Annotated in this window: 56 protein-coding genes, 1 tRNA gene and 1 pseudogene (2 of these 58 running past the window's edge); 27 read left to right on the forward strand and 31 right to left on the reverse strand. The window is 73.1% G+C overall.

The genetic code is table 11. The features are described from left to right. The 5 genes from ACZCAH_RS05080 to ACZCAH_RS05100 form a co-directional block, all read right to left on the reverse strand. On the reverse strand, positions 1-218 hold the 5' end (the start) of the coding sequence (locus ACZCAH_RS05080; RefSeq protein ID WP_464340038.1) for a serpin family protein. It extends 238 nt beyond the left edge of the window; the window shows 218 of its 456 coding nt (coding positions 1-218); it begins with the start codon at positions 216-218; its stop codon lies off the left edge, out of view. Further along, on the reverse strand, positions 215-1,609 hold the full coding sequence (locus ACZCAH_RS05085) for a serpin family protein (protein WP_464340039.1): 1,395 nt from the start codon (positions 1,607-1,609) through the stop codon (positions 215-217). The genes ACZCAH_RS05080 and ACZCAH_RS05085 overlap by 4 nt, the downstream gene beginning before the upstream one ends. A gap of 167 nt (positions 1,610-1,776) precedes the next feature. Then, on the reverse strand, positions 1,777-2,706 hold the full coding sequence (locus ACZCAH_RS05090; RefSeq protein ID WP_464340040.1) for a carbohydrate ABC transporter permease: 930 nt from the start codon (positions 2,704-2,706) through the stop codon (positions 1,777-1,779). After that, the gene (locus ACZCAH_RS05095) at positions 2,703-3,587 is read right to left on the reverse strand and encodes a carbohydrate ABC transporter permease (RefSeq protein ID WP_464340041.1); all 885 of its coding nucleotides are present in this window, start codon (positions 3,585-3,587) and stop codon (positions 2,703-2,705) included. Before ACZCAH_RS05095 ends, ACZCAH_RS05090 begins: the two co-directional genes overlap by 4 nt. Next, complete coding sequence (locus ACZCAH_RS05100) at positions 3,584-4,918, reverse strand: ABC transporter substrate-binding protein (RefSeq protein WP_464340042.1); 1,335 nt, start codon at positions 4,916-4,918, stop codon at positions 3,584-3,586. The genes ACZCAH_RS05095 and ACZCAH_RS05100 overlap by 4 nt, the downstream gene beginning before the upstream one ends. 392 nt (positions 4,919-5,310) lie before the next feature. Here ACZCAH_RS05100 and ACZCAH_RS05105 point away from each other — a divergent pair, with 392 nt between their 5' ends. The 3 genes from ACZCAH_RS05105 to ACZCAH_RS05115 all read left to right on the forward strand — a co-directional run bounded on the left by ACZCAH_RS05105 (position 5,311) and on the right by ACZCAH_RS05115 (position 8,961). Then, a complete protein-coding gene (locus tag ACZCAH_RS05105) occupies positions 5,311-7,008 on the forward strand; it encodes a sodium:solute symporter family protein (RefSeq protein WP_464340043.1) in 1,698 nt (565 codons plus the stop codon). Between the two features lie 23 nt (positions 7,009-7,031). Beyond that, the gene (locus ACZCAH_RS05110) at positions 7,032-7,367 is read left to right on the forward strand and encodes a hypothetical protein (RefSeq protein WP_464340044.1); all 336 of its coding nucleotides are present in this window, start codon (positions 7,032-7,034) and stop codon (positions 7,365-7,367) included. A 91-nt stretch (positions 7,368-7,458) separates the two neighbouring features. After that, a complete protein-coding gene (locus ACZCAH_RS05115) occupies positions 7,459-8,961 on the forward strand; it encodes an NAD-dependent succinate-semialdehyde dehydrogenase (protein ID WP_464340045.1) in 1,503 nt (500 codons plus the stop codon). A 33-nt stretch (positions 8,962-8,994) separates the two neighbouring features. Here ACZCAH_RS05115 and ACZCAH_RS05120 read toward each other — a convergent pair whose 3' ends face one another. From ACZCAH_RS05120 to ACZCAH_RS05130, 3 genes are all read right to left on the reverse strand, one after another. Then, a complete protein-coding gene (locus ACZCAH_RS05120) occupies positions 8,995-9,330 on the reverse strand; it encodes a hypothetical protein (RefSeq protein WP_464340046.1) in 336 nt (111 codons plus the stop codon). Between the two features lie 288 nt (positions 9,331-9,618). After that, positions 9,619-10,467, reverse strand: coding sequence for an aldo/keto reductase (locus tag ACZCAH_RS05125; RefSeq protein WP_464340047.1), 849 nt, complete (start codon positions 10,465-10,467; stop codon positions 9,619-9,621). Positions 10,468-10,639: 172 nt separating this feature from the next. Further along, positions 10,640-12,352: an IlvD/Edd family dehydratase gene (locus tag ACZCAH_RS05130; RefSeq protein ID WP_464340048.1), complete on the reverse strand. Its 1,713-nt coding sequence runs from the start codon at positions 12,350-12,352 to the stop codon at positions 10,640-10,642. Positions 12,353-12,470: 118 nt separating this feature from the next. On the opposite strand from ACZCAH_RS05130, the gene ACZCAH_RS05135 reads away from it, so the two are divergent. Together ACZCAH_RS05135 and ACZCAH_RS05140 are read left to right on the forward strand one after the other, a co-directional pair. Continuing rightward, the gene (locus ACZCAH_RS05135) at positions 12,471-13,529 is read left to right on the forward strand and encodes a zinc-dependent alcohol dehydrogenase (RefSeq protein ID WP_464340049.1); all 1,059 of its coding nucleotides are present in this window, start codon (positions 12,471-12,473) and stop codon (positions 13,527-13,529) included. Positions 13,530-14,078: 549 nt separating this feature from the next. Continuing rightward, a complete protein-coding gene (locus ACZCAH_RS05140; RefSeq protein WP_464340050.1) occupies positions 14,079-15,686 on the forward strand; it encodes an HNH endonuclease signature motif containing protein in 1,608 nt (535 codons plus the stop codon). A gap of 58 nt (positions 15,687-15,744) precedes the next feature. Here the strand turns inward: ACZCAH_RS05140 and ACZCAH_RS05145 are convergent, their stop codons facing one another. Then, on the reverse strand, positions 15,745-16,215 hold the full coding sequence (locus ACZCAH_RS05145; RefSeq protein ID WP_464340051.1) for an NUDIX domain-containing protein: 471 nt from the start codon (positions 16,213-16,215) through the stop codon (positions 15,745-15,747). Continuing rightward, positions 16,212-16,676 carry a PTS sugar transporter subunit IIA gene (locus ACZCAH_RS05150; RefSeq protein ID WP_464340052.1) on the reverse strand — a complete coding sequence of 155 codons (465 nt, stop codon included), beginning with the start codon at positions 16,674-16,676 and terminating at the stop codon, positions 16,212-16,214. Before ACZCAH_RS05150 ends, ACZCAH_RS05145 begins: the two co-directional genes overlap by 4 nt. Positions 16,677-16,757: 81 nt before the next feature. On the opposite strand from ACZCAH_RS05150, the gene ACZCAH_RS05155 reads away from it, so the two are divergent. Continuing rightward, a complete protein-coding gene (locus ACZCAH_RS05155) occupies positions 16,758-17,714 on the forward strand; it encodes a sugar-binding transcriptional regulator (RefSeq protein WP_464340053.1) in 957 nt (318 codons plus the stop codon). Here ACZCAH_RS05155 and ACZCAH_RS05160 read toward each other — a convergent pair whose 3' ends face one another. The 8 genes from ACZCAH_RS05160 to ACZCAH_RS05195 form a co-directional block, all read right to left on the reverse strand. Then, positions 17,715-18,563: an aminotransferase class IV gene (locus ACZCAH_RS05160; RefSeq protein WP_464340054.1), complete on the reverse strand. Its 849-nt coding sequence runs from the start codon at positions 18,561-18,563 to the stop codon at positions 17,715-17,717. A gap of 19 nt (positions 18,564-18,582) precedes the next feature. Next, entirely contained in the window at positions 18,583-19,596 is a 1,014-nt protein-coding gene (locus ACZCAH_RS05165; protein WP_464340055.1) for a hypothetical protein, read from the reverse strand. A gap of 271 nt (positions 19,597-19,867) precedes the next feature. Beyond that, the gene (locus tag ACZCAH_RS05170; RefSeq protein ID WP_464340056.1) at positions 19,868-20,614 is read right to left on the reverse strand and encodes a hypothetical protein; all 747 of its coding nucleotides are present in this window, start codon (positions 20,612-20,614) and stop codon (positions 19,868-19,870) included. Continuing rightward, positions 20,611-21,741, reverse strand: a complete 1,131-nt coding sequence (locus tag ACZCAH_RS05175) for a cysteine desulfurase family protein (RefSeq protein WP_464340057.1) — start codon at positions 21,739-21,741, stop codon at positions 20,611-20,613. The genes ACZCAH_RS05170 and ACZCAH_RS05175 overlap by 4 nt, the downstream gene beginning before the upstream one ends. Continuing rightward, on the reverse strand, positions 21,738-22,592 hold the full coding sequence (gene nadC, locus ACZCAH_RS05180) for a carboxylating nicotinate-nucleotide diphosphorylase (protein ID WP_464340058.1): 855 nt from the start codon (positions 22,590-22,592) through the stop codon (positions 21,738-21,740). Before nadC ends, ACZCAH_RS05175 begins: the two co-directional genes overlap by 4 nt. Beyond that, the gene (locus ACZCAH_RS05185) at positions 22,586-23,971 is read right to left on the reverse strand and encodes an L-aspartate oxidase (RefSeq protein ID WP_464340059.1); all 1,386 of its coding nucleotides are present in this window, start codon (positions 23,969-23,971) and stop codon (positions 22,586-22,588) included. The genes nadC and ACZCAH_RS05185 overlap by 7 nt, the downstream gene beginning before the upstream one ends. Next, positions 23,968-25,185 (reverse strand): quinolinate synthase NadA, encoded by a 1,218-nt coding sequence (nadA, locus tag ACZCAH_RS05190; protein WP_464340060.1) that lies wholly within the window; start codon positions 25,183-25,185, stop codon positions 23,968-23,970. Before nadA ends, ACZCAH_RS05185 begins: the two co-directional genes overlap by 4 nt. Next, entirely contained in the window at positions 25,182-25,820 is a 639-nt protein-coding gene (locus ACZCAH_RS05195; RefSeq protein WP_329750289.1) for an NUDIX hydrolase, read from the reverse strand. Before ACZCAH_RS05195 ends, nadA begins: the two co-directional genes overlap by 4 nt. A 150-nt stretch (positions 25,821-25,970) precedes the next feature. On the opposite strand from ACZCAH_RS05195, the gene ACZCAH_RS05200 reads away from it, so the two are divergent. The 4 genes and pseudogenes from ACZCAH_RS05200 to ACZCAH_RS05215 form a co-directional block, all read left to right on the forward strand. After that, positions 25,971-27,479, forward strand: a complete 1,509-nt coding sequence (locus ACZCAH_RS05200; protein ID WP_464340061.1) for a glutamate-cysteine ligase family protein — start codon at positions 25,971-25,973, stop codon at positions 27,477-27,479. A gap of 62 nt (positions 27,480-27,541) precedes the next feature. Next, a complete protein-coding gene (locus ACZCAH_RS05205; RefSeq protein ID WP_464340062.1) occupies positions 27,542-28,504 on the forward strand; it encodes a bile acid:sodium symporter family protein in 963 nt (320 codons plus the stop codon). 89 nt (positions 28,505-28,593) lie between these two features. Further along, a complete protein-coding gene (locus ACZCAH_RS05210; RefSeq protein ID WP_464340063.1) occupies positions 28,594-29,208 on the forward strand; it encodes a DUF4352 domain-containing protein in 615 nt (204 codons plus the stop codon). A gap of 233 nt (positions 29,209-29,441) precedes the next feature. Beyond that, a pseudogene (locus ACZCAH_RS05215) lies at positions 29,442-29,696 on the forward strand (mycothiol transferase); the annotation flags it as partial. A 56-nt stretch (positions 29,697-29,752) separates the two neighbouring features. Here ACZCAH_RS05215 and ACZCAH_RS05220 read toward each other — a convergent pair. Beyond that, entirely contained in the window at positions 29,753-30,427 is a 675-nt protein-coding gene (locus ACZCAH_RS05220; protein WP_464340064.1) for a hypothetical protein, read from the reverse strand. Positions 30,428-30,460: 33 nt separating this feature from the next. Here ACZCAH_RS05220 and ACZCAH_RS05225 point away from each other — a divergent pair, with 33 nt between their 5' ends. Continuing rightward, positions 30,461-30,955, forward strand: coding sequence for a hypothetical protein (locus ACZCAH_RS05225; protein WP_464340065.1), 495 nt, complete (start codon positions 30,461-30,463; stop codon positions 30,953-30,955). Next, on the forward strand, positions 30,952-33,357 hold the full coding sequence (gene hrpB / locus ACZCAH_RS05230; protein WP_464340261.1) for an ATP-dependent helicase HrpB: 2,406 nt from the start codon (positions 30,952-30,954) through the stop codon (positions 33,355-33,357). The genes ACZCAH_RS05225 and hrpB overlap by 4 nt, the downstream gene beginning before the upstream one ends. Here hrpB and ACZCAH_RS05235 read toward each other — a convergent pair. Continuing rightward, on the reverse strand, positions 33,347-33,997 hold the full coding sequence (locus ACZCAH_RS05235) for a GOLPH3/VPS74 family protein (RefSeq protein WP_464340066.1): 651 nt from the start codon (positions 33,995-33,997) through the stop codon (positions 33,347-33,349). The two genes, hrpB and ACZCAH_RS05235, sit on opposite strands and share 11 nt — an antisense overlap. A 42-nt stretch (positions 33,998-34,039) precedes the next feature. On the opposite strand from ACZCAH_RS05235, the gene ACZCAH_RS05240 reads away from it, so the two are divergent. Genes ACZCAH_RS05240 through ACZCAH_RS05250 form a run of 3 tightly spaced genes read left to right on the forward strand, consistent with a single transcriptional unit; the run spans position 34,040 to position 36,707 of the window. Continuing rightward, on the forward strand, positions 34,040-34,549 hold the full coding sequence (locus tag ACZCAH_RS05240; RefSeq protein WP_464340067.1) for a DUF3817 domain-containing protein: 510 nt from the start codon (positions 34,040-34,042) through the stop codon (positions 34,547-34,549). A 2-nt stretch (positions 34,550-34,551) separates the two neighbouring features. Then, the gene (locus ACZCAH_RS05245; protein WP_464340068.1) at positions 34,552-35,688 is read left to right on the forward strand and encodes a methyltransferase domain-containing protein; all 1,137 of its coding nucleotides are present in this window, start codon (positions 34,552-34,554) and stop codon (positions 35,686-35,688) included. Beyond that, positions 35,685-36,707 (forward strand): asparaginase, encoded by a 1,023-nt coding sequence (locus ACZCAH_RS05250; RefSeq protein WP_464340069.1) that lies wholly within the window; start codon positions 35,685-35,687, stop codon positions 36,705-36,707. The genes ACZCAH_RS05245 and ACZCAH_RS05250 overlap by 4 nt, the downstream gene beginning before the upstream one ends. On the opposite strand, the gene ACZCAH_RS05255 is transcribed toward ACZCAH_RS05250, so the two are convergent. Next, positions 36,652-37,074: a VOC family protein gene (locus tag ACZCAH_RS05255; protein WP_464340070.1), complete on the reverse strand. Its 423-nt coding sequence runs from the start codon at positions 37,072-37,074 to the stop codon at positions 36,652-36,654. The two genes, ACZCAH_RS05250 and ACZCAH_RS05255, sit on opposite strands and share 56 nt — an antisense overlap. Positions 37,075-37,184: 110 nt before the next feature. On the opposite strand from ACZCAH_RS05255, the gene ACZCAH_RS05260 reads away from it, so the two are divergent. Together ACZCAH_RS05260 and ACZCAH_RS05265 are read left to right on the forward strand one after the other, a co-directional pair. Beyond that, complete coding sequence (locus ACZCAH_RS05260; RefSeq protein ID WP_464340071.1) at positions 37,185-38,090, forward strand: sulfurtransferase; 906 nt, start codon at positions 37,185-37,187, stop codon at positions 38,088-38,090. Beyond that, positions 38,087-38,521 (forward strand): SufE family protein, encoded by a 435-nt coding sequence (locus ACZCAH_RS05265; protein WP_464340072.1) that lies wholly within the window; start codon positions 38,087-38,089, stop codon positions 38,519-38,521. Before ACZCAH_RS05260 ends, ACZCAH_RS05265 begins: the two co-directional genes overlap by 4 nt. Before the next feature lie 4 nt (positions 38,522-38,525). Here the strand turns inward: ACZCAH_RS05265 and ACZCAH_RS05270 are convergent, their stop codons facing one another. Then, the gene (locus ACZCAH_RS05270; RefSeq protein ID WP_329745604.1) at positions 38,526-39,209 is read right to left on the reverse strand and encodes a hypothetical protein; all 684 of its coding nucleotides are present in this window, start codon (positions 39,207-39,209) and stop codon (positions 38,526-38,528) included. Continuing rightward, on the reverse strand, positions 39,209-39,883 hold the full coding sequence (locus ACZCAH_RS05275) for a TetR/AcrR family transcriptional regulator (RefSeq protein WP_464340073.1): 675 nt from the start codon (positions 39,881-39,883) through the stop codon (positions 39,209-39,211). The genes ACZCAH_RS05270 and ACZCAH_RS05275 overlap by 1 nt, the downstream gene beginning before the upstream one ends. 38 nt (positions 39,884-39,921) lie before the next feature. Between ACZCAH_RS05275 and ACZCAH_RS05280 the strand changes: the two genes are divergently transcribed. Both ACZCAH_RS05280 and ACZCAH_RS05285 read left to right on the forward strand, forming a co-directional pair. Further along, complete coding sequence (locus ACZCAH_RS05280; RefSeq protein WP_464340074.1) at positions 39,922-40,674, forward strand: hypothetical protein; 753 nt, start codon at positions 39,922-39,924, stop codon at positions 40,672-40,674. A gap of 131 nt (positions 40,675-40,805) precedes the next feature. Next, positions 40,806-41,078, forward strand: a complete 273-nt coding sequence (locus tag ACZCAH_RS05285; RefSeq protein ID WP_464340075.1) for an HPr family phosphocarrier protein — start codon at positions 40,806-40,808, stop codon at positions 41,076-41,078. Between the two features lie 47 nt (positions 41,079-41,125). Here ACZCAH_RS05285 and ACZCAH_RS05290 read toward each other — a convergent pair. Both ACZCAH_RS05290 and ACZCAH_RS05295 read right to left on the reverse strand, forming a co-directional pair. Next, positions 41,126-41,212: transfer RNA gene (locus ACZCAH_RS05290), tRNA-Ser, on the reverse strand. 64 nt (positions 41,213-41,276) lie between these two features. Beyond that, complete coding sequence (locus ACZCAH_RS05295; RefSeq protein WP_464340076.1) at positions 41,277-42,035, reverse strand: universal stress protein; 759 nt, start codon at positions 42,033-42,035, stop codon at positions 41,277-41,279. A 34-nt stretch (positions 42,036-42,069) separates the two neighbouring features. Here ACZCAH_RS05295 and ACZCAH_RS05300 point away from each other — a divergent pair, with 34 nt between their 5' ends. Then, positions 42,070-44,193, forward strand: a complete 2,124-nt coding sequence (locus ACZCAH_RS05300; protein ID WP_464340077.1) for a S9 family peptidase — start codon at positions 42,070-42,072, stop codon at positions 44,191-44,193. On the opposite strand, the gene ACZCAH_RS05305 is transcribed toward ACZCAH_RS05300, so the two are convergent. From ACZCAH_RS05305 to ACZCAH_RS05315, 3 genes are read right to left on the reverse strand one after another with little or no spacing between them, the layout of a single operon-like run. Next, positions 44,177-45,016, reverse strand: coding sequence for a MetQ/NlpA family ABC transporter substrate-binding protein (locus tag ACZCAH_RS05305; RefSeq protein WP_464340078.1), 840 nt, complete (start codon positions 45,014-45,016; stop codon positions 44,177-44,179). The two genes, ACZCAH_RS05300 and ACZCAH_RS05305, sit on opposite strands and share 17 nt — an antisense overlap. Positions 45,017-45,040: 24 nt before the next feature. Beyond that, positions 45,041-45,742, reverse strand: coding sequence for a methionine ABC transporter permease (locus tag ACZCAH_RS05310; protein WP_329750280.1), 702 nt, complete (start codon positions 45,740-45,742; stop codon positions 45,041-45,043). After that, positions 45,739-46,755 carry a methionine ABC transporter ATP-binding protein gene (locus ACZCAH_RS05315; protein ID WP_464340079.1) on the reverse strand — a complete coding sequence of 339 codons (1,017 nt, stop codon included), beginning with the start codon at positions 46,753-46,755 and terminating at the stop codon, positions 45,739-45,741. The genes ACZCAH_RS05310 and ACZCAH_RS05315 overlap by 4 nt, the downstream gene beginning before the upstream one ends. 172 nt (positions 46,756-46,927) lie before the next feature. Between ACZCAH_RS05315 and ACZCAH_RS05320 the strand changes: the two genes are divergently transcribed. Genes ACZCAH_RS05320 through ACZCAH_RS05330 form a run of 3 tightly spaced genes read left to right on the forward strand, consistent with a single transcriptional unit; the run spans position 46,928 to position 49,282 of the window. Beyond that, a complete protein-coding gene (locus tag ACZCAH_RS05320; protein ID WP_464340080.1) occupies positions 46,928-47,452 on the forward strand; it encodes a hypothetical protein in 525 nt (174 codons plus the stop codon). A gap of 43 nt (positions 47,453-47,495) precedes the next feature. Further along, the gene (locus ACZCAH_RS05325) at positions 47,496-48,662 is read left to right on the forward strand and encodes a sensor histidine kinase (RefSeq protein WP_464340081.1); all 1,167 of its coding nucleotides are present in this window, start codon (positions 47,496-47,498) and stop codon (positions 48,660-48,662) included. Then, positions 48,659-49,282, forward strand: coding sequence for a response regulator transcription factor (locus ACZCAH_RS05330; RefSeq protein ID WP_464340082.1), 624 nt, complete (start codon positions 48,659-48,661; stop codon positions 49,280-49,282). Before ACZCAH_RS05325 ends, ACZCAH_RS05330 begins: the two co-directional genes overlap by 4 nt. A gap of 13 nt (positions 49,283-49,295) precedes the next feature. Here the strand turns inward: ACZCAH_RS05330 and tadA are convergent, their stop codons facing one another. Then, complete coding sequence (gene tadA, locus ACZCAH_RS05335; protein ID WP_464340083.1) at positions 49,296-49,769, reverse strand: tRNA adenosine(34) deaminase TadA; 474 nt, start codon at positions 49,767-49,769, stop codon at positions 49,296-49,298. Then, positions 49,766-50,329 (reverse strand): dihydrofolate reductase family protein, encoded by a 564-nt coding sequence (locus ACZCAH_RS05340; protein ID WP_464340084.1) that lies wholly within the window; start codon positions 50,327-50,329, stop codon positions 49,766-49,768. The genes tadA and ACZCAH_RS05340 overlap by 4 nt, the downstream gene beginning before the upstream one ends. 37 nt (positions 50,330-50,366) lie before the next feature. On the opposite strand from ACZCAH_RS05340, the gene upp reads away from it, so the two are divergent. The 3 genes from upp to ACZCAH_RS05355 all read left to right on the forward strand — a co-directional run bounded on the left by upp (position 50,367) and on the right by ACZCAH_RS05355 (position 52,487). Beyond that, positions 50,367-51,005 carry a uracil phosphoribosyltransferase gene (gene upp, locus ACZCAH_RS05345; protein WP_329745618.1) on the forward strand — a complete coding sequence of 213 codons (639 nt, stop codon included), beginning with the start codon at positions 50,367-50,369 and terminating at the stop codon, positions 51,003-51,005. Between the two features lie 143 nt (positions 51,006-51,148). Next, on the forward strand, positions 51,149-51,436 hold the full coding sequence (locus ACZCAH_RS05350) for a DUF1540 domain-containing protein (RefSeq protein WP_464340085.1): 288 nt from the start codon (positions 51,149-51,151) through the stop codon (positions 51,434-51,436). A gap of 328 nt (positions 51,437-51,764) precedes the next feature. After that, positions 51,765-52,487, forward strand: coding sequence for a winged helix-turn-helix domain-containing protein (locus ACZCAH_RS05355; protein WP_329745620.1), 723 nt, complete (start codon positions 51,765-51,767; stop codon positions 52,485-52,487). Between the two features lie 339 nt (positions 52,488-52,826). Here the strand turns inward: ACZCAH_RS05355 and ACZCAH_RS05360 are convergent, their stop codons facing one another. Then, positions 52,827-53,378: a hypothetical protein gene (locus ACZCAH_RS05360; protein ID WP_464340086.1), complete on the reverse strand. Its 552-nt coding sequence runs from the start codon at positions 53,376-53,378 to the stop codon at positions 52,827-52,829. Between the two features lie 100 nt (positions 53,379-53,478). Here ACZCAH_RS05360 and ACZCAH_RS05365 point away from each other — a divergent pair, with 100 nt between their 5' ends. Beyond that, a protein-coding gene (locus ACZCAH_RS05365) for a MinD/ParA family ATP-binding protein (protein WP_464340087.1) crosses the window boundary here: on the forward strand, positions 53,479-53,894 show its start. Its footprint extends 1,054 nt past the window's final position; only the first 416 of its 1,470 coding nucleotides appear in the window; it begins with the start codon at positions 53,479-53,481; its stop codon lies off the right edge, out of view.

Genomic DNA, 53,894 nt, shown 5'->3' on the forward strand with positions numbered 1-53,894 from the left:
AGCGACTCCGCGTCGGCGCCGAGGGCCGTCTCGAGCTGGTCCAGCGTCTCCGCTCGCGCACCGAGCGCGAGCGGGGTGAGCGCGATCCGTGCCGAGACCGGCGAGCAGACCATGTTCTGCTCCGCCGGGTCCTGCTCCGCCGGCGAGATCAGCGGTAGAAGCCGTGCGGTGAACGCGGCGGCGGGATCGTCGGCGGTCGGCGGGACGGGCGCGCTCATCGGGTCTGCGTCGGGTCGCCGATCCAGCCTGCGACCAGCGGGGCGAGGGTGGTGCGCTCGTAGGCGACGACGAGGAAGGGCCGATCCAGCACCAGCTCCTTCGGTTCGAGCGGGGCCGACGCCTCCTCCATGACGACAGCGGTGGCCGCGGCGGCCTCCATGCCGTTCTCGTCGATCGTCAGCACGGCCTTCTGGATCACGTCGCTGATCAGCAGCCTCACGGCGGTGCTGATCCCGGAGAAGTCTGCGATCTCGGTGAAGGCGTCCGCTATGCCGAGCTCCTGCAGCAGGCCGACGAGGGAGGAGTCCCAGTCGATGTCGATGGCCGGCACGGTCACGTCGACCGTCTCCTGCGCGCTCTCGAGCCCCGCGAGCAGCGCGCCGAGCCCCGCGGCCGGGTCGTCGGCCGACTCCGCCCAGGCGTCGAGCACCTCCGCGGGGCTGCCGACGGGCAGCACCAGCGCGAGGGCCAGCTCGCCGCCGGCCGCCGCGAGCGCGGTCGCCTGGCACAGCGCGTCCTCGTACCAGGACGACGTGCTGCCGCGGAGCATCTCGGCCGAGACCTGCTCGCCGCCCGAGGTGGTGAAGGTGCCGCCGGTCTTCTGGAGCGGGGCGGGCCAGGAGGCCTTGAGGTGCAGGGCGTTGACCAGCACGAGGCGGGTGTCTTCGGTGAGGGCGTCCGGAGGGATGAGCTCCTCGATGAGATCGTTGGTCTGCTCGAGCACCCAGTCGTTGATCCGCTCGCGGGCTACCTCACGGGCGCCGGGGTCGATGTAGTCGACCTCGAAGACGCCGCTGCCGAACCATTGCGCGAGGGCGTCCAGATAGAGCTGCTCGACCTCGAAGCCCTCCTGCAGCCAGGTGGAGTTGACGAGGGAGGCGACGGCGGGATCGGGCAAGTCGGGATCGTCCTCCTCCCGGGCCCGGTCCCCGACGGCGGCGAGCACAGCAGAGAGGGTGTTGGCGGTCTCGGCGAGCTCCTCGACGGTGCCGCTGAGGGCCTCCTCCATCTGCGCGCGGGTGGCCCCCGCCGCACCGAGCGCCGCCATGGTCAGGGCGGTCTGAGCCGAGAGCGGGGAGCAGACCGCGTTGACCTCCTGGCGGTCGATGAGGGCGAGCATCCGTGCGGTGAAGGGCACGACCTTCTCCCCCGCGCCCTCGGCCGGCCCGGGCTCGCGCCGCGGCAGCTCGGCGGCGAGGTCCGGCTCGTCCCCTCCCCCGCCGGGCAGCAGATCCGAGCCGCAGGCCGAGAGGCCGAGGCCGGCGAGGGGCGTCCCCGCCGCGGCGGCGAGCAGGGTGCGGCGGCGCGGGCCTCGCGGGTGCTGCGGCGCCGCCGCCGTGCTGTCCGGGAGGGCGTCTGCAGGCGGCGCTGTCGGCACGGTGGGGTTCATCACCCCATCGAAGCCGCCGATCGGGCCCGGCGCAAGCACTGCCGGGGTGCGCAGTGGTCGGGTGCTGGCGGGGTGCCCGTGGTCAAGTACTGGCGTCCTGCGTACCACTACGCCATATATGGCGTAGTCATCGCTGTGACGCCAGTACCTGACCATGGCCCCGAGGCTCAGCCCTTGACGGAGCCCTCGGTGAGGCCGCCGCGCCAGAAGCGCTGCAGCACCAGAATGAGGATCGCCAGCGGGATCACCGAGAGCAGCGCGCCGCCCACGGTGAGCTGGTAGAACTCCGGCAGACGGTCGGTCTGCGCGCGCCAGTTGTCCAGGCCCAGGGTGATCGGGTAGAGCCGCTCGTCGGCCAGCATCACCAGGGGCAGGAAGTAGTTGTTCCAGATCGCGACGAACTGGAACAGCACGATGGTCACGACCGCTGGGGTCAGCTGCGGCAGGGCCAGGCGGTGGAACAGCCCGATCTCGCCCACGCCGTCGAGGCGGCCGGCCTCGAGCATCTCGTCCGGCACCGCGGCGCTCGCGTAGATCGAGGCGAGGAACAGGCCGAACGGGCTCACGAGCGACGGGATCAGCACCGACCAGTAGGTGTTGGTCAGGCCCACCGAGCTGAACAGGAAGAACAGCGGCAGCGCCACCGCGGTGCCGGGCACCAGCACACCGCCCAGCACGAAGCCGTAGACCAGCGAGCGCCCCCGGAAGCGGTACTTCGCCAGCGCATAGCCCGCGGCGACCGCGAAGTAGGTCGCGAGCAGGGAGCCGACTCCCGAGTAGAGCAGCGAGTTCAGCGCCCAGCGGGGGAAGATCCCGCCGTTCGCACTGAGCACGGCGCCGAGGTTCTCGAACAGCTGGAAGCTCTCGCCGAACCAGAAGCCGCTCGTGCCGAAGAGGTCCTCGGTGGACTTGGTGGCGTTGACGACCACCCAGTAGACGGGCACCAGGAAGTAGATCGCGACGATCGCGAGGATCGCGGTGACCAGGATCGTGGTGGTGGGCCGACGGCCCGCGTCGCGGGAGCCGGAGCGGGAGTCGTCGGCGGCGCGGCGGGGCGAGCCGGAGGCCTTCGCCCGGTGAGTCTGCGTGGTGGTCATCGACGCTTCTCCGTCCAGTTCGAGATGCCGAGCGCCACGGCGGACAGCACGAAGGCCGAGACCGCGATGATGACGGCCTGCGCGGCCGCCATGCCGATGTCGTTGTACTGGAAGGCGAAGGCGTAGGCGGACATGTTCGGGGTGTACTCCGAGGTGATGCCGGAGCTCATGGTCTGCAGCAGGCGCGGCTCGGCGAAGAGCTGCAGGGTGCCGATGATCGAGAAGATGATCGTGAGCATGAGCGCGGGGCGGATCAGCGGCAGCTGGATGGACAGCGCGACCCGCAGCGAGGAGCCGCCGTCGAGCTTGGCCGCCTCGTAGAGCTCACCGGGGATCGCCTTCAGCTGGGCGATGATGATGAGCATGTTGTAGCCGGTGTAGGTCCAGGTCACGATGTTCGCGATCGACCACAGCACCATGTTCGGGGCGAGGAAGTCGACGTTGATCCCGACCAGCGCGAGGGTGTCCACGATCGGGCTGAGGCCCGGGATGTAGAGGAACGACCAGAGGATCGTCGCGATCACGCCAGGGATGCCGTAGGGCAGGAAGTAGGTCGCGCGGAAGAAGCCGGGCCACTTCGCCGAGGCGCTCTCGAGGAGCAGGGCGAGGACCGTCGCGGCGACGATCATGACCGTCACCTGCACCGCGCCGAAGAGCACCATGCGGCCGAGCGAGGCGATGAAGTTGACGTTCGACAGCGCCGCGATGTAGTTGTCGACTCCGGCGAACACGCTGGTCACGCCCGCCTCACCGAGGAGACCGGAGCGCTCGACGCGGGTGAAGGAGTACCCGATCGCCATGATGATCGGCACCACCATGGTCACCACGAACAGGAACAGGAAGGGTGCCATCAGCACCCAGGGAGCGGACTTCGCCTTCATCGTGCCTCCTCCGCGTTCAGGCCGATGGTGCGCATGATGTCGACGATCTGCGTCTGCGCGTCGGCGAACATGTCCACCAGCGGCACCTCGCCGCTGACGGCCCGGGTCATGCCGTCCCCGATGATCGCCTGGGCGCGCTGCATGAGCGGAGCCCAGGTCCAGTCGAGGTTCTGGCCGGCGGCCATCGGGACGATGACCTCCTCGTTGTAGTTCTGGCCGGAGAAGAACTCCGAGGGCTGCATGCGGCTCTCGCCGATGTAGTCCGCGGCCGGGGACCAGCCGATGCCGGAGTACTGGATCATCGCGTCGATCCCCGCGGGGTCGGTGCACATCCAGGTGAGGAACTCGAGCGCCTCGGCGGGGTGCTTCGCGTTCGACAGGATCGCGGCGGAGGAACCGCCGTGGCCGCCGGAGGCGTAGCCGTCGGGCCAGGTGGGCATCGGCGCGACCGCCCACTTGCCCGCGCCGTCGGGGACGGTGGCGTTCAGCGCGTCGGACCAGGACCCCGAGATCGAGGCGAGCACGTTGCCGTCACCGGCCGCCGCGTACCAGGGCGTGGTGTAGGAGCCGTAGCCGGTGCCGACGATCCCGTCGGCGAAGATACCGTCCCAGAACTCGGCGACGCGCAGCGAGGCGTCATCGGTCATGTCGACGATCCAGCCGTCGCCCTCGGGGCGGAACCACACCGCGCCGGACTGCATGACCCAGGCGATGGGGTGCGAGCCGTCGGAGGGGTCGAGGCTGATGAGGTTCTTGCCGGCCTCCTTCACGGAACCGGCCACCTCGCGGAAGTCGTCCCAGGTCGCGGGGACGGTCAGCCCCAGCTCCCCCTCGAGGACCTCGCGGTTGTAGAAGGTCGCGACGGGGCCGGTGTCCTGCGGGACGCCCCAGAAGGAGTCGCCCACCTTGACCTGGCTGATCGCGCCCGGGTCGAACTGCGACTCCTGATCGCCGAAGCCGTAGCGGGTGAGGTCCACGAGCGCGCCGGCGAGGGCGAACTCGGGGATCTGGCGGAGCTCGACCTGGGCGATGTCGGGGCCGCCGCCCGCGGCGACCGCGGAGAGGATCTTGGCGTAGCCGCCCGAGTTGCCACCGGGGATCCAGGTGGCCTCGACCGTGATCCGGTCCTGCGACGCGTTGAACACGTCGGCGACCTTCTGCAGGTCCTTCAGCCACGCCCAATAGGTCACGGTGACCTTGCCGTCCGCGGCGGGGATGGTGGGCTCGGCGTTCACCGTGCCGTTGTTCGGCGGGGCGCAGGCGGCGAGCCCGGCGGCGAGCGCCGCCCCGGTCCCCACCAGCGCCGAGCGCCGTGACAGTCGTTGCCTCATCGCTCTCCTTGTCAATCCTCGTCATCGAGTTGCTCTCGTCTCCGGGCGCCGCGAGCCTAACCGAGAAAAGTGACGACGCACTATTTTCCACGTGAACGTTCCCGTCGACGTGAGCCGAGCCACGCCGAGGCGGGGGCGGTCGGGCTGGAACGGATGCCCGGGCACGGTCCGGGCCCGTCGGCCGACCACCCTGCCCGTCCGCCCGCCGACCAGCGTGTCGTTACCACACGACGGACCGTCTGTCCGGACCTTGCGGGAAGATGCCGCACGCGCCGCCCCGCCCGGTGGTAGCGTGACCCGCCGTCGGCGCCGGACTCCCCGTCAGCTCACCGTTGCCCCGGACCCGCCCCCTCTCGTCCCCTCCCCCGCTCCCCCCTCAGAAGGATCTGATCATGGTCGACATCCGGCTGGATGCGCAGTGGATCGACTACGCGATCATCGCGTTGTACTTCGTCTTCGTGCTCGGAGTGGGGTGGTACGCCAAGCGCGGCGTCTCCAGCTCCATCGAGTTCTTCCTCTCCGGCCGCTCGCTGCCCGCGTGGGTCACGGGCCTGGCGTTCATCTCCGCGAACCTCGGCGCGGTCGAGATCATGGGCATGTCCGCCACGGGCGCCCAGTACGGCATGCCGACGATGCACTACTTCTGGGTCGGCGCGGTGCCCGCGATGCTGTTCCTCGGCGTCGTGATGATGCCGTTCTACTACGGCTCCAAGGTGCGCTCGGTCCCCGAGTTCATGCGGATGCGCTTCGGCACCGGCGCGCATCTGGTGAACTCCATCAGCTTCGCCGTCGCGCAGCTGCTCATCGCGGGCGTGAACCTGTCGCTGCTCGCGACGATCGTGAACCGGCTACTGGGCTGGCCGATGTGGGTGGGCCTCGTGCTCGCCGCCGCCTTCGTGCTCTTCTACATCACGGTCGGCGGGCTCTCCGCCGCGATCTACAACGAGGTGCTGCAGTTCTTCGTGATCGTCGCGGCGCTGCTGCCGCTGACCCTGATCGGCCTGCACCGCGTGGGTGGCTGGAGCGGCCTGAAGGAGCGGGTCTCAGGTGACGGCATGCTCGGCGGGGAGCAGCTGCACACCTGGCCCGGCCAGGCCCTCTCCGGCTTCGACAGCCCCGTGCTGTCGGTGATCGGGATCGTCTTCGGCCTCGGTTTCGTGCTCTCCTTCGGCTACTGGACCACGAACTTCGTCGAGGTGCAGCGCGCGATGGCCTCGAAGTCGCTCACCGCCGCCCGGATGACGCCGATCATCGGCGCCTTCCCGAAGATGTTCATCCCCTTCATCGTGATCATCCCCGGCATGATCGCCGCCGTGCTCGTCGGCGAGCTCACCGAGTACAAGCAGCTCGACACCGCGGGCGACGCCGCCGGCGCGGCCGCCACCGGCGTGAACTACAACGACGCCCTGCTGCTGCTCATGCGCGACGTGCTGCCCAACGGCCTGCTGGGAGTCGCCATCGCGGGCCTGCTCGCCGCCTTCATGGCCGGCATGGCCGCGAACATCTCCGCCTTCAACACGGTGGTCTCCTACGACCTCTACCAGCAGTACGTGAAGCCGGATGCCCCCGACGCCCACTACCTGAAGGTCGGCCGCCTCGCGACCCTCGCCGCCTGCATCATCGCGATCTTCACCGCGCTCATCGCCGGCCAGTTCTCGAACCTGATGGACTACCTGCAGACCCTCTTCGGGTTCTTCAACGCGCCGCTGTTCGCGACCTTCATCCTGGGCATGTTCTGGAAGCGGATGACCCCCACCGCGGGCTGGACCGGCCTCGTCGCCGGCACCCTCTCGGCCGTCGCGCTGTGGGCCTCCTCCACCTTCTTCGGGCTGTTCGAGCTGCCCGGCCAGGGCCTCGCCTTCGTGAGCGCCGCGACCGCCTTCGTGGTCGACATCCTCGTCTCCGTGGTGGTCACGCAGTTCACCGCCCCGAAGCCCGTCCACGAGCTGAAGGGCCTGGTCTACTCCGAGACCCCGAAGTCCCAGCTCGTCGACCCCGAGGAGAAGGACCTGCCCATCTGGCGCCGCCCGGTGCCGATGGCCGGCCTGGGCCTGGTCCTCGTCATCGTCCTGAACATCGTCTTCGCCTGAGCCGGGATCACCAGGAGCACACCATGAACACGCACAAAGGCACGACCCCCGAGCCGACCGGCTCCCCCGACGTCCCCGCGGACGCCCACGTCGAGACCGCCGGCGCCTTCGACATCCGCACCTTCATCGGCACCCTGGTGGGGCTGTTCGGACTGATCCTCGTGGCGATGGGACTGTTCGCGTTCACGCCGCACGAGGCCGCGAAGACCGACGGGCTCAACGCCAACCTCTGGGCGGGCGTCGCCATGGTGGGCGTCGCGATCCTCTTCTTCGTCTGGGCGAAGCTCGACCCGATCCGCATGATCGTGCGCGAGAACGAGGACGGCGCCGAGGAGCCGAAGGACATCGCGGCCCTCTGACCGGTCGGGGCCGCGACCTCGGGCCCAGCATGCCCCCGCCGGGCGACGCCGAGGGGCAGACTGGACGGACCCGACGACGTTGGAGGTTCCCGTGCCCGACTTGCCCACCATCACCCCGGACCGCATCACCGACCTGCTGGAGCGAGTCCCGCGCAGCTCCTTCGTGGACGGCGGCTTCCTCGGCGGGACCCCGTCGCTGGACGTCATCGACCCCGCGACGGGGCTGCCGCTGCTCGAGGTCGTCGACGCCGACGCCGCGACCGTCGGCCGCCGAGCGCTGGACGCCGCCTGCGCCGCGCAGGAGTCCTGGGCCGCGACCCTGCCGCGGGAGCGATCGGAGATCCTCCGCCGCGCGTACGAGCTGTGCCACGAGCGGGCCGACGACCTGGCCCTCGCCATGACCCTGGAGATGGGCAAGCCCCTCGCGGAGGCGTATGGCGAGGTCACGTACGGGGCGGAGTTCCTGCGCTGGTTCTCCGAGCAGGCGGTGCGGCAGCCGGGCGGGTTCCGGCAGGCTCCCGCGGCGGACCAGGCGATCCTCACCCTTGCACGGCCCGTCGGCCCCGCCCTCGCGATCACCCCGTGGAACTTCCCGCTGTCGATGGGCACGCGGAAGATCGGTCCGGCGCTCGCGGCCGGATGCACCGTGGTGCTCAAGCCCGCGCAGGCCACGCCGCTGACGTCGCTGCTGCTGATGCGGATCCTGGCCGACGCCGGGGTGCCGGCCGGCGTCGTGAACTGCGTGGTCACCTCCGATGCTCGCGGCCTCTCCGAGACGCTGCTCGCCGATCCGCGGCTGCGCAAGCTGTCCTTCACCGGCTCGACCGCCGTGGGTCGGGCGCTGCTCGCGCAGGCCTCCGAGCATGTGCTGCGTACGTCGATGGAGCTCGGCGGGAACGCACCGTTCCTGGTGCTTCCGTCAGCCGACGTGGCGACCGCCGTGGAGGCGGCGATGCCCGCGAAGTTCCGCAACAATGGCGAGGCGTGCACCGCCGCGAACCGCTTCTACGTGCACGCGTCGGTGGCGGAGGAATTCACGGCGGCGCTCGTGGAGCGGGCGGCGGCGTTGCAGGTGGGGCCCGGGATCGACCCCGCGACGACGCTCGGCCCGCTCCTCGACGAGGCGGGGCTCGAGAAGGTCGAGGAGCTGGTCGCCGACGCGGTCGAGCGCGGGGCGCGGGTGCTGGTGGGCGGGCGCCGGCCGACGGCGGAGGAGCTGCCGGACGGCTGCGCGGGCGGGGCCTTCTACCTGCCGACGGTGCTCGCCGACGTCCCGGCCGACGCCCGCGTCACCAGCGAGGAGATCTTCGGGCCCGTCGCCCCGATCATCGTGATGGACGACGTGGACGCGATGGTCCGCGCCGCGAACGACACCGAGTTCGGGCTGATGAGCTACGTGATGGGCGAGGACCTCGGCGAGGTCACGGCCGTGGCGCGGCGGATCGAGGCCGGGATGGTGGCGGTCAACCTGGGCGTCGCCTCCGACGCGGCCGCGCCCTTCGGCGGGGTCAAGGAGTCGGGGCTCGGCCGCGAGGGCTCCCACGAGGGTCTCGCCGAATACCTCGAGACCACGTACGTGCGCCTGCCGCTCTGAGCTCGGCGTCGGCGACGGTCGGCCGGTCGCTCGTCAGCGGTCGCGGCGCAGGGGGTCGTCCTCGGTGAAGGGCTCGTCCTCGAAGGCGTCGACCGGCTCGTCGGCCTGTTCCAAGAGCTCCTGGCCATCAGGCAGCTCCTGCTCGGTGAGCATCTCGTCCCCGGCGCGATTGCCCTGCTCGGCGGCGGCCAGGTCCTCCTCGCCCAGCTCCGCGGGGACGTCCGCGGCGTCCTCGCTGCGCTCGGAGGCGTTCCGCTCCCGCTCCAGCTCCAGGATCCGGTCGATGTTCTCGGCGCCGTCGGGTCCGGTGGCGTCCTCGCGCGGGGTGCCAATGCCGTCCACGGCCGGGTCGTAGGGATTCTCCGTCATCGTGATGCTCCTTCTGGTGTGCGCTGCGGCGGGGGCCCGATGCGTCCCGCCAGGTGTCCCGACACTACGGGGTCGCCCTAGGTGGTGTCAGGCGCTCCCCTCCAGGGTCACGGTGCGGGTGGTGCCGTCGGCTCAGGCCGTGACCCATCGCGACCTCGTGGAACGTCGTCGGCACGAACTCCGCTGTGGCGCCCGCTCGCCGTGCCCCCTCGAGCGAGAGCTCGGCGCGCGGGTGCGGAGGTCGGGGCGCGTCCGTCGGCCGGGCCGACGGGCCGTGACCGGCGGGCGTCAGGCGCCCTGGTGCCCGCCGAAGTCGTCCGGGTTGCCGCCGCGACGACCCGCCTCACCCTTGTGCAGCGCGGTGATCGCGGCGATCTGCTCCTCGGAGAGCGTGACCTCGAGGGAAGCGAAGTTGGCGGCGATGCGCTCCGGAGTCACGGACTTCGGGATCACCACGTTGCCGAGCGCCAGGTTCCAGGCCAGCACCACCTGGGCGGTGGTGGCGCCGACTACCTCGGCGATCTCGGCGATCACCGGGTCCTCGAGCTCGCCGCCGCCCTGACCCAGCGGCGACCAGGACTCGGTGACGATGTTCTTCTCCGCGTGGTACTCGCGCAGTTCGGGCTGGTTGAAGTACGGGTGCAGCTCGATCTGGTTGATGACCGGCACGATCCCGGTGGCGTGCTCGATCTTCTCGAGGTCCTCACGGCGGAAGTTGGAGACGCCGATGGAACGGATGCGGCCCTGCTCGTGGAGCTCGGTGAGTGCCTTCCAGGTCTCGACGGCGAGGCCCTTGGACGGGGCCGGCCAGTGGATCAGGTACAGGTCGAGGACGTCGAGGCCGAGGTCGCTCATGCTCGCGTCGAAGGAGCGCAGGGTCGCGTCCCGGCCCTGGTCCTGGTTGGGGACCTTCGAGGTCACGAAGACGTCGTCCCGGGGAAGGCCCGAGCGTCGCAGCGCCTCACCGACGCCGGCCTCGTTGTTGTAGCCGCGGGCGGTGTCGATGTGGCGGTACCCGGTCTCGAGGGCGGTCACCACGACGTCGGCGGCCTCCTCGTTCGAGACCTGCCAGACGCCGAAGCCCAGCTGGGGGATCGAGCGGCCGTCGTGGAAGCTGAGGCGGGGAGAGACAGTCATGATGCTCCTTGGGTGGGAGGTCCGCGGCAGCTCCGCGGGCGGACGACGGGATCCAGGCTAGCGCTTGCCCGTGTGGTGCGGGAGAGAGGGTCGGACGGATCGGGGGATGGCGCGGTCAGGGACGGGTCCGGCGGTGCCGGCGGTAGATCGACGGGTCGGCGGTGGGGCCGGGTCAGTGCGACTCGCGCGGAACGTCCGATCCGCTCGAGCCGACGAGGAAGTCGAGGTCGGCACCGGTATCGGCCTGCAGGACGTGATCGACGTAGAGCCGTTCCCAGCCGCGCTCGGGACTCGCGAAAGCCGAGGTCATGGCCTCGGACGGAACTCGAGCGGCCAGCTCCTCGGCGCTGAGCTCGACGTCGAGCCTGCGGGCCGGCACGTCCAGCACGATCCAGTCGCCGGTGCGGACCAGGCCGAGGGGACCACCTGCGGCGGCCTCCGGGGCGACATGCAGGACGACGGTGCCGTAGGCGGTGCCGGACATGCGGCCGTCGCAGATGCGGACCATGTCCCGCACCCCCTGCTCGAGCAGCTTCGGGGGCAGCGGCATGTTCGAGACCTCGGGCATGCCCGGGTACCCCTTCGGCCCGCAGCCGCGCAGGATCATGACGGTGGAGGCGTCGACCTCGAGATCCGGATCGTCGATGCGGGCGTGGAAGTCCTCGATGCTGTCGAAGACGAGGGCCCTCCCCCGGTGCTGCAGGAGCTCGGGCGAGGCGGCGGCGGGCTTGATGATCGCGCCGTCGGGGGCGAGGTTCCCCCGGAGCAGCGCGATGCCCGCGTCCTTCTGGAGCGGCGCGCTGCGTGGGGTGATCACCTCGGGGTCCCAGATCTCCGCACCGTCGAGATGCTCGACCAAGGGCCGGCCCGTGATGGTGAGCGCCTCAGGATCGAGCAGGTCCTGCACCTCGCGGAGCACCGCGAGCAGGCCACCGGCACGGAAGAGGTCCTCCATGAGGTGCCGGCCCGCGGGCTGCAGGTCGACCAGCAGCGGCACCCTCGCACCGATCCGGTCGAAGTCCTCGACGCTCAGCTCGATGCCGAGTCGTCCGGCGATCGCGAGGAGGTGCACCACGGCGTTGGTGGAGCCGCCGATCGCGGCGAGGGCCACGATCGCGTTGTGGAAGGAGCCCTTGGTGAGGAAGGACGACGGAGTGCGCCCCTCGCGCACGAGGTCCACGGCGAGACGACCGGTGAGCTGGGCCGCCTCGTTCAACCGGGCGTCGGCCGCGGGCGTGCCGGCGATCCCGGGGACTATCGTGCCCAGCGCCTCGGCGACCAGCGCCATCGTCGAGGCGGTGCCCATCGTGTTGCAGTGACCGGCGCTGCGGATCATCGCGGACTCGGAGCGGGTGAAGTCCTCCTGGGAGAGGGTCCCCGCCCGAACCTCCTCGCTGAGCTTCCAGACGCCCGTGCCGCACCCGAGCCGTTCCCCCCGGAAGGTGCCGTTGAGCATCGGTCCGCCCGGGATCACGACCGCCGGGATGTCCACGCTCGCCGCGGCCATGAGCAGGGACGGGATGGTCTTGTCGCATCCGCCCAGGAGGACGACGCCGTCGACGGGGTTCGCACGGAGCATCTCCTCGATGCTCATGGCGGCCATGTTCCGCCAGAGCATCGCCGTGGGTCGCACGTTGGTCTCGCCGAGCGAGGTGACCGGCAGCTCGAGGGGCACTCCTCCGGCCTCCAGCACGCCGTTCTTCACGAACTGGGCGACGCCGGTGAGGTGCGCATTGCAGGGGGTGAGGTCGCTCGCGGTGTTCGCTATCGCGATCTGGGGGCGGCCGCGGAAGGCGTCGTCGGGCACGCCGCGCCGCATCCAGGCCCGATGGATGTAGCCGTTGCGGTCCTCGCCCCCGTACCACTGGCTGCTGCGGAGCTCCATTGCCGTTCCCCTCATCATCGATCGGGCCTACGCTCGGAAACATCATGGATCCTATGTCATTTCGGTCCGGCGCCTCGAGGGGTCCGGCGGTCGGGATGGCGTTCGAGGGGGAACGACGATGCGCGCACTGGTGATCACGGGGCCGGGTCGGGCCGAGGTGCGGGAGGTCGACCCGCCCACCGCCGCCCCCGGCGAGGTCGTGGTCGAGGTGGAGCGCGCCGGGATCTGCGGCACCGATGCGGAGATCTTCAGCGGCCACATGTCCTACCTCGAACAGGGGGTCTCCCGCTTCCCGATGCGGATCGGGCACGAGTGGTGCGGACGGGTGAGCGCCGTCGGCACCGGCGTCGATCCGGAGTGGCTGGACCGGCGGGTCATGGGAGACACCATGCTCGGCTGCGGATCGTGCCGACGCTGCCGCCGCGGCCATCAGCACGTCTGCGCCGCGCGCGAGGAGGTCGGGATCCGCGGAGCCCGCGCCGGTGCCCTCGCCGAGCAGCTCGCCGTGCCTGCGAACTCGTTGCACGCCCTGCCGGATGCGGTGGGACCGACGTCGGGGGCGCTGGTCGAGCCGGGCGGGAACGCGCTGCGCGCCGTGCAGGGCGCACCGCTGTCCGACGGGGACTGCGTGCTGATCATGGGACCGGGGACGATAGGCCTGCTCAGCGCCCTCTTCGCCCGCGCCACGGGGGCCGAGGTCCATGTGCTGGGCCTGCCAGGCCCGCACCTCGAGCTCGCGCGCACCCTCGGCCTCGATGGGGTCTGGGACGACGCGACGCTGCCCGATCTCCCCTGGGACGCGGTGATCGACGCGGCGGGCGCCCCGCTCCTGCCCGCCCGCGCCGTGGAACTCGTCGAGCCCGGAGGCCGGGCGGTGTTCATCGGCCTTGCCGGCACACCGACCCCGGTGGACTCGCGCGAGCTGGTCCTCGCGGACGTCACGGCGGTCGGAGTGCTCAGCGCCTCCCCCGCCCTCGAGGAGACGATCGCGGCGTATGCCTCGGGCACCGTCGACCCGTGCCCGATCGTGGGCAGCACCATCGCGCTGGAGGAGGTCCCGGACGTCCTCGCCGCGACGCCGGGACGCGGGCGGGAGGGCGCCGAGCCGCGCCGCGGACCGACGACCGCGCCGGCGAGGCCACGCGGCCCGAAGGTGCACATCGACCCTCACGTGTGACGCGGCGCGCGCCGGGCGCTCTGAGCGCGCCGTGTGCTGGCTGATCTGAAGGGACATCGGCGCCATCATGCCCGCTCGAGCGCGCCAGGGGAAGGGTTCTCGGCGATCGATTGCACGAACGATTCCTCCTCAGAGCATGGTTTTCCACAATGGACTGATATACGGCTCATATGTCGCACCCAACCGGTATTAAGCGGGGCGCGCACGTGCTGCGCGATCACCCGTCGTGGCACCCTCCGCTCGGAGATGTCGGGGCGTCCTGCGTGCCGCAGAACGTCCATGGCCTGGGCGTCTGGTGCGCTGACCATCGCGTCGACGTCCCCGCTCCCGCGCGCATCACCACCGACTCCGCCGCCCTGAACCGCCAGGAGGTTCCCGCCCGCGGCGCGAACCGTTCCTCCCCACTCTCGGTTTTCCACATTTTCATCCCCATGTTCGCGCAGGGGTTCCCTCACCCTCAGGCATCGAATAGCGTTGTCACATCTCCCCGGAACTCCGGGGGCGTCGACGGCGAGATGGGACGGGGGTTTCCAGGACATGTCCGCAGTGATGACCGCAGAGCTCCCCCGCGAGCTGAGGCCCTGGCCCGTCCGCGCCCGCCGGCGCCTCACCCCTGAGGCCGTCCGGGCCTCTGCGCTGGTCGACAGCGCGCACGAAGCCGACCCGGTCGTCACCGCGCACGCGCAGCAGGCCGTGACCATCCATGACACCTCTCGGGAGCGGACCCGGCTCTACGCGCGCCAGCTCGCGGAGGTCGCGCAGTTCCTGCGGGAGGACCCTGACGTCAGCGACCCGAGCGACGCTCTCGACCTGATCGCGATGAAGCTGGCCACCGCCCTGCGGGTGTCCGCCTCCCAGGCGGCCGGCAGGGTCCGGGACGCGCACCGCGCCGTCACCGTCATGCCGGGCACCTTCGAGCAGCTGGCCACCGGGGACCTCCCGGAGGACTGGCATCGGACTCTGCTCCGGCGGCTCGCGGGCATGAGCGATGCGCAGGCCGCCGCGATCGACGCCGTGGTCGCGACCTGGGAAGTCGCCTCCATCTCGCGCTCCCAGTTCGATCGGCATCTCGGTCTCGCGATCAGCCTCACCCTCTCCGAGGTCCCGGAACCCGCGCGCACGCCGGAGCGGGACGTGTCCGTGCAGATCGGCCCTGTCCCCGAGGGGACGGCGACTCTCTCGGTGACGGGGCCGATGCTGGAGATCCTCGCCCTGTCGCATCGGCTCGACGCCGCCGCGCGCACGGTCCAGGCGGCCCAGCGCAAGCAGCTCGCCGAGCAGCCCGGGGAGGCAGTTCCCTTCGACCCGGACGGCACGGCGCTGGAGAACGGTCGGGCCCTATCCCTCGCGACGCTGCGCTATCTCGTCCTGACCCACTCCTTGCTGCACCACGAGCCCGTCGAAGCTCCCCGGACCGCGTTCACCCTCTTCGTGACCGCCCCGGCCATGACCCTGCTCGGTGCGAGCGACGCCCCGGGGATGCTCGAGGGCCGCACTCCGATCCCCGCGGACCAGGCCCGCTTCCTGGCCGCCGGGCAGCCGGAGTGGCACCGCCTGCTCACCGACCCGATCAGCGGCGCGTACCTCGACGCTCCCACCACGAGATACACGCCCACCGCGGCCCAGCGCACACAGCTCCGGTTGAGACATCCTGTCTGCGCGGCGCCGGGCTGCACGCATTCCACGGTTCTCGCCTCCGAGGACGACCACATCGAGGAGTTCGACCACCGGGACCCGGCGCGTGGAGGACCGACCACGCTCGAGAATCTCCATCGCCTCTGCTGGCGACACCACCAGCTCAAGACAGCCGGGCGCCTCGATCCCACGCGCGAGGCCGGGGCTGCCCCCGACCGGTCCGCCGCCGGGCCCTCCGATCCACGCGCCTGCCCGGGCGTGGGGACCGGCCCTCGCGAACTGCGTCGTCGAGAACCCGCCGTCACCCGGTGGACCCTCGACGGAGCCCACACGTCCTGGACCCTCGAGCACACCGACATGACCACCCCTCTTCTCGCCGCGACGCTCGAACGACGCTGGGCGGAGCACCTCGCGGAGCGGGCGGCCTCGGCGGCGCGGGCGGGTGCCCTGCCCCGGGACGGCGGAGCGGTGGGCCCCTGCGAGTCGGTCTGCCCGTCCGATCCCGGGCCACCACCGTTCTGAGCGACCCGGCCTCGGCCGCCGCGCAGATCGGGGGTCAGGCCAAAGATCAGCCTGGAACTCAGGCCGGGGCGCAGACCCCGAGGGAGACCGGGCGGCTCGAGGGATCGGACTGCAGCCAGCGCTTCAGTTCGACGGGGCGCACGTCGTGGTCGTCGAGGCGGTCCAGTGACAGCCACTCGGTGCCGTCCTGGCCGGCGTCGGGATCGGTGCCGACACCCGGCTCCTCCCCCTCGGCGAGGTCGCACCAGTACGCGATGTTCACCTGATGGAACAGCGGGATGGGAGCGCCGTCTCGATAGCGGCGCTCGGTGAGGATCTCGAACAGGCAGGCGATCTGATGCACCTCGACCGTCGCCCCGATCTCCTCCCGGCACTCGCGGATCAGCGCCGCGACCTGATCCTCTCCGTGCTCCTGACCTCCCCCGGGCAGGGCGAGCACCACGTGCCCGTCCGCATCCGTATAGCGATTCATCAGCACCTGGCGATCGCGCACCACCAGCGCCTTCACCCCGACCCTCGGACCCCTCACGCGGTCTCCCCCTCCAGCAGCTCTCCTGCGCACCGGCGCAGCTCGTCCTCGTCCTCCGCCTGCAGCAGCCGCCCCACGGCATCCTCCGAGCGGAGCACGCCCATCAGCCGCTGCAGCGCCCGCAGATGCGACGCCGCGTCGGTCAGCAGCGGCATCGCCACGATGCGCACCCCCACGGTGCCCTCGCCGCCCATCTCCCCGAAATCCACGGGGCGGGCGAGCGTGGCGAGGGCCAGCCCCGGCCGACGCACCAGCGCCGGATCGGCATGCGGGATCGCGGTCGGGATCGGCGTCGGCAGGCCCGTCGGGTACTGCCGCTCCCTCTCCCGCAGCGCCTCCGGGAAGTCGACGGTCACCGCCCCCTCCTCCAGCAGCCGCGCGGCGAGCGAGCGGAGCGCATCCTCCGCATCGCCCACCTCGAGGTGCGCCACCACCACGATCAGCTCCAGCTCCTCGGCCATGCCGCCTCCCTCGTCGTCGTCACGGATTCTGTCACCCCGGTGCGTAGGCTGGGCCGACCCGCCCAGAACGAGGAGTCCCGCATGCCCGCACCCCGCGACACCTCCGTGATCGTGCGGGCCGCCCGCCTGTACTACGAGCAGGGACGTTCCCAGACAGAGGTCGCCGCCGAGCTCGGCCTCTCCCGCTCCAACGTCTCCCGCATCCTCACCCAGGCTCGGGACCGGGGCATCGTCGAGATCAGCATCCACGACCCCGAGGGTCCACCGCGCCGGGACGACGCCCTCGAGGCCTCCCTGCGCGCCGCCTTCGGCCTGCAGGAGGCGTACGTCGTCTCCGCCCCGCGCACCTCCGCGATGGAGTCGGTCGCACGACAGGGTGCCGCCGTGATCACCGACCGCGCCGCGCAGGTCTCGAGCCTCGGAGTCTCCTGGGGGCAGACGGTCCAGAACGTGGTCGCGGAGCTCGAGACGCTCCACCTCCGGCCCCGTCCCCGGGTCCTCCCGCTCGTCGGCGGCCACAGCGCCCTGGACCAGTTTGACTCCGGCGACTCGGTGCTGCGCGTCCTCGCCTCCCGCCTCGGATCGCGCCCCGAGACGCTCTACGCCCCCGCCATCCTCGAATCCGCGACGGCGCTCGCCACACTGCGCGCCGAGTCCAGCATCGGCAGCGTGCTGGCCGACGCCGCCCGCGTGGAGCTGGCCGTGGTCGGCATCGGCTCCGCGGGCATGCACTCCTCCCCGCACATCGTCGAGCTGATGCGCCTGGACGACGCCGAGCGGGCGGCGTTCGACGCGCAGCAGCCCGTGGGCGATGTGTGCGGGCGCTTCGTCAACGCCCACGGCGAGCCGCTCGGCGCCCCCTCGGATCAGCGGGTCCTCGCGGTCACCTTCGACCAGCTGCTGCGCATCCCCGAGGTGCTCGGCGTCGCCGCCGGTGCGGAGAAGGCTCCCGGTGTGCTCGGCGTGCTGCGCAGCGGCGCGATCGACACCGTGGTCGTCGACACCGACCTCGCGCGGGAAGTGCTCTCCCGCCTGTGATCAGTCGCGGCCGGTCAGCAGCCGGCCGAAGCGCTCGGTCAGCTCACGATCCACCGGCAACTCCGTCTCGTCCAGATGCGTGAGCGGAGCGGCGAGACGGCTCGAGGAGAGCAGCCACGCCGCGTCGGAGCCGGCGACGTCCGCGACCGTCATCAGCTCCTCGCGGGCCGACCGTCCCTCGGCCCGCAGAGCTTCGAAGAGAGTGCCGACGCTGGTCCCCGGCAGCACACCGGCGCTCACCGGGGTGGTCAGGAAGTCCTCGCCCCGGCGGACCAGGAGGGTCGAGGTCGGCCCTTCGAGGACGTACCCGTCCGAGGCCACGAACAGGACGTCCCGGGCTCCGCGGCGCACCGCCTCGCGGGTCGCGGCCATGTTCACCGCATAGGACAGCGACTTCGCGCCGGCCAGCAGCCAGGGGCTGGTCCGGGGCGCGGTCGTGGCCAGTCCCCTGTCCAGGGTGATCACGCGCATCCCGGCGCGATGGGAGGACCAGTCGTCGGCCGCGCGGGCGTGGACCCAGGCGGTCGGCTCGCCGGAGCCCTCCACGCCGCGCGAGACGATCACCCGCACGGTCAGCTCCGCGACCGGGTCGTGGGCCGCGATCGCCGCCTCCATCGCCGCGGAGAGCTCCTCGCGCGCGGGGAGCGGCAGATCCATCATCCGGGCGCTGCGCTGGAGGCGGTCCAGGTGCGGGCCGACGTTCACGGCGCGCCCGTCGAACACGCCGATGGTCTCGAAGACACCGTCACCGCGGGTGGCCGCGAGGTCCGTGACCAGCAGGGCCGGGGCGGCGGGATCCGCAGGACGGGAACCGGGGACGAGGATCAGGACGGGGCTGTGCGCGGACATGCCGACCAGCGTAGACCCGTCAGGATCGGCCGATGTCCCCGCCGATCGAGGCGGCGCCGCCGCCGGAGCCCATGGCGTCGCCGATCATCGCCATCAGCCGCTCGAGGAGCGACATCCCGGAGTCCTCGCCCGGGGCCTCGATCCGCCCGGCGAAGACCGCGCCCGAGCTGGAGTCCTCTCCCGCCACGATGCCCTGCCCGCCGATCGCGCGGCCGTGCGCGACGGGGCCCTCATCGCCGGAGGCGGCCGAGTCCGACCCGGCGCCGCCTCCCGCACCGCTGCCGCCCGCACCGCTGCCGCCGCCGGAACCGCTTCCGCCGCCTGCTGCATCCCCGCCGCCCGAGCCGCCACCGCTGCCGCCGCCCGCCGACTCGCCGCCGCCAGCCGCTCCCTGCTCGCCCGAGGCCGCGGCTGCCGCCACGGGAAGAGGCTCCTGGCCGAGCTGATCGCCGAGGGCCGCGCCGAGAGCGAGGCCGCCGCCGAGGGAGCCGAGCAGATCGGTGAAGGCCTGGCCCAGCGCGAGCGCCCGGGTGAGGAGCTCGGCGAGGAGTCCGCCGAGCAGCGACGCGCCCAGCAGTCCACCGAGGAAGTCCGCACGACCCTCCGGGGTGGAGAGCGCCTCGCGGAACATCTCCTCGAGCGCCGCGGCGACCGCCCCCGCGATCACGCCCTGGGCAACCCCCGTCGCACCGCCCAGCACCCCCCGCAGGAGGGCCTCGGCCGCCTCCCCGAGCGTCCGCGCCAGGTCCGCCGCGAAGGAGTCGCTCGCGCTCGAGGCGGCGTCCTGCTCGTCGGCGTGCTCGATCAGCCGGCGCGCCTGCATCCGCAGATCGATGCCGAGGTCCTGCAGCCCGGGACGCACGCGAGAGCTCCAGTCGGCGCGGAACTCGTCGGCGTCCTCCCCGATCCACTCGACGTCGTCGACGACACCGCTCAACAGCGACTCGAGGTCCTCGAGGACCGCCGCCCGCCTCGCCCAGATCGACCCGATCGTGCGCAGCGCCTCGGTGTCCGCGCCCAGGAATGCGCTCATCGTCGCCCGTCCCCCTCAGCTCTCCCCCGTTGACACGCTCACGGTAAGCGGCGATCCGCCGCCGAGGCGATGGGGAGGACTCCCCACCCTCAGGGGAGCAGGTCCCGCACCCACCCCGGCAGCGACTCCGCCCCGCGCCGCGCGTCGGCATCCGGCCCCACCCACGCGACCGCGGCGAGCACGGCCGTCAGCCGCTCCGCCAGCGCATCGATCCGTTAGGCGCCGGTGGCGAAGTCCCCACCGATCCGCCGCACCTCGTGGACCGCGCGGGTCAGCCCCCGAGCAGGACCACCGCGCGGCCTCCGGCGCGCCAGGCGACGTGCAGCTCGAGCGGGTCGCCGGGCACGTCGGCCTCCATCAGGTCGACGCGGGCGCCGACGGGGGCCTCGCGCAGGTCGGCGACGGCGAGCGCGCCGGCCGGCAGGTCCGGGACCGCGGAGTCCGACGGGGACCGCAGCGGCACGTCCAGCTCCGGGTCGGGATCGGCGAGTCCGAGGACCTGCGTGAACAGGTGATCGTTCATGAGCTGCTCGGCGGCCTCGTCGCGCTCCTCGCCCTCGAGCGCCGGGTCGAGCTCGGCGAGGGTCGCGGCGAGCGCGTCCGCGAAGCGCTCCAGGTAGGTGCCGAGATCCGGGGCGACGAGATGCAGGGCGAGGTCCTCGCCGATGCCGAAGACGGCACCGGGCGCGCCCTCCTCGTCGAGGGTGAGGATCACGGCGGCCTCGGGCGTCTCGAAGAGGGGGTAGAAGGTCGCCGCGTCGCCGAGCAGCGTGTACGGGCCGACGTCGGTGCGGTCCTCGACGAGCAGGGTCAGCAGGGTCTGTTCGCGCAGCACGATGCCGCCGAACTCGTCGACGATCTGCTCGAGCGCCGCCGGTGGGTTCGCGGCGACCTCCTCCTCGGTGACCGCGAGGCCCGGCAGCAGGGTCACGTCCCGCTCATGGGTGCGGGCGAGGGAGGTGAGGCGGTCCAGGACGGGGCGGACCGAGAGGATCGGCAGCAGCGGGGAGGTGTTCACCGCGCCATCGTGGCACAGAGGACGGCAGACACAGCCTCCCCCGCCTCCTCGATCTGCTCCGCGGTGACGTCGCCGCCGAGGGTCAGGCGCACCGCGGACTGCGCCAGCTCCCGGGGCAGCCCGAGGGCGAGCAGGACCGGGCTCGGCTCATCGCTGCCCGCGGCGCAGGCGGAGCCGCTCGAGGCGATCACCCCGCGCCGTTCGAGGTCCAGCAGCACCGACTCCCCGCTGCGGCCCGGCACGCAGAAGGACAGGTGCCCCGGGTGCCGCGGCGCCCGCGGACCGGTGAGCATGCAGCCCGCGGCGAGGACCCGCTCGAGCAGCGCGTCCCGCAGCGGGGTGATGCGGGCGACGCGCTCGGCGCGCTCCGCCTCGGCGAGCTCCAGGGCGACGGCGAGCGCGACGGCGAAGGCGACGTTCTCGGTGCCGGAGCGTCGGCCGTTCTCCTGCCCGCCGCCGTGGACGAGGGGCTCGACGGGCAGTCGCCCGCGGAGCATCGCGAGTCCGCTGCCCTTGGGCGCGCCGACCTTGTGCCCGGCGAGGGTGAGCGCGTCGACGCCGAGCCCGCGCAGGTCGAGCCAGCCGGCGGCCTGCACGGCATCGGTGTGGACGAGCGCGCCGGCCTCGTGCGCGATCGCGGCGAGGGCGCGCACGTCGGTGATCGCCCCGATCTCGGTGTTGGCGAGGGCGAGGGAGACGAGGGTGGTGTCGGGACGGAGGGCGGCGCGCAGGGCCGACGGGGTGATCGTCCCGTCGGGTGCGACCTCCACCTCGGTGACCGCGAAACCGTGGAGTCGGCGCAGATGGTCGACCGACTCGCGGACCGCCTCGTGCTCGAGCGGGGAGGTGACCAGGTGCCTCCCGCGCGGCGAGCCGACGGCGAGGCCCTTGATCGCGAGATTCGCGGCCTCGGTCCCGCCCGCCGTGAACACGATCTCGTGGCGGCGCACACCGAGCACCCGGGCGGCGCGGGCCCGGGCGTCCTCGAGTCCCGCGGCGGAGGCCTCCCCCGCGGCATGGTGCGAGGAGGGGTTCGCGAACACGCCGGTGAGATACGGCCAGGCCGCCTCGAGGGCCTCGGAGCGCACGGGCCCCGCGGCGGCCGCGTCGAGGTAGACGGTGCTCACGCCCGCACGTCCATGTCCAGCCCCAGGTCGAGGCTGCCGGCGGAGTGGGTGAGCGCGCCGGAGGAGATGACGTCCACGCCGGTCAGGGCCACGTCGCGGACGGTGTCCAGCATGATGGTGCCGGAGGCCTCGACCACGGCGCGGCCCGCGATCAGCGCGACCCCGGTGCGGAGGTCCGCGAGGGAGAAGTTGTCGAGCATGATGACGTCGGCCCCGCCCGCGAGCACCGGTTCGATCTGGTCGAGGCGATCCACCTCGACCTCGAGGCGGACCATGTGCCCGAGCCGCGTCCGGGCCGCGCGCAGTGCCTCCTCCACGCCGATCCCGGACCGGGCGAGGACGGCGAGATGGTTGTCCTTGGCCATCACCCCGTCGGAGAGGGAGAAGCGGTGGTTGACCCCGCCGCCGCAGCGCACCGCGTGCCGTTCGAGGACCCGCAGCCCCGGCGTGGTCTTCCGCGTGTCGGTGATGCGGGCGCCGGTCCCCTCCACGGCGGCGACCAGGGCAGCGGTGAGGGTCGCGGTCGCGCACATCCGCTGCAGCAGGTTCAGGCCGACCCGCTCGGCCTGGAGCAGGGCCCGGGCGGGTCCGGTGACCTCGGCGAGGACCTCCCCGGCCGCGAAGCGGTCCCCGTCGGCCGTGCGCGGGACGACCTGCACCGAGGGGTCGGTGAGGGTGAAGGCCGCGGCGAACACGTCGATCCCGGCGAGCGTCCCGGGCTCGCGGGCGACGAGACCGGCGGTGGCGGTCGCCTCCGCGGGGACGAGCAGCTCCCCGGTGAGGTCGCCCCAGGGGGCGTCCTCGGCGAGGGCGGCGCGGACGACGGGGTCGATGAGGGCGGGGGTCAGCATGCGGGGGCCTCCAGGCGGGCGGGTCGGCGGGCGGCGGCCAGCAGCAGCCGGCCGAGCAGGAGCAGGTTGCGGTCCTCGACGGACCGCCGGTCGGTGGGATCCGGGGCGGTCCAGTCCAGGAGGCGGGGTCGTCCCTCGCCGCTGCGGAGCGGCCCGGCGTGGGACCACATCTCCTCCTGCAGGGTGCGACGGGTCCAGGCGGGGTCGGTGCCGCTCTCCCGCGGCGGGGAGCTCGGGCCGGGAGGCGACGCCGACGAGCGGGGGGTGGCGAGGGCGGACTCGGCGGCGCGGGCACCGAAGACGGCCCCCTCGAGCAGGGAGTTCGAGGCGAGGCGGTTCGCACCGTGCACTCCGGTGCAGGCGCATTCCCCCGCGGCGAGCAGGCCGGGCAGGGAGGTGCGGCCGTCGAGGTCGGTGCGGATCCCGCCCATCCAGTAGTGCGCGGCGGGGGTGACGGGGATCGGCTCCCGGCCCCAGTCGAGGCCCTCGGCACGCACGGCGGCGTCGATCGTCGGGAAGCGGGCGGCCAGGAAGTCGGCCCCGAGGGCAGTCGCGTCCAGCAGCACCGGCGCACCGTCCTGCGCGGCCATGGTGCGGGCCATCGCGCGGGCGACGACATCTCGGGCGGCGAGCTCGTCGACGAAGCGCTCGCCCCGCGCGTCGCGGAGCACCGCCCCCTCCCCGCGCACGGCCTCGGAGACGAGGTGCGCGCCGGGGGTCGCGGTGGGGTGGAACTGCACGCGGTCCAGGTCGGCGAGGACGGCCCCCGCCCGGGCCGCCGCGGCCACGCCGTCCCCCGTCGCGGTCAGCGGGTTGGTGCTGCGGGAGAAGAGATGGCCGGCGCCGCCGGTGGCGAGGATGACAGCGTCCGCCCGCTGCTCGACGAGCACGCCGTCGGGGCCGAGCAGCACGGCGCCGACGACCCGTCCGGCCCGGACGACCAGGTCCACGAGCACGGTGTGCTCGCGCACCTCGACGCGGCCGTCGAGCGCCGACTGCAGGGCGGCCTGGATCGCGGCGCCGGTCGCGTCGCCGCCCGCGTGGAGGATGCGGTGGCGGGAGTGGGCGCCCTCGAGGCCGAAGCCCGCGTCGAAGACCACTCCCCTATCGACGAGCTCGGCGATGACGCTCGGCGCCGCCTCGCAGAGCAGGCGGATCGCGGCGGGGTCGCCGAGACCGCCACCCGCGGCGAGGGTGTCGGCGGCATGCGCGGCGGGGCTGTCGGCCGGGTCGATCGCGGCCGCGATCCCGCCCTGGGCGCGGGTTGTCGCCCCGTCGGCGAGCGCGCCCTTCGACACCAGCAGCACCTCGGTGCGTCCGGCGAGGCGCAGCGCGGCGGTGAGCCCGGCGATGCCGGAGCCGATGACGAGGATGCTCATGGCCGGGCCGCGAGCATCCGCTCGAGGGCGAGGCGGGCCGGTGCGGCGACCGACGGGTCGACGGTGATGCGGTTGACGACCTCGCCGCGCAGCAGCGACTCGAGGGTCCAGGCGAGGTAGCCGGGGTGGATGCGGTACATGGTCGAGCAGGGGCACACCACGGGGTCGAGGCAGAAGATCCGATGCTGCGGGTTCTGGGCGGCGAGGCGCTGGACGAGGGTGATCTCGGTGCCGATCGCGAAGGTGGTCGGTTCGCTCGCGCCCTCGATCGCGCGGCGGATCACGTCGGTCGATCCCGCCTCGTCGGCCGCGTCGACGACCTCCATCGGGCACTCGGGGTGGACGATCACCCGCACGCCGGGATGCTCGGCGCGGGCGCGCTCGACCTGGGCGGGGGTGAAGCGCTTGTGCACCGAGCAGAAGCCGTGCCAGAGCAGCACGCGGGAGGCGCGGATCTGCTCGGCGGTGTTGCCGCCGAGGGACCGGCGCGGGTTCCACATGACCATCTCGTCGAGGCCGACGCCCATCGCGCGGGCGGTGTTGCGGCCCAGGTGCTGGTCGGGCAGGAAGAGGACGCGGCGGCCGCGGGCGAAGGCCCACTCCAGGACGGTCCGCGCGTTCGAGGAGGTGCACACGATCCCGCCGTGGCGACCGACGAAGCCCTTGATGGCCGCGGAAGAGTTCATGTAGGTCACCGGGATGACGTCGTCCGTGATCTCGCCGAGCTGCTCCCAGCAGTCCTCGACCTGGTCGATGTCCGCCATGTCCGCCATCGAGCAACCGGCGGCGAGGTTGGGCAGGATCACGGCCTGCTCGGGGCGGGAGAGGATGTCCGCGGTCTCGGCCATGAAGTGCACGCCGCAGAAGACGATCGCCTCGGCCTCGGGGTGCGCGGTGGCGGCGGTCGCGAGCTGGAAGGAGTCGCCCACGTAGTCGGCGTGCTCGACGACCTCGTCGCGCTGGTAGAAGTGCCCGAGGATCACCACGCGGGAGCCGAGGGCGGCCTTCGCGGCGCGGATGCGGTCCGCGAGCTCCTCCTCGGAGGCGGTGCGGTACTCCTCGGGGATCTCTCCCTGGCGCGGGGCGCCGAGCGGGATGCGGTCGCCCATCGAGGCGCCGGGCCCGTAGCCGGGGTCCTCGCGGTCGATCACCCAGGGATCGGTGAGCAGACGGGTGGAGCAGGAGGTGGCCGTGGTGGTCGGCAGGGCAGTCATGGTCGGGGAACCGTTCGGTAGAGGCGGGCGGGACGGTGGCGGCCGCCGGTGCGGAACTCGTCGGTCGCGACGAGCTGACCGGAGGACTCCATCTGGCGGCGGAAGTTCGCCGGGTCGAGGGGGCGCTGGAGGACGGCCTCGTGGACGCCGCGCAGCTCCGCGATGGTGAAGGTGCGGCCCAGGAAGGACGCGGCGATCTGCGAGTACTCGACCTTGTTGCGCAGGCGCCAGAGGGCGTACTCGACGATCTCGGCATGGTCGAAGGCCAGCTCGGGCAGCTCGTCGGCGAGGAACCACTTCACGTTGACGGCGCCGGCGACGGTGTCCTCGGGGCGCACCAGGGCCCAGTAGACGATCGAGACGGTCCGCTCGGCGTCCCCCGTGGCCCGGTCCAGACCGCCGAAGGCGTACAGCTGCTCGAGGTAGTCCGGGGTGAGTCGGGTGGTCTCGCGCAGGGTGCGGCTCGCGGCGGCGGCGAGGTCCTCCCGATCGTCGAGGGGGCCGCCGGGGAGCGCCCAGCGGCCCTGGTGCGGGGCGCGGATGCGGCGCACGAGCGGGAGCCAGAGCGCGAGCCGCCGGGTGGTGGGGTGCGGTCGCAGCGCGAAGATCACCGTGGAGACGGCGAGAGCGGTCACGTCGGGGACACCTCCTGTTAAAGTCACCATCACCTTTACTGGTGCCGACGAGCCTAGGGTCACGATGACCAGAAGTAGCAGGGGTGGCGCGGGTCTCGTGATGCGGGTCACAGGACGGATGACTCTAAGTCCCGTGTCAGGATGTGCCGCATGGGACGCGAGATCGGCTCGACCGAATACACCCGCGGGCAGCGCACGCGCTACCGCCACGACCTGCGACGGAACCTCGACCTCTTCGAGACGTTCCTGGACACTGCCGAGTTCGTCGACGAGGGCACGATCGGGGTCGAGCTCGAGCTGAACCTCGCCGACGCCACCACCATGGCGCCCTCGCTCACGGCCGACGAGGTTCTCGCCACCCTCGACGACGAGGGCTTCACGCACGAGATTGGCCGCTACAACGTCGAGGCGAACCTCCCGGTCTCGATCCCGCACGGCAACGGCCTCGCCGACCTCGAGCGGGCCCTGCAGGCCCGGCTCGACCAGGTCGACGCCGCCGCGCGCGAGCACGGCGCCCGCGCGATCCCCGTCGGCCACCTCCCCACCATCACCGAGGAGCTCTTCGCGGGCGAGGACTGGCGCGCCCCCGGCCACCGCTACGCGGCCCTCGAATCGAGCGTTCTCGAGGCGCGCGGCGAGGAGATCGCTCTGCGCATCAACGGCGAGGGCCGGGGGCTCGAGGCGAGCTTCGACTCGATCGCCCCCGAGTCCGCGTGCACCTCCCTGCAGCTCCACCTGCAGGTCCCGCCCGAGCAGTTCGCCGCCGCCTGGAACGCCGCGCAGGCCATCGCCGGCCCGCAGGTCGCGCTCGCCGCGAACTCGCCCTTCCTGCTGGGCAGGCGCCTCTGGCACGAGACCCGCGTCCCCGCCTTCGTGCAGTCCCTCGACACCCGGCCGCCCGAGTACGCGGCGCAGGGTGTGCGCCCCCGGGTGTGGTTCGGCGAGCGCTGGATCACCTCGATGTTCGACCTCTTCGAGGAGAACGTGCGGCTGTTCCCGGCGCTCATCCCGGAGACGCGGCAGATGGCCGAGGAGCCCCTGCTGACCCCGGGCGCCTCACCCCGGCTGCACGAGCTGATGCTCCACAACGGCACCGTGTGGCGCTGGAACCGGCCCATCTACGATCCGGGCACCGACGTCCCCCATCTGCGGCTCGAGAACCGCCTGCTGCCCGCCGGTCCGACCCCCGCGGACATGGCGGCGAACGCCGCGTTCTTCTACGGGATCCTCCACTCGCTGGTCTTCGAGCGGCGGCCGCTGTGGTCGCGGATGAGCTTCGAGCAGGCGGCCGACGCCTTCGAGCAGTGCGCCCGCTGGGGCCTCGAGGCGCGGATCCGCTGGCCCCGCGTGACCGGCCGCGTGCGCGTCGCCGATCTGCTCCTGGACCAGCTGATCCCGCAGGCCATGGAGGGCCTCCGGGATCTCGGCGCGGACGCCGACGTGGTCGAGCGCTATGCGGGGATCCTCACCGGCCGCGCGCGGACCGGGCGCAACGGCGCCCGCTGGCAGATCGACACCGTCACCTCCCTCGAGGTGCGCGGCCTGGATCGGCCGACGGCCCTCGCGGAGATGACGCGGAGGTACCGAGCGGGGGTGGACTCGGGCGATCCGGTGCACGAGTGGCCGGTGCCGGCGCGGACGCCCGCCGTCGGGGCCTGACGGGAGTCCACGATCCGTCCACATCGCGGGATGCCGTCTCAAAGCGCAGTACCCTGCGAGACATGACCACCACCGCCCCCGCGCCCGCCGAGACGGCGCGCGCCTCCGAGGACCGCTCCGCGCGCATCGCCGTGACAGTCTTCCCCGCCCTGATCCTCCTCGCCGCCGCGATCGGCTTCTTCGCCCCGTCGGTGGGCCAGGCCCTCGCCCCGCACACCAGCATCTACCTGGGCGTCATCATGTTCGCGATGGGCCTGACCCTGACCGCTCCGGACTTCGGCCTGGTCCTGCGCCGCCCGCTGCCGGTGCTCATCGGCGTGGTCGCCCAGTTCGTGATCATGCCGCTCATCGGCCTCGGCGTGAGCATCCTGCTGCAGCTGCCGCCGGAGCTCGCCGTCGGTGTGATCCTCGTGGGCTGCGCCCCCGGCGGCACCAGCTCGAACGTCATCTGCTACCTGGCGAAGGCGGACACCGCGCTCTCGGTCACGATGACCTCGATCTCGACCCTCCTGGCCCCGCTGCTGACCCCGGTGCTCACCCTGTGGCTCGCCGGGTCCTACCTCCCCGTCGACGCGGGCGCCATGGCGCTGTCGATCGTGAAGATGGTGCTCGTGCCCGTGATCGGCGGCCTCGTGATCCGCCTGGTCGCCGGGAAGCTCGTCGACCGGATCCTGCCGGCCCTGCCCTGGATCAGCGTCGCGGGCATCTCGCTCGTGGTGATCGCCGTGGTCTCCGGGTCGACCGAGGCCATCGTCTCCGCCGGCGCGATCGTGCTCCTCGCGGTCGTGCTGCACAACGGCCTCGGGTACCTGCTCGGCTACTGGGCGGCGCGACTGCTGCGCCAGGACGTCCGCGCGGCCCGCACCACCTCGATCGAGGTGGGGATGCAGAACTCGGGACTCGCCGCGACCCTCGCCGCGAGCGCCTTCTCCCCCGCCGCCGCGCTGCCCGCCGCGATCTTCTCGATCTGGCACAACCTCTCCGGCGCCATGCTCGCGCTCTACTACCGGCGCACCGCCCGCTGAGCAGCACGGGGAGTCCTCCCCATGGCGCTTCGGCGCCCGGTGTCGTTGACTGGTCCCACTCAGCATTCCGTCCCCCGAGGAGGCCCCCGATGTATCCGACCCCGCCCGCTCCGCAGCCCAAGAGCCGCACCGGACTCTGGATCGGTCTCGCCTGCGGCTGCATCGCCCTGCTGGTCCTCGTGGTGGGCGGCGTCGGCGCCGGCATCTGGTTCATGAACCGCGGAGAGGATCCGGATCCGACGGGCCGGGAGACGACCTCCGAGGAGGAGACCACCTCGGACGAGGAGACGACGGACGAGGAGACGACCGCGGAGGAGACCACCGAGGAGGAGACGACGGCGGCCGAGGAGGTCACCGTGACCCTCGCGGTGATGGACTCCGCGGAGGGCAACACCCTCACCACCGACGACGGCGACCAGACCAGCACCAACGGCAAGTACGTGGGCGTCTACATCTCGCTGTACAACGAGGGCGACAGCTCGGTGAGCTTCGCCTCCTCGGACTTCACCCTGTACGACGCCGACGGCTCCCCGTACGCCCCGATCTACGGGAACTTCTCGTCCTCCGGCCCCGAGGTGGCCGCGGGCGAGGAGCAGTACGGCTGGATCTACGTCGACGTCGCGGAGGACGTGACCATCACCGAGATCGCCTACACCGACGCGGTCGGCACCCTCGGCGAGGAGATCCGCCAGCCCGTCTCCTGATCCCGGATCCTGTCTTCCCAGGGAACGGACAGCACCATTGCAGTGCGCTCCAGGGAGCGCCGTGTTCACTGATCCCATCGCGTCACCGGAGGGACCGCCGACTGAGGAGGAAGCAGGTCCCACACCACCGGCGACGCGGGGGAAAGGGATGGCCCCGGCTCGTGGGGACGAGCCGGGGCACCTTTTTGTCCGGACCCTGCCCGCCCGTCACCCCCTCGGCGCAGACGGGGGCGATGACGACCACTCCCGATGACGCCGAGGCCACTCTCCACCGCTATCTCCGCGAGGCGAGCGACGCGCTCGTCTGGAAGACGGAGGGCCTGTCCGAGCGGGATCTCCGCCTGCCCCGCACCCCCACCGGCACCACCCTGCTCGGACTGGTCAAGCACGCCGCGAACATCGAGGCCGGGTACTTCGGGGAGACCTTCTCCCGTCCCCTCCCCGCGCTCGCGGGGCTCGAGGACGTCGCCGCGGTCGACGCGGACCTGCAGGCGGACTGGGTCGCGCGAGCTCGCCGACCGCTTCTGAGCCCCGGGACCCGCCGTCAGCGCCGCAGGTCGATGCCGAAGACGCGGCGGATCTGGGCGACCGCGTGGCGGGTGAAGCGCCGGTCCGACGGTGTCGAGGCGAAGGGCACGGCGAGGCCCGGGTGCTCGGGATGGGTCACCCGGCCGTGGGTCGAGCCGGGGGTGACGACGAACCCCGCCTCCTGCAGCCGGCGCAGCAGCTCCCGGCGCGAGGTGGGATGGCGCGTGCCGCGGCCGCCGCGGGCGCTCGGCCCGGCCGCGGTCTCGGCGATGTCGAGGGCCGGCTCGTACTCCTCGGGTCGCACCGAGAGGGCGTAGCGCGCGGAGAACAGGCCGATCACGGCGTTGTCGATGCGCCGCACCTGCACCACCAGGTCTCCGCGCAGGAAGTGATCGCTCGCCCCGGCGTCCGCGGACCAGGCGTCCTCGGGATCCGCGACCGCGAGGACCAGCCGCTCCTGGGTGACGCCCGCGACGCCGACGGTGCGGACGGCCTCCTCGTCGAGGTGGAGCGGCGGGAGGACCGGGAGCGGTGGCTGGGGTGGCTGCGGCTGTTCCGCCTGCGGCGGTGCCTGTTGTGGTTTTGGTGTCGGCTTGGTCGGCGGGCTCCAGTTCACCGGGGTGACGCGGCGCGCGGGATCCACGCGCCCGCGCAGGGCGCGGGGCGTGGGACGGGGCGGGGTCGCGGGCATCAGCACGATGGTGGCACGCCGTAGGGTGTGCGAGTGCTCCGAGACTCCCGCCTCCCCGTCCTGATCCTCGCCGCGCTTCTGCTCGCGGCCTGCTCCGCCGAGGAACCGGCCCCCGCACCGGAGCCCACCGTCGCCGAGGCGCCGACGGTCACGGAGGAACAGGCGACCACCCCCGCTCCCTCCGACGCCGGGGGCGCGACCACGCAGCCGCCCGCGCCGATCGCCGTGACCCCCGCGCCCGAGGGCTTCGCCCCGCCCTCGGCCTGCACCGGAGAGGGTGCCTACTTCGCCGAGGTGGGCACGCCCGCTACGCCCGCCCTGCCCGAGCGCGACGGCCGGGGCCTCACGGTCACCGCGACCGGCATCGAGGGGGACGACGCCCTCCTCGAGGTCGTGGTCGGCGACGGCGAGGCGCAGCAGGTCGAGGCGATCACCCTCGGCGAGACCGTCGCGGTGGAGGGCTGGACCCTCTCCGTGACCAGCGTCTGCGCAGACACCCAGCAGGTCGAGTTCGACCTGATCGACTGAGCGTGTTCGACCTCGACCGGATCGGCGCCGGGCTCCCCGTCTCCGCCGCGCGCGCGGAGCTCCTCGCCGCCGCCCGCACCGGGGCGCTCGTGGTCACCGCACCGCCCGGAACCGGCAAGACCACGCTGCTGCCGCCGCTGGTCGCCGACCTGGTCGAGGGCCGCACCGTGGTGACGCAGCCGCGCCGGGTCGCGGTGCGCGCCGCCGCCCGCCGCCTCGCGACCCTCGACGGCGGCCGGATCGGCGAGCGGGTGGGCTTCACCGTGCGCGGGCAGCGCAGCGTCGGCGCGGACACCCGCATCGAGATGCTCACCCCCGGGGTGCTGCTGCGCCGGCTGCTCGCCGACCCCGCGCTGCCCGGCGTCGGCGCGGTGCTCCTGGACGAGGTGCACGAGCGGTCCCTCGAGACGGACCTGCTGCTCGGCATGCTCGCCGAGGCCCGGCTGCTGCGCGAGGACCTGCTGGTCGGGGCGATGTCCGCGACCCTCGACGCGCAGGCCGTGGCCGCGCTGCTGGGCGGCGCCCCGGTGGTCGAGGTGCCGAGCCCCCTGCACCCCCTCGAGATCAGCTACGCCCCCTCCCCCGCCCCGCGGCTCGACGCCCGCGGCGTGACCCGCGAGTACCTCGCGCATCTCGCCGGCGTCGTCGTCCGGACCCGCACCGACGGCGACGCGCTGGTCTTCCTGCCCGGGGTGCGGGAGGTCGACGAGACCGTCCGCCGCGTGCGGGAGCTCCTCGGCCCCGGCACCGAGGTGCTGCCCCTGCACGGGCGCCTGCCCGCGGCGGCGCAGGACCGCGCGACCGGCGGGCGGGCCCCCGGGGACCCGCCCCGGATCGTCGTCTCCACGGCCCTCGCCGAGAGCTCGCTGACCGTCCCCGGCGTCGACCTCGTGATCGACGCGGGACTCTCCCGCGAGGTCCGCCGCGACCGCGGCCGCGACATGTCGGGGCTGGTCACCGTGAGCGCCTCCCACGCGGCCCTCACCCAGCGCGCGGGCCGCGCCGCCCGCCAGGGGCCGGGCCGCGCGGTGCGGGTCCTCGCCGAGACGGACCTCGCCGGCATGCCCGCGCACTCCCCGCCCGAGATCACCACGAGCGACCTCACCGACGCCGCCCTGCAGCTCGCCTGCTGGGGGACGCCGCGCGGCGAGGGCCTCGCCCTGCTCACGCCGCCGCCGGTCGCCGAGATCACCGCCGCCGAGGAGACCCTGCGCGCGCTGGACCTGCTCGACGCGGACGGCCGCCCCACCGCGGAGGGCACCGCCGTCGCGCGGATGCCCGTCGGCGTGCGGGAGGCGCGGGCCCTGCGCGGCGGCAGCGCCCGGCAGGCCGCCGAGGTGGTCGCGACCGTCTCCGGCGACCAGCGGCCCGACGGCGGGGACCTCGACGCCCTGCTGCGCCGGCTGCGGCGGGAGCGGCCCGAGGCCTGGCGGCGCGAGGCGGACCGGCTCGAGCGCCTCGCCCCGGGCGGCGAACCGATCTCCGACGGGCACCTGCTCGCCCGCGCGCGACCCGAGCGGATCGCGCGGCGCGTCGGCCCCCGCAGCCTGCTGCTCGCCTCCGGGACCCGCGCCGCCCTCCCCGAGGGCAGCGGGCTGATCGGCCACGACTGGGTCGAGGTCTGGGAGGTGCAGCGGGCGGAGGGCCGCGCGGCCGACGGCACCGGGGCGGTGGTCCGGGCCGCCGCGGCGCTCACCGAGGAGGCCGCGCTCGCGGCCGGAGCGGGACTGCTGCGCACCGAGCGGATCGCCCGGCTCGAAGACGGGGCGGTGCGGGTGCGGCAGGTGCGCCGCCTGGGCGCGATCGAGCTGTCCTCCACCCCCGTCGGCGCCCGCGCCGAGGACACCGTCCCCGCCGTGCTGGGGGCCGTGCGCGCGGGCGGCCTCGGGGTGCTGCGCTGGAGCGAGGCGGCGAGCTCGCTGCGGGCCCGGCTGGACCTCCTGCACCGCGAGCTGGGGGCGCCCTGGCCCGCGATGGACGACGCCTCCCTCGAGAGGCGGCTCGAGGACTGGCTCGCTCCGCAGGTCTCCGCCCGCACCACCCGGCTCGAGCAGGTCGACCTGCTCGCGGGGCTGCGCTCGCTGCTGCCCTGGCCCGAGGCGGCCGCGCTCGACGAGCTGGCCCCCACCCGGCTCGACCCGGGGCAGCGGGTCGACTACGCGCTCGGCGAGCGCCCCGTGGTCGCGGTGCGCCTGCAGGAGGTGCTGGGGCTCTCGGAGACCCCGCGTCTGGTGCGCGGCCGGGTCCCGGTGCTCTTCCACCTGCTCTCGCCTGCCCGTCGGCCGCTCGCCGTCACCGACGACCTGCGCTCCTTCTGGGACGGGCCGTACCAGCAGGTGCGCAAGGAGATGCGCGGGCGCTACCCGAAGCACTCGTGGCCGGAGGACCCGCTCACGAGCTGACGGCCCCAGCCTGCGTCGCCACCTGCATCGCGACCTGGTACTCCTGGATCACCCGGCGTACCGCGTCCGCCACCGGGACGTCCACGTCGAGCGCCTCGATGCGACGCTCCAGGTCGCGCCGGCCCACCCCCGGCAGGTCCTCGCGGAGGATGCGATGGGCGATGCCGAGGGCGCGCAGGATCTCGAGCAGCACGGCGTCCTGGACGCTCGCCCGACGCGGGTCCTCGAGCGCGACGACGAGCCGGGCGCGCAGGGCGGTCTCGACGGTGTCGTCGTGCGTCGGCCAGGTGGTGGTGAACCAGCCGTCCTTGCGGACCACCACGCCCTCCGCGGCGAAGGACGCCCCGATCACCTCGGTGAGATCGAGGGAGCGATGGGTGATCACGGCGGCGAGACGCGTGCGGCGCAGCTCGGTCACCGCGCCGAGGGCCTGGTCGATGATGGGCAGGCCCGTCGAGGCGGTGTCCACCACCTCGACCCGGGGCCGCCGCTCCTCGGTGAGGGTGATCTTCTCGCGCAGGGCCAGCTCGGCGAGGGCCGCGGCGGCGAGGGCGACACGACGGTGCTGGGTGGAGTCCTGCCGTCCGGCGTCCGTGGTCAGCAGGAGGAACAGTTCGGCAGGGATGGTCGTCGTAGGCATGCGGTCCATCGTCACGGGCACAGCGGGAGCTGGCATCATGCGATGGTCGACCCCCGCCCCGACCGAGGACTCCCCGAGGACATCATGCGCCTGCTCTCCACCCCCTCCCGCCTGTACGGGACCCTCGCCCTCGCCGAGATGGTCACGTGGACCCTGTTGCTGCTCGGCATGCTGCTCAAGTACGGCCTTCAGGCCACCGAGGTGATGGTGCGGATCGGCGGCAGCCTGCACGGCTTCGTGTTCCTCGCGTACGTCGTCGTGACCGTGCTCGTCGCGATCGACCAGCGGTGGCGGCCCGCGGACCTGCTGCTGGGCATCGGCTCGGCCTTCGTGCCGTACCTGACGCTGCCCTTCGAGCGGTGGGTGCGCCGACGCGGGCTGCTCGCCGAGAGCTGGCGGCTGCGAGCCGAGGACGGCCGCACCCTCCCCGAGCGCCTCGTCGCCCTCGCCCTGCGTCGACCGCTGCTGGCCGGCCTCGTCGCGCTCGTGGTGATCACGGTGGTGTTCTCGCTGCTGCTGATGGCGGGGCCGCCCACCGAGTGGTTCGCCTGAGCATGCGCTGCTCCCACTACGAGGCCGGGGAGTGCCGCTCGTGCACCCTCCTGGATCTGCCGCGTGCCCGGCAGGTCCAGGACGGCGGGGCGCGGGTGCGGGATCTGCTCGCCCCCTTTGCCGACGGCGACGCGTGGGGGCCGCCGATCGTCGGTGCCGAGTCCGGCTTCCGCGCCCGCGGGAAGATGGCGGTCGGGGGCACCGCCCAGGATCCGGTGCTGACCCTCCCCGGGCAGAAGGAGGGCGCGGACCTCAGCGACTGCCCGCTCTACCCCGCCGGGGTCGAGGAGGTGCTGCTGGGGGTGCGCGCCCTGATCCGGCGCGCTCAGGTGCCGCCCTATGACGTGGCCCGACGCCGCGGCGAGATCAAGAACGTCCTGGTCACAGCCTCCCCGGACGGGGAACATCTGCTGCGGCTGGTGCTGCGCAGCGAGGCGAGCCTGGAGCGGATCCGCGAGCACCTGCCCGCCTTCCTGGACGCGCACCGCTCCGTCGTCTCGGTGAGCGCGAACCTCCATCCCGAGCACACCACCGCCGTCGAGGGCGCGCGCGAGATCCCGCTGTGGGGCACCTCCTCCGTCGCCGTGCGCACCGGGGACGTGGTGCTGCACGCGCGGCCCCGCTCCTTCCTGCAGACCCACACCGAGGTCGCCGGCGAGCTGTACCGCCAGGGCGCGGCATGGCTCGCCGATCTCGCGCCCGACGCGCGGATCTGGGACCTGTACTGCGGGCTCGGCGGTTTCGCCCTGCACGTGGCCCGGGCTCTGCCGCAGGCGGAGGTGACCGGGGTCGAGGTCTCCGCCGAGGCGATCGACGGGGCCCGCGAGGCGGCCGCCGAGCTGGGCGTCGCGGCGCGCTTCCTGGTCGCCGACGCGACGCAGTGGGCGATCGACGAGGGCGTGCCGGACGCGGTCGTGGTGAACCCGCCGCGGCGCGGGCTCGGCCCGCGGCTCTCCGCCTGGCTCGAGGACAGCGGCGTCCCGAACGTGGTCTACTCCAGCTGCAACCCGACGACCCTCGCCGCGGACCTCGCGGCGATGCCGTCCCTGCGGATCACGGCCGGGCGGTACGTCGACATGTTCCCGCACACCGCGCACGCCGAGGTGATCGTGCGCCTGCGCCGAAGGAGCGCCCCATGAGCGAGCCCCACGTCCTCCTGCTGACCCTCGGCGGGACGATCTTCATGACCGAGTCCGCGGGCGGGGGCCATGCCGCACCCGACGCGGAGGCGGGGCGGCGCCTCGCCGCGACCGCGGTGGACGGGCTGCGGGTCACGGCGCGGCAGCTCGCCAACACCTCCTCCTCCGACCTCCGCCCGCACCACTGGCGGCGGGTCCTCGAGGAGGCGCGGGCGGCGGTCGACGACGGCGCCGTCGGGGTCGTGCTGACCCACGGCACCGACACCCTCGAGGAGACCGCCTTCGCCCTCTCGCGCCTTTGGGACCGGGAGGCACCGCTCGTGATCACCGGGGCGATGCGCCCGGCGAGCGCCCCGGGGGCCGACGGGCCCGCGAACCTGCGCGATGCCCTGGTCGCAGCCGCGGACCCCGCGGCGCGCGCGCTCGGCCCGCTCGTCGTCTTCGACGGGATGCTGCATCTCGCCGACCAGGTCACGAAGGCCTCCTCGCGCTCCGTCTCGGCCTTCGCCTCCCACCACGTCGGCCCCGTCGGGATGGTCGACGACGGCCGCGTGGTGCTGCTGCAGCGCCCGCTGCCGCGACCCGCACCGCTCGACCTCGAGCTGCCCGACGCGCTGCCCCGCGTCCCCGCGCTGATCGCGGGGATCGACGAGGACCTGGCCCTTCTCGACCACCTTCCGACGGGAGCGATCGCAGGACTGGTGATCGCGGGCGTGGGGATGGGGCACGTGGCCCCGGAGGCGATGGACCGCATCCGGCGGCTCCTCGCGGCGGGCATCCCCGTGGTGGTCGCGACGCGGATCGCGACGGGAGGCACCTCCGAGCACCACTACGCCTATCCGGGCAGCGAGGTGGACCTGCTGGTGGCCGGTGCGGTCATGGCCGGCTTCCTGCCCCCGGCGCAGGCGCGGCTGCTGCTGCAGCTGCTGCTCGCCGCCGGGGTGGAGGACGTTCGCGGGGCGTTCAGGGATGCCGGACCAGGCAGAACGGGTGCCCTGCCGGGTCCAGGTACACCCTGAAGCTGCCGGAGGCGGAGGGCTGCTCGGCGTGCACGCTGCCGCCGAGGGCCAGGACCCGCGGCTCGGCCGCCTCGATGTCGCTCACCGAGAGGTCGAGGTGGAACTGCTGCGGGTGCTTCCCGCCGGGCCAGGTGGGACGCGCATAGTCCTCGATCCGCTGGAAGGCGAGGGTCGCCTCCCCGTCGGGGTTCTCGGGGGTGATGCCGCCGCGCGGCGGGGAGAGGGTGGCCCAGTCCGGGTCGGAGCCCTTCTCGATCTGCCACTGCAGGAGCTTCGCGTAGAAGGTCGCGAGCTCCATCGCATCGGGGCAGTCCAGGACGATCAGGTCGAGAGTGGGGACGGCGGGGCCCTCATCCAGGTTCTCCATGGGGCCACCGTAGGAGGTGCGTCGCGCCCTGGGAAGTCCCGTTCACCATCGGGGGCCGCGCGGTGACAGACTGGTGGGGTCCGTCCTCGACCCCCGAAGGAGGCCCCGCCGTGGCCGTTCCCGTCGATCCGACTCCCGCCCTGCAGGAGTACGCCCACCCCGAGAAGCTCGTGACCACCGCGTGGCTCGCCGAGAACCTCGGTGCCGACGGGCTCGTGGTCGTCGAGTCCGACGAGGACGTGCTGCTGTACGAGACCGGCCACGTGCCCGGCGCCGTGAAGGTCGACTGGCATCTCGACCTCAACGACCCCGTCTCCCGCGACTACGTCGACGGCGAGGGTTTCGCCGCGCTCATGGACCGCCTCGGCATCACCCGGGACACCACGGTGGTCGTCTACGGCGACAAGTCGAACTGGTGGGCCGCCTACGCCCTGTGGGTCCTCGAGCTCTTCGGCCACCCCGACGTCCGCCTGCTCGACGGCGGCCGGGCCGCCTGGCAGGCCGAGGGCCGCGAGATGACCACCTCCGACGAGGGCACGCCGGCGCCGACCTCCGGGTACCCCGTGATCGAGCGGGCCGACGCCCCGATCCGCGCCTTCCGCGAGGACGTGCTGGGGTTCCTCGGCGGGCAGCTGATCGACGTCCGCTCCCCCGCCGAGTACACCGGCGAGCGCACCCACATGGCGGAGTACCCGCAGGAGGGCACCCTCCGCGGCGGCCACATCCCCACCGCCCGCTCCGTGCCGTGGGCCCGTGCCGCCGCCGAGGACGGCCGCTTCAAGCCGCGCGCCGCCCTCGAGGCGATCTACCGCGACGAGCTCGGCTTCGAGGCCGCGCAGCCAGTCATCGCCTACTGCCGGATCGGCGAGCGCTCCTCCCACACCTGGTTCGTGCTGCGGTACCTGCTGGGCTTCGAGGACGTCCGCAACTACGACGGCTCGTGGACCGAGTGGGGCAACGCCGTGCGGGTCCCCGTGGCCCGCGGCACCGAGCCGGGCGAGGCACCGGCCCGATGAGCGCCGCCTTCGCCGAGATCGCCGAGGACTTCCATGCGCTGACCGGCCGGGACCGGCTGCAGCTGCTGCTGGAGTTCGCGAACTCCCTCCCGGCCCTCCCCGAGCGCTACGCGGAGCATCCCGAGCTGCTCGAACCGGTGCCCGAGTGCCAGTCCCCGATCTTCCTGATCACCGAGGTGGAGGGGACCGGGAGCGGAGCCACCGCGCGCCTGTTCTTCTCCGCCCCGCCGGAGGCGCCCACGACGCGCGGCTTCGCGGCGATCCTCGCCGAGGCGCTCGACGGCCGCACCGTCGGCGAGGTCCTCGAGACCCCGGAGACGGTCACGAGCGAGCTGGGTCTCGCCGAGGTGGTGAGCCCGCTGCGGCTGAACGGCATGGCGGGCATGCTCGCCCGGATCAAGCGGCAGCTGGCCCAGAAGGCCGGCCTCTAGGCCGTCAGGAGCGCCGCCTGAGCCGCCACAGGGTCGCGGCGGCGCGGCTCAGCTCCTGCCGGGCGACACGCAGCGCGGCCGGATCCAACCGCTCGGCGGGCTCTGCCGGCGCGGGATGCCGCGCGGCGAGCGCGCTGGACTCGACCTGCTCGTGCCGCGCGATCGCCGTGCGCAGCTCGAGCGGGACCCGCACGAGGCGCTCGAGCCGATCGCGCACGGCGCCGCGCAGCAGCTCCGCTTGACGGGCCAGGAAGTCCTCCTCGGTGCCGCCGGGGGCCATCGCCCAGGCCCGCGAGAGGAGGTAGGAGGCGAGATCCGCAGCGGTCTCGAGCGAGAAGCCGTAGGCATCGGCCGCGTAGTCCCCGTCGCGCAGGGCCAGGGCGTCGTCCCGGGCGAGGGTGCTCGGGGCGATCACCAGCGAGGCGACCACCTGGTCGAAGACGGCGCGCACGGCCGGGTCCGCGGCGACGTCCGCCGCGAGCAGCTCGGCGCGACCCCAGCCGTCGGGGAGGTCGACCAGTTCGGTGCCCTCGCGGGCGAACTCGTCGACCGCGGCATCGAGGACGAGGCGGTGGGCGCGGCGCACCACCTGGGCGGCGTCGGCACCCCGCGGCAGGTCGGGGACGACCGCGCGGACGTCGGCGAGGATCGCGTCCCGCGGGGAGGCGGGCGGGGTCAGGCGCATCATCACTCCCGGCCCGGCGGCTCGTCGAGGAACTCGGTGCTCGCGAGGTCCTGCGGTATCGGGTCCTCGGGACCGAGGCCGGTGTACCAGCTCGGGAGCAGCCGCAGGATCGCCTCGAGCAGGGGCTGCTGGTCGAGGTCCTCCCCGGCGCGCGCAATGGGCTCGGTCTCGACCAGCCACTGGATCAGCAGGTCGAGCGAGCCGCCCGCGAAGTAGCGCCCGATCCGCTCGTGGGGCAGGTCCAGCGGGACCACGTCGCCCATCCGGTCGAGGGCGGCGACGTGCAGGTCGGCGAGGGTCCCGACGAGGATCAGGTAGGTACGGTGGGAGAACTTCCACTCCAGGGCGCCGCGCAGGAAGGCGTGGTGCCGGGCGACGTAGGCGACCATCGTCGCGGCCGCGACCTGGACCATCTCCTGGGTGGTGCCGCCGGCCGCGGCGAGCTCGCGCCCTCGCTCCTGCTGCCGGTCGAACATGGTGCCGAGCATGCCGCCCATGAGGTCGTCGAGTCCCGAGAAGTGGCTGTAGAAGCCGGCGCGGCTCACCCCGGCCCGCTTCGCGAGGGCGTTCACCGTGATCTCGCCGTCGGCCACGGTGAGATCGCGCGCGGCGGCGAAGATGGCGGCGCGGGTCCTGGCGGGGCGCGGATCCGGGGCGCGGCCCTCTGTGGCGGTCATGGCCCCATGGTAGGCGGGGGTGGGAGAGGATGCGTCGCGTGCGATCCTTCCTCTCCTCCGCGATCCCGCCCGATCCCCCGCTGCTGCGGGGCCTCGTCGGGCAGACGGTCCTGCACACGCGGGTGGCGGCGCGCGGGACCTGGACCGTGACCGAACGCGGGACGGTGCTGCACGCCCGGATCCAGCGACTGGACGGCGACCCGGTGGGCCTGCGGGACGGCCGGGTCGTGGGGGCACGGATCACGGGCGCGGGGATCGGCGTCGGCCAGGAGCTGTGGGTCGCCCTGGAGGGCCGGGGCCGCCTCGTCGCCGCGCCACGCTGGTCGCTCGAGGGCCCCTACGGCGCGCTGCTCGCGGTGGACGACGACGGGGAGACCCGCTCCGTGGCGGCGGGCGCGCCGCGCTTCGCGACGGCGGAGCGGATCGACGAGTTCTCGCGGTCGACGCCGAGCGGCATCGAGGAGCGCCTCGCGGAGCTGGGCCGGGAGGGCCCCTTCCACCCCGGGCAGGTCGTCGAGGTGCTCGCCGCGGCGGGGGCGCTCGAGGACGAGGAGTTCGCCGTCCGGGGACCGCTGCTGCTGGGCCGGATGCTCGCGCGGGGCGAGCTGCGGGCGGGCTTCGTGGTCGACGGCGCGTTCCGCGCCTGGGAGCTGCCGCTCGTGGACGTCCTCGAGCACGTGGCCTGGACCTGGGGAGGGCTCGGCGGGCGCACCCCGGGGCGGGACATGATCGCGTGGTTCGCCCTCAGCCCTGCTGGGCGCGAGACCCTCGGCCCGCCGCGCCACCCCTGACGCACGAACGAACTGTCACCGCTCGCGGGCCCACCGAGATAGCTTTTCTGGTCGGGTGTCCGATTAGCCGGGTCCGCTGGGACGGGACGGGGGCGCTACCCTGGGTCCGACCGACCGGAAAGGCGCGTGAGATGCCAGAACGTACCGTGAGGATCGCGAGCACGAGCGGGCTCCACGCCCGGCCCGCCGCGATCTTCTCCCAAGCCGCGAGCGAGCAGAACGCCGAGGTGACGATCGAGACCGCCGGCTCCGCCGCCGTGAAGGCCTCGAGCATCCTCATGCTGCTCACCCTGGACGCCGGGCACGGCGAGGAGGTCACGCTCCGCGCGGAGGGCGAGGGGGCCGAGGAGTCGCTCGACGCGCTCGCCGCGCTGCTGGCGAAGAACCTCGACGACGAGCTGTGAGACGACGACGGGCCCCGGTTCTCACCGGGGCCCGTCGATCACCTGGGCGGTAGCGGCGGGATTTGAACCCGCGGTGGCTTTGACACCACACATCATTTCGAGTGATGCACCTTCGGCCGCTCGGACACGCTACCGCCGGACAGCGTAACCGCCACTCCACCTCCTGTTCAAACCGGAGCCGGGCGCGGGCGAGTCAGATCACTCGCCGCGGACCACCACGACATTGCCCACGCCGTGCAGCACCGTCGCATGCGCCGCCGAGCCGAGGGCCGTCTCGTCGGCCCCCCGATGCCCCATCACCAGCACCCGCGACCCCGCGGCCGCGTCGAGCAGACCGTCCGGGACGGTCCGCGCCGGGAGGATCTCGACCCCGTCCGGGATCCCGCCGCGGTCCGCACCGGGGACCGCGACGTGCACGCGGCGCAGCGGGGCGCCCCAGGCGGCCGCGAGACGTGCGCCGGCCTGCTCGGCCCGGCCGCTCACGGGCGATCCGTCGACGGCGACCAGCACGGGGCCGGCGCGATGCTCGGCCGAACGGATGATCGCGACCGGGCAGCCCGTCTCGTGCAGCAGCCCGCGACTGACCGATCCGAGCAGCAGGCCGAGCACCCGGCCCAGGCCGCGGGTGCCGACCACCAGCAGGGACGCGTCGGCGGCGATCTCCGAGAGGACCTCGCGGGGCTCGCCCGGGACCAGCTCGGCGCGCACCTCCAGCCCGGCGACGTGCGAGCGGACCTCGTCGGCGACCTCGTCGATGTGCCGCTGCGCCTGGTTGTGGGGACCGGCGGCCGCGAAGGTCGGCATGCCGGTCAGCTCGTCGCCCAGCAGCGGCCACGACCAGGCATGGACGATCCGCAGCGGGGTCCCGGTGGCGGCGGCGAGATCCGCCGCCCAGCGCACGGCCTCCGCGGAGGCGAGGGTGTCGTCGTAGCCGACGACGATGTCGCTGACGCTCATGCACCCAGGGTACGCCGCCAGTAGGCTCCCGCCCATGACCTCAGTCCTTCCCGATGCACCCCGTCCCTCCCGCCGCCCCACGGAGCGCCACGCCCACGGCGACGTGGTCGCAGACCCCTACGAGTGGCTGCGCGACAAGGAGGACCCGGAGGTCATCGCGCATCTCGAGGCGGAGAACGCCTACGCCGACGCCCGCACCGCGCATCTGGGCGCCCTGCGGGAGGCGCTGGTCGCCGAGTTCGTCGGGCACACCCAGGAGACGGACCTGTCGGTGCCGGTGCGCCGCGGCGACTGGTGGTACATCACCCGCACCACCGCGGGCGACGACTACCCCCGCTACACCCGGGTGCGCGATGCCGGGTCCCGGCCCGAGGTCGCCCCGGGCACGATGCTCGACGGGGAGCAGGTGCTGCTGGACGCCCAGGCCGAGGCGGCCGGGAGCGAGTTCTACTCGCTCGGCGGCCTCGTCCCCTCCCCCGACCACGACCTGCTCGCCTACGCCGTGGACACCGCGGGCGACGAGCGCTTCACCGTGCGCGTCAAGGATCTCGCGAGCGGGGAGATCCTCGACGAGGCGGTGACCGGGGTCGGCTACGGCCTCGCCTTCTCCGCGGACCAGCAGTGGTTGTTCTACGCCCGGGTCGACGACGCCTGGCGCCAGCACCAGGTGTGGCGGCACCGGATCGGCACTGATCCCGCGACCGACGCGCTCGTCCTCGAGGAGTCCGACGAGCGCTTCACCGTGTGGTTCGAGCGCTCGCGCGACGGCCGCGCGCTCGTGCTGCAGTCCTCCTCGTCGACAACCGCCGAGGCCTGGCTGGTCGATCTCGAGGACCCGACCGCCCCGCCCCGCCCCGCGGGCGGCCGCCGCGACGGGGTGGACTATGCGATCGAGTGGGCGGGCGACCGGCTGCTGGTGGTGCACAACGACGGGGCGGAGGGCTTCGCCCTCGCCGAGGCGCCGCTCGAGGATCCCACCGCCTGGCGCGGGCTGATGACCGCCGGGGAGGGCGAGCGCCTCCTGGGGGTGGAGTCCTTCGCCGGTTTCGTCGCCCTCGAGCTGCGCAGCGGCGGCCTCGCCTCGGTGCGGCTCATCCCCCGCGCGGCCGACGGCTCGCTGCTCGTGAAGAGCGCCGAGGACCTCACCCACGGCGGCGAGCTGGACACCGTCGAGCTGGACACCAACCCCGGCTGGGAGCAGACCACGGTGCGCTACCAGCTCACCAGCCTGCTCACCCCGCCCACCGTCGCCGAGCGGGACGTCGCCGCCGGGACCACCGAGATCCTGCGCGTCACCCCGGTACCGGGCTACGACCCCTCGCTCTACGTCGAGCGCCGTGAATGGGCCACGGCCGCCGACGGCACCCGGGTGCCGCTCAGCGTCGTCTCCCGTCGCGAGGTCGCCCCCGACGGCACGGCCCCCGGCTATCTGTACGGCTACGGCTCCTACGAGGTCTCGATCGACCCGTCGTTCGTGCCGACCCGCCTCTCGCTCCTGGACCGGGGGGTGGTCGTCGCGATCGCGCACGTGCGCGGCGGCGGCGAGATGGGCCGCGCCTGGTACGACCACGGGAAGCTGCTCGAGAAGAAGAACTCCTTCACCGACTTCGTCGCGGCGGCGGCGCATCTGGTCGAGGCGGGGCTCGTGGATCCCGCACGGCTCGGCGCGGAGGGTCGCAGCGCGGGCGGTCTGCTGATGGGCGCGGTCGCGAACCTCGCCCCCGAGCGGTTCCGGGCGATCATCGCCGGGGTGCCCTTCGTGGACGCCCTGACCACCATCCTGGATCCTTCGCTGCCGCTGACCGTCGGCGAGTGGGAGGAGTGGGGCAACCCCGTCGAGAGCGCCGAGGTCTACGCCTACATGAAGGAGTACACGCCCTACGACAACATCCGGGCGGCGGAGTACCCGGCGATCTTCGCCTCGACCTCGCTCAACGACACCCGCGTGTTCTTCGTCGAGCCCGCCAAGTGGGTCGCCCGGCTGCGGGAGACGGTCACCTCGGACCCGGCGGAGCGGCCGATCGTGTTCCGCTGCGAGATGGTCGCGGGGCACGGCGGCCGCTCCGGCCGCTACCGCAAGTGGGAGCAGCGCGCCGACGAGCTGGCCTGGCTGCTGGACCAGCTCGCGGCGACGGAGCCGATCAGAACGCGGGGATGACCGCGCCCGAGTAGGTCTCCTCGATGAAGGCGCGCACGTCCTCCGAGTGGAGGAGCTCGTCGAGCGTCTTCAGCGCGGCGTTGTCCTTGTCGGCGGTGCGGACGACGAGCATGTTGGCGTAGGGGTTGTCCTCGCCGGACTCGAGCGCGAGGGCGTCCTCGGCGGGGCTGAGGTCGGCCTCGAGGGCGTAGTTGCCGTTGATCACGGCGATGGCGTAGTCGCCCAGGGTGCGCGGCAGGAGCGCGGCGTCGATCTCCTGGAGATCGAGGTTCTTGGGGTTCTCGGCGATGTCGTCGATGGTCGCGGCGGTCGGCTCGATGCCGTCCATGAGGGCGAGCAGGCCCTGGTCGGCGAGCAGGGCGAGGGCGCGGCCGCGGTTGGTGGGATCGTTGGGCAGGCCCACGGCCGCCCCCTCCTCGATCTCGTCGAGGCTGGTCAGCGACTCGGAGAAGATGCCCAGGGGCTCGATGTGCACGCCCGCGAAGGGGGTCAGCTCGTAGCCGTTCTCGGCGATCTCGGTTTCGAGGTAGGGCAGGTGCTGGAAGAAGTTCGCGTCCACCTCGCCCTCGGAGAGCAGGCGGTTCGGGATCGGGTACTCGGTCTGCTCCTGCAGGTCGAGCTCGAGGCCCGCGGCCTCGGCGAGGTTCTCGCTGACGAAGGTGAGGATCTCCATGTGCGGGAGCGGGGTGGCGGCCACGCGGATCGTGGTCACGCCGCCCTCCTCGGTCAGGGCCTCCTCGTCGGAGCCGCCGCAGGCGGCGAGGGTGAGCGCGGCGAGGCCGGCGCCCGAGGCGAACAGGGTGCGACGCGAGAGCGTGGACATGGCGGTTCCTTTGCGGGGTGGGGGTCAGGCGGTGCGGGCGCGGTGGTCGACCGCGCGGGCGAGACGGGAGCCGATCAGCTGGACTCCGATGACGATGAGGACCAGCAGGATCACGGTGACGATGATGATCTCGGTCTGGTAGCCGGTGTACCCGCGGTTGTAGGCGAGCTGGCCGAGGCCGCCGGAGTTCACCGAGCCGGCCATCGCGGTGTAGCCGATGACGGCGATGGTGGTGGTGGTGATGGAGCCGATGATGCCGGGCAGCGCCTCGGGGACGAGCACCTGGCGGATCACCTGCCAGCGCGTCGCGCCCATCATCCGCACGGCCTCGATCTTGCCCGCGGGGATCTCGCGCAGGTTCAGCTCGAAAAGGCGCGCCGCGAAGGGGACGGCCGCGATGGTCAGGGCGATCATCGCCGCGTTCGGGCCGGTCGAGCGGCCCGTGATCGCCGAGGTGATCGGGATCAGCGCGATGATCAGGATGAAGAAGGGGAAGGAGCGCAGCACGTTGACGACGAAGCCGACGACCCGGTTCAGGGTCCGCACGGCCGGCGAGGAGGAGCCCTCGGTCTCGAACAGCGCGACCCCGAGCGGCAGACCGATCAGGACCGTCGCCACCATGGTCACGGCGGTCATGTAGAGGGTGACGAGGGTGGCCTGCCACGGACCGCCGTCCCAGCGGACCAGCAGCGGGTTGGAGAGCCATTCCTGGAGCGTGTCGATCATGCGGTCACCTCCGTGGCGACGACGCCGGCCGCGGCGAGCTCGGCGAGATAGGAGTCGAGGCCCTCGCGGGAGATCGGGGCGCCGGAGCGGTTGCGCAGGGCGAGCTGGACCCGTCCCACCTGGCGGCCGCCGATGGTCTCGATGGTCCCGGCGACGAGGGTCGCCTCGGCCTCGTAGGACTCGGCGAGCCGGATCAGGTCCTCGCTCGTGCGGAAGCGCTCGGAGTCACCGTAGTCGCAGTTCACGACCAGGGCGTCGATCCCCGTCGGAGCCGGGGGCAGCGGGATCAGCTCGGCGCTGAGCGGGCCGTGGGGGTCGGCGGCGACATCGATCAGGTCGCCGGTCTGGGTGATCCTGCCGTCCTGCAGCAGGGTCACGGTGTCGCACACCTCGCGCACCACGGCCATCTCGTGGGTGATGATCACGACCGTGATGCCGAGGCGCTCGCGCAGGTCGGCGAGCAGGTTCAGGATCTGCCGGGTGGTCCCGCCGTCGAGGGCGCTGGTGGGCTCGTCGCACAGCAGCACCTTCGGCTCGGCGGCGAGGCCGCGGGCGATGCCGACGCGCTGGATCTGACCGCCGGAGAGCTGCGCGGGGTGGTTGTGCTCGCGGCCGGTCAGGCCGACGAGTTCGACCAGCTCGGCGACGCGGCGCTCGCGCTCGGAGCGGGGCACGCCCGCGATCTCCAGGGGGTGGGCGATGTTCTGGGCGGCCGTGCGGGAGTCCAGCAGGTTCGCGTGCTGGAAGACCATGCCGATGTTCCGTCGGGCGGCGCGCAGCGCGGCACCGTCAAGGGCGGCCACGTCGGTGCCGTCGACCTCCACGCGCCCCGAGGTGGGCTTCTCGAGGCCCGTGAGGCAGCGGATGAGCGTGGACTTGCCGGCGCCGGAGCGGCCGACGATGCCGTGGATGCGTCCCGCGTCGAGGTGGAGGTCGATACCGCCGAGCGCGACGACGGGGTCTCCGCCGCCGGGAGCGGGGAAGACCTTGGTCAGTCGGTCGAGAGTGATCACACTGGGAAGTCAAGCACCCGCCCCCGCTCGTCGCGGAGCACTTCGTCATCTGACGCAACAAAGCTCACAGACCTGCGACGACGTATGTGCACGGGGTCACCTGACAGGTGTCACGGCCGGACCGTGAGAGGGCGCCCTACCGCGTCGGCCGAGGCTCCGGGAGGGTGGAGCCATGATCCAGGACCTCTTCACCCAGCTCACCGCCCTCGTCTCCGACCTCGAGCCCTGGCAGCAGGTTCTCGCCCTGATCCCCATCAGCGCGATCCCCTTCATCGAGTCCTATCTCGGCAGCTTCCTGGGGATCCTCGTGGGGATCCACCCGGCGATCGCGATCCCCGCGGCCGTGGTCGGGAACCTGGTGGCGACCTTCGCGGCGACGGCGCTCGCGGGCCGGGCGCGGGGAGCCGTGCTCCGCGGCCGCGGCGCCGGGGAGCCCGGGGCGCCCGGGGAGCCGGACGTCCCCGCGGCGGGCGGCGGCCGCTTCCGCACCAAGGTCGCCGCGGCGCTCGGCCGGTACGGCGTGCCCGGCGTGTGCCTCCTGGGCCCGCTGCTCGTCGCCTCCCAGATCACCGCTCCCACCCTCGTCGCCCTCGGCGCCGCGAGGAGCCGCGTGTACCTGTGGATGGGCGTGTCGATCGTCGTCTGGGGACTCGCCTTCGGCCTGTTCGGCGGGGTGCTCTCCTCCGTGACCGCGTGAACGCGAAAGCCCAGATAGGCTCCGAGGGACGGAGGGGCTGAGAATGAGCGCACGGGCACGCCAGTGGACGATCTTCTACGCCTACACGCTGTGGTCCGTGCTCGTGATGGTCGCGCTGATGCCGGTGCTGATGCTGCTCATGCTCGGCGCCGCGGCCTTCGCCGAGCTCCGCGACCACCCTCTGCTCGGCTTGGTGCTGCTGGTCCAGGCCGTGACCTCGGTGCTGGCGGCCCGGGCGGCGCTGCGGGACTGGGCGGTCGCGCCGCCCACCCCCGGTCGGGGCCGCTGGGACCTGCCGCGCCTGGGAGCGCTGTGGGGAGGGCGGCGCTGGCTCGCGGCCACCGCCCTGCCGCCGATCGTGCTCGCGGCGGTCGCCCTCGGTCCGGGCGGCTCCGCCCTGCTGCTCCTGGTGTCCTGCGCGGTCCTCGCCGTCGGGACCCTGTTCCGGGTGCCGTGGCGGTGGACCGCCGGCCTGCTGATGGTGGCGCTCCTGCTCGCGGCCCTCGGCGTGATCCCCTCGGACCTCCTGGTCTTCGCGGTCGTGGTCTGCGGTGCCACCTTCGCGCTGCGCCCGTCGATCTGGCTGGGGGCGGTGGTGCGCGAGCTCGACCAGGCCCGCGAGGCGCAGGCCCAGCTCGCGGTCGCCGAGGAACGGCTGCGCTTCGCCCGCGACCTGCACGACGTCACCGGCCGCGACCTGTCCGTCATCGCGGTGAAGACGGAGCTGGTCGCCCAGCTCGCCGAGCGCGGCGACCCCCGCGCCGCCGAGCACGGGCGGGAAGCGGCGCAGATCGCCCGTACCTCCCTCGCCGAGATCCGCTCCCTGGTGCGCGGCTACCGCGAGGCGAACCTCGCGACCGAGCTGCAGGGCACCGCCTCCCTGCTGCGCTCGGCGCACGTGGAGGTCACGATCGAGGGCGACGCCGAGCAGGTCCCGGTCCGGCACCGGGGCACCGCCGCCTGGGTGCTGCGCGAGGGCGGCACGAACATCCTGCGCCATGCCGACTCGTCGGCCGTCTCGATCTCCCTGACCCCGGAGGGGATCACCCTCGTCAACGACGGCGCCCCCGAGGAGGGCCCGGTGCGCGAGGGCAGCGGGATGACCGGGATGCGGGAGCGGCTCGGCGATCAGGCCCAGCTCACCGCCGGCAGCGCACGGGGGATCTTCACCCTCGACGTCCGCTTCGACACCCCGGGAGGACCCTCGTGACCGATGCCCCGACCGCCCTGCGCGTGGTGCTCGTGGACGACGAGCACCTGATCCGCTCCGCGCTCGCGACGATGCTGTCCCTCGAGGAGGATCTCGAGGTGGTCGGGGAGGCCGACTCCGTGACCGCGGGCGCGTGCCTCGTGGCGGAGGCGACCCCGCAGGTGGCGGTCGTCGACCTGCAGCTGCCCGACGGGGACGGGCTCGAGCTGTGCGAGCGGATCGGCGAGCTCTCCCCCGAGACCCGCTGCCTGATCCTCACCTCGCACGCTCGACCCGGCTACCTCAAGCGCGCCCTCGCCCAGGGCGTGCTCGGCTTCCTGCCGAAGACGACGTCGGCCGAACAGCTCGCGACGGCGGTGCGCGCGGTCGCCGGCGGACGCCGCGCGATCGACCCGGAGCTCGCCGCGGAGACGATCTCCTCGGGCGACTCCCCGCTCACCCCGCGCGAGGCGGACGTGCTCGAGTACGCGGCCGACGGTGCCCCCGTCGAGCAGATCGCCCGCCGCGCCCATCTCGCGGAGGGCACGGTGCGCAACTACCTCTCGAGCGCCCAGGCGAAGCTCCAGGCCGCGAACCGGCACGAGGCCGCCGCGATCGCCCGCCGCCAGGGCTGGATCTGAGCGGCGAGGGGGATCAGCGCCGCCGACGGGCGCGGAAGAACTGCCGCAGCAGGTCGCCGCACTCCTGCTCCCGCACCCCGGTGGTGAGCTCGACGCGATGGTTCAGCCGCGGCTCGCGCACCAGGTCGTAGAGGGAGCCGGCGGCCCCGGCCTTGGGGTCCATCGCGCCGACGACCACCCGCTGCACGCGCGAGAGCACGATCGCCCCGGCGCACATGGTGCACGGCTCGAGCGTGACGACGAGGGTGGCACCGGAGAGGTTCCAGCGCCCGGTGGCGCGCGCCGCGGCCCGCAGGGCGAGGATCTCGGCGTGCGCGGTCGGGTCCTCGTCGGCCTCCCGGCGGTTCCCGGCCGACGCGAGCACGGCGCCGTCCTCCGCGAGGACGACGGCGCCGATGGGGACATCGGCCGGCTCCCGGTCGGCGGCGGCACGGGCCTCGGCGAGAGCCAGGCCCATCGTTTCCTCGTCGGTGCGGGGCGAGGTCACGGCGCCGTCGCCTCGACCCGAACCCGTTCCCCCCGCACCGCGAAGCGCGCCTCGAGGAAGGCGCCGTTGGTGCCGTGCTCCAGCAGCTCGAGATCGAAGGCCCCGCCGAGGAGGGGCCGGCCCGCCCCGAGGGTGACCGGGGCGATCGAGACGAAGACCTCGTCGAGCATGCCGGCGCGGGCGAACTCCGCGGCGAGGTCCCCGCCGCCGACGATCCACACGTCCTTCGCGCCCGCCGCGTCCTCGAGCGCGGCGCGGAGGTCCGCGGGGGCGCCGGAGACCGCGGTGACGCCCTCCCGCCGATCGGCGGGCGGACGATGGGTGAACAGGAACGTGGGCTGGGTGTAGACCCAGGCGCCGTCGACGACGCGCTCGTGCTCGAGCACCCAGTCGTACGTGGTGCGGCCGGTGACGATCGCGCCGATCCCGGCCAGGAAGTCGTCGTAGGGAAGGATGCTCTGCTCGCCGGTGGGCTGCGAGAGGAGCCAGTCGAGGCTGTCGTGCTCATCGGCGAGGAAGCCGTCGAGCGTGGTGGCGGTGTAGTAGCGGTAGACCGTCATGACCGCCAGTATCCGCGCCCTCCGGTAGATTCGCCCCATGCGCGTTCTCGAGATCGATCATCCGCTCGTCGCCCACAAGCTCACGGTGCTCCGCAACCGCGACACCCATTCCTCGGTGTTCCGTCAGCTCGCCGATGAGCTGGTGACCCTGCTGGCCTACGAGGCGACCCGCAACGTGGCCGTCGCCCCGGTGCGGATCGAGACGCCCGTGACCGGGATGACCGGCACGCGGCTCACGAACCCCAAGCCCATGGTCGTCCCGATCCTCCGCGCGGGCCTCGGCATGCTCGACGGGCTCACGCGCCTGCTGCCCACCGCCGAAGTGGGCTTCCTGGGCATGGTCCGCAACGAGGAGACCCTCGAGGTCACCACCTACGCGAACCGCCTCCCGGAGGACCTCTCGGGCCGCCAGTGCTTCGTGCTCGACCCGATGCTCGCCACCGGCCACACCCTCATCGCCTCGTGCGAGTACCTCCACGAGCGCGGCGCGAAGGACATCACCTGCGTGACCCTGCTGTGCGCCCCCGAGGGGCTGAAGGCGCTCGAGGAGCAGCTGGACCCCGCGATCGACCTCACCGTCGTGACCGCCGCGATCGACGAGAAGCTCAACGAGAAGGGCTACATCGTGCCCGGCCTCGGCGACGCGGGCGACCGCCTCTTCGGCGTGGTCGACTGACGACGAATTCCGCGACGCCGGCGTATTTGAATTCGCCGCCCGAACGATATTCACGAAGGCCGTCCTTGCTGGAATGCATTTCGCATTCCTCGTAGTCTTTCCTCATCCGGCCCCGCTCGGGGCCGCACGTCGAGGAGGACCCCATGACCGCCGTCGAGATGCCCCGCGTGACCGAGTGCTCGGTCGCCGGCTGCTCCTACAACCACGACCACGCCTGCGGCGCCTTCGCCGTGACGGTGGGCCGCGACTCGAGCTGCGCCACCTTCATCCCCCTGGACGTCAAGGGCGGGCTGAGCAAGGTCGTCACCCAGGTGGGCGCCTGCCAGCTCGCCGCCTGCGCGCACAACCGGGACCTCGAGTGCACCGCCGACTCCGTGCGGATGGGCGCCGGGGCCGATGCCGCGGACTGCCTCTCCTTCGAGGCCCGCTGAGGGCTCCGCGTATCGCCATGTGAACACCCTCTTGCCGCACCGACGCCGGTGCGGCAGGCTCTGCCCCATGACCTCGATCGCCGCGCTCCGCGAGACCACCCCCCGGGTGGTCCGCTCGGCCATGCGCGCGATGATGTCCATGATGATGATGCCGATGATGCATCGTCAGCCGAGCCTCTGAGCGCTCCAGACACCTCCGGGGTCGGCTGACAGGAGCCGGCCGGAAGGCGCGGGCTCCAGGTGCCACCGGGAGCACTCCCCCCTCGGGGATCCCGGGCCCACCGCCCGCCGCGCGTGCCGCAGGCCGCGCCGCATCTCGGAGACTCACATGACCATCACCCTGGATCGCCCCACCGCCCCGACCGCTCGTCCCCTCGCCGTCCGCCCGGCGGACGCGGTCACCATCACCGTCAGCGTCACCCTCCCCGCCGGGACCGGCGACATCGAAACCGCCCTGCTGGCCGATGAGCTGCGCGGCCACGCCCAGCGCCTGGTCGCCGCCCGTGACGGCCGCACCACCGTCTCGGTCAACAGCCCGCGCGCGTTCGCCGCGACCGGCCCCGTCGGCCGCACCTCGCGGGCGCTCCCGCCGCGCTCCGCGGGCGCCGCGGCCGTGAGCCCGCTGCGTCCGCGCCGCGCCGGCGTGGTCTCGCCCAACTCCCCGGCGCGCCGGGACGCGGAGGCCGCGCGCCGCCGGGCCCTGCAGGCCACCGCCGTGAGCCCCGCGAGCCCCTCGCTCGCCGCCGAGGACTCGCTGGTGATCGACCTGTTCGGTCGCCGCGTGCGGATCGACGGCCGCGATGTGGACCTCACCTACAAGGAGTTCGAGCTGCTGGCCCAGCTGGCCCGCGGCGCGCGGCGCATCGTCACCCGCGAGGAGCTCATGGAGACGGTGTGGGCCGACGCCCCCGCGGAGACCGGCGAGCGCACGGTCGACGTGCACGTGCGGCGGCTGCGCACGAAGCTCGGCCGGTACCGCCGCCTGATCTCGACGGTCCGCGGCTCCGGCTACCGCCTCGACCCGGGCAGCGACGTCGCGATCCTGTCCTGACGGACGATCGAGCCGATCGAGCCGCCCTGCACTGGCCGCACAGAAAGGACGAGCGGCCCGGAGCTCTCAACCGACAATGTCGGGGGCTCACGGACCGCTCGTCAGGCCTGTCGACCGTCAGGGGTGGGTGCGGGCGAACAGGCTGGACGGGCTGCCATAGGTGGGGGAACCTGGCACGGTGCCCGTCCGGCCGCTCCCCATGAGGGGGGTCTTGAGGAACGGCACATCTCTCAAGTTTTCAACTGCCGGAACTGTACCAGCCTCGGAGGGGGACGGGCCCCAACCGTCATGCGCCTCACTCGCGGGCGTTCTGATGCCCACCGCTCGATCGGCGCACCCTCAGTCTAGGCCTTTCGGCCGGTCCTGTAAACGCCGCGACACTCCGTGTTCTCGCAGGTGACATGCAGGAAATTCTTCGCCACGTCTGCGTGGGGAGATCCTCATGACATGGTCATGATCAGACCAAAGGAGGAGGCCATGAGATGGACAGCACGGTCGCGTCGTCATGGGTCTTCCGGGTCCCTCCGCGGGCGGCACGGCCCGCTCCCGCGCACGCAGATCGGTGAACACGGCGCCGGGGTCGCGCTCCAGCGCCCGGGTCAGGGAGACGGCGTCCAACGCACCGAGGAGGTCGATCAGCCGCGTCACCCCGTCGCTCACCAGGTGCGCCGTGCGCAGCCGCGCGATCGGCCGTTCCCCGACCAGCGCCTCCTTGGCCGCCTCCGGCTCATGGCGGGCGACCCGGAAACCGCCGGGCACGTTGCGCCGCGCCTCGATCGCCTCGGCCGTCCGCTCCTCGCCGACCACCCGGTCGACCCGCCCGTCCGTGATCCGTCGCACGTCACCGTCGGCATCCGGCCGAGCAGGCGAGGAGAGCAGGGCGGCGCGCACGCGCCCACGTTGCTCCCGGCCCCCAGTAGAGTTGGCCCCGGACCATGCCGTCCGGCTCCCCAGGGCGGCCGGTCGGCGTCGAGCACGTGAAGGGACATCGATGATCGCGCAGGCGCGGATCACCTCCGACACCACCGCCACGGTGCACCTCGCCGAGGACACCGTCGAGGTCACCGGAGCCGACCTCGCTGAAGTCCGCGACCGGATCAAGCAGGCGTTCATCCGGGCGGCCCGCGACGGTGGCGAGTCGCTCGACGTGGTGATCGTCGAGCCGGACGTGCGCCACCACCTGCGCGTCGAGCCCACCGGGCGGATCGCCCCGCGCACCGCCGACGAGCGGCCCGTGCACGGCCCGGCGCTCGACGCCCCGCTGCTCGCCCCGCTGCCGCAGGACGACACCGCCGACCTCTCGGGTCTCGACGCGGCCGTGCGCACCCACCGCGCCGGTCGCCGTCGGGCGAGCGCCGCCTCCGCCCCCGAGCCGCCGACCAACGACCTGCCCGTCGTCGCCGCCTC

This window comes from Brachybacterium sp. B718/18 (assembly GCF_055454375.1).

What these genes read in the sequence shown, in the direction of transcription:
- ACZCAH_RS05250 (WP_464340069.1), top strand. Translation starts at nt 35,685, where the DNA reads ATGAGCGAGCCCCACGTCCTCCTGCTGACCCTCGGCGGGACGATCTTC.
- ACZCAH_RS05245 (WP_464340068.1), top strand. Translation starts at nt 34,552, where the DNA reads ATGCGCTGCTCCCACTACGAGGCCGGGGAGTGCCGCTCGTGCACCCTC.
- ACZCAH_RS05120 (WP_464340046.1), bottom strand. Translation starts at nt 9,330, where the DNA reads ATGACGGAGAATCCCTACGACCCGGCCGTGGACGGCATTGGCACCCCG.
- ACZCAH_RS05255 (WP_464340070.1), bottom strand. Translation starts at nt 37,074, where the DNA reads ATGGAGAACCTGGATGAGGGCCCCGCCGTCCCCACTCTCGACCTGATC.
- ACZCAH_RS05240 (WP_464340067.1), top strand. Translation starts at nt 34,040, where the DNA reads ATGGTCGACCCCCGCCCCGACCGAGGACTCCCCGAGGACATCATGCGC.
- ACZCAH_RS05310 (WP_329750280.1), bottom strand. Translation starts at nt 45,742, where the DNA reads ATGATCGACACGCTCCAGGAATGGCTCTCCAACCCGCTGCTGGTCCGC.
- ACZCAH_RS05090 (WP_464340040.1), bottom strand. Translation starts at nt 2,706, where the DNA reads ATGACCACCACGCAGACTCACCGGGCGAAGGCCTCCGGCTCGCCCCGC.
- ACZCAH_RS05150 (WP_464340052.1), bottom strand. Translation starts at nt 16,676, where the DNA reads ATGGCCGAGGAGCTGGAGCTGATCGTGGTGGTGGCGCACCTCGAGGTG.
- ACZCAH_RS05165 (WP_464340055.1), bottom strand. Translation starts at nt 19,596, where the DNA reads ATGAGCGCATTCCTGGGCGCGGACACCGAGGCGCTGCGCACGATCGGG.
- ACZCAH_RS05155 (WP_464340053.1), top strand. Translation starts at nt 16,758, where the DNA reads ATGCCCGCACCCCGCGACACCTCCGTGATCGTGCGGGCCGCCCGCCTG.
- ACZCAH_RS05205 (WP_464340062.1), top strand. Translation starts at nt 27,542, where the DNA reads ATGACCACCACCGCCCCCGCGCCCGCCGAGACGGCGCGCGCCTCCGAG.
- ACZCAH_RS05325 (WP_464340081.1), top strand. Translation starts at nt 47,496, where the DNA reads ATGAGCGCACGGGCACGCCAGTGGACGATCTTCTACGCCTACACGCTG.
- upp (WP_329745618.1), top strand. Translation starts at nt 50,367, where the DNA reads ATGCGCGTTCTCGAGATCGATCATCCGCTCGTCGCCCACAAGCTCACG.
- ACZCAH_RS05285 (WP_464340075.1), top strand. Translation starts at nt 40,806, where the DNA reads ATGCCAGAACGTACCGTGAGGATCGCGAGCACGAGCGGGCTCCACGCC.
- ACZCAH_RS05295 (WP_464340076.1), bottom strand. Translation starts at nt 42,035, where the DNA reads ATGAGCGTCAGCGACATCGTCGTCGGCTACGACGACACCCTCGCCTCC.
- ACZCAH_RS05220 (WP_464340064.1), bottom strand. Translation starts at nt 30,427, where the DNA reads ATGCCCGCGACCCCGCCCCGTCCCACGCCCCGCGCCCTGCGCGGGCGC.
- ACZCAH_RS05235 (WP_464340066.1), bottom strand. Translation starts at nt 33,997, where the DNA reads ATGCCTACGACGACCATCCCTGCCGAACTGTTCCTCCTGCTGACCACG.
- nadC (WP_464340058.1), bottom strand. Translation starts at nt 22,592, where the DNA reads ATGCTGACCCCCGCCCTCATCGACCCCGTCGTCCGCGCCGCCCTCGCC.
- ACZCAH_RS05085 (WP_464340039.1), bottom strand. Translation starts at nt 1,609, where the DNA reads ATGAACCCCACCGTGCCGACAGCGCCGCCTGCAGACGCCCTCCCGGAC.
- nadA (WP_464340060.1), bottom strand. Translation starts at nt 25,185, where the DNA reads ATGACTGCCCTGCCGACCACCACGGCCACCTCCTGCTCCACCCGTCTG.
- ACZCAH_RS05350 (WP_464340085.1), top strand. Translation starts at nt 51,149, where the DNA reads ATGACCGCCGTCGAGATGCCCCGCGTGACCGAGTGCTCGGTCGCCGGC.
- ACZCAH_RS05130 (WP_464340048.1), bottom strand. Translation starts at nt 12,352, where the DNA reads ATGGAGCTCCGCAGCAGCCAGTGGTACGGGGGCGAGGACCGCAACGGC.
- ACZCAH_RS05135 (WP_464340049.1), top strand. Translation starts at nt 12,471, where the DNA reads ATGCGCGCACTGGTGATCACGGGGCCGGGTCGGGCCGAGGTGCGGGAG.
- ACZCAH_RS05305 (WP_464340078.1), bottom strand. Translation starts at nt 45,016, where the DNA reads ATGTCCACGCTCTCGCGTCGCACCCTGTTCGCCTCGGGCGCCGGCCTC.
- ACZCAH_RS05110 (WP_464340044.1), top strand. Translation starts at nt 7,032, where the DNA reads ATGAACACGCACAAAGGCACGACCCCCGAGCCGACCGGCTCCCCCGAC.
- ACZCAH_RS05210 (WP_464340063.1), top strand. Translation starts at nt 28,594, where the DNA reads ATGTATCCGACCCCGCCCGCTCCGCAGCCCAAGAGCCGCACCGGACTC.
- ACZCAH_RS05265 (WP_464340072.1), top strand. Translation starts at nt 38,087, where the DNA reads ATGAGCGCCGCCTTCGCCGAGATCGCCGAGGACTTCCATGCGCTGACC.
- ACZCAH_RS05140 (WP_464340050.1), top strand. Translation starts at nt 14,079, where the DNA reads ATGACCGCAGAGCTCCCCCGCGAGCTGAGGCCCTGGCCCGTCCGCGCC.
- ACZCAH_RS05340 (WP_464340084.1), bottom strand. Translation starts at nt 50,329, where the DNA reads ATGACGGTCTACCGCTACTACACCGCCACCACGCTCGACGGCTTCCTC.
- ACZCAH_RS05320 (WP_464340080.1), top strand. Translation starts at nt 46,928, where the DNA reads ATGATCCAGGACCTCTTCACCCAGCTCACCGCCCTCGTCTCCGACCTC.
- ACZCAH_RS05095 (WP_464340041.1), bottom strand. Translation starts at nt 3,587, where the DNA reads ATGAAGGCGAAGTCCGCTCCCTGGGTGCTGATGGCACCCTTCCTGTTC.
- ACZCAH_RS05160 (WP_464340054.1), bottom strand. Translation starts at nt 18,563, where the DNA reads ATGTCCGCGCACAGCCCCGTCCTGATCCTCGTCCCCGGTTCCCGTCCT.
- ACZCAH_RS05275 (WP_464340073.1), bottom strand. Translation starts at nt 39,883, where the DNA reads ATGACCGCCACAGAGGGCCGCGCCCCGGATCCGCGCCCCGCCAGGACC.
- ACZCAH_RS05105 (WP_464340043.1), top strand. Translation starts at nt 5,311, where the DNA reads ATGGTCGACATCCGGCTGGATGCGCAGTGGATCGACTACGCGATCATC.
- ACZCAH_RS05270 (WP_329745604.1), bottom strand. Translation starts at nt 39,209, where the DNA reads ATGATGCGCCTGACCCCGCCCGCCTCCCCGCGGGACGCGATCCTCGCC.
- ACZCAH_RS05125 (WP_464340047.1), bottom strand. Translation starts at nt 10,467, where the DNA reads ATGACTGTCTCTCCCCGCCTCAGCTTCCACGACGGCCGCTCGATCCCC.
- ACZCAH_RS05100 (WP_464340042.1), bottom strand. Translation starts at nt 4,918, where the DNA reads ATGAGGCAACGACTGTCACGGCGCTCGGCGCTGGTGGGGACCGGGGCG.
- ACZCAH_RS05300 (WP_464340077.1), top strand. Translation starts at nt 42,070, where the DNA reads ATGACCTCAGTCCTTCCCGATGCACCCCGTCCCTCCCGCCGCCCCACG.
- ACZCAH_RS05185 (WP_464340059.1), bottom strand. Translation starts at nt 23,971, where the DNA reads ATGAGCATCCTCGTCATCGGCTCCGGCATCGCCGGGCTCACCGCCGCG.
- ACZCAH_RS05200 (WP_464340061.1), top strand. Translation starts at nt 25,971, where the DNA reads ATGGGACGCGAGATCGGCTCGACCGAATACACCCGCGGGCAGCGCACG.
- ACZCAH_RS05355 (WP_329745620.1), top strand. Translation starts at nt 51,765, where the DNA reads ATGACCATCACCCTGGATCGCCCCACCGCCCCGACCGCTCGTCCCCTC.